Source organism: Helicobacter sp. 219-2 (assembly GCF_030053225.1).
GTDB lineage: Bacteria > Campylobacterota > Campylobacteria > Campylobacterales > Helicobacteraceae > Helicobacter > Helicobacter pylori_C.
In genome coordinates this window covers 459,052-516,722 of the sequence record NZ_JASGBS010000001.1, presented here as the reverse complement: position 1 = coordinate 516,722, position 57,671 = coordinate 459,052, and the positions used below count along the sequence as shown (strand labels likewise).

54 protein-coding genes and 2 pseudogenes (2 of these 56 only partly in view) are annotated in these 57,671 nt (G+C 39.6%); 25 read left to right on the top strand and 31 right to left on the bottom strand.

What is annotated here, in order from left to right:
* The 3 genes in view from arsS to P6280_RS02590 are tightly spaced (at most 9 nt apart) and all read left to right on the top strand, a layout consistent with a single transcriptional unit that may run on beyond the window.
* A protein-coding gene (gene arsS, locus P6280_RS02600; RefSeq protein WP_283236908.1) for an acid-sensing histidine kinase ArsS crosses the window boundary here: on the top strand, positions 1 to 1,149 show its 3' portion. Its footprint begins 195 nt before the window's first position; the window shows 1,149 of its 1,344 coding nt (coding positions 196-1,344); its start codon lies off the left edge, out of view; it ends in the stop codon at positions 1,147 to 1,149.
* A gap of 9 nt (positions 1,150 to 1,158) precedes the next feature.
* Positions 1,159 to 2,130: a porphobilinogen synthase gene (hemB, locus tag P6280_RS02595; RefSeq protein WP_283236907.1), complete on the top strand. Its 972-nt coding sequence runs from the start codon at positions 1,159 to 1,161 to the stop codon at positions 2,128 to 2,130.
* A complete protein-coding gene (locus P6280_RS02590; RefSeq protein ID WP_000532130.1) occupies positions 2,131 to 2,853 on the top strand; it encodes a YebC/PmpR family DNA-binding transcriptional regulator in 723 nt (240 codons plus the stop codon). It abuts the gene before it with no gap.
* Between the two features lie 769 nt (positions 2,854 to 3,622).
* On the opposite strand, the gene P6280_RS02585 is transcribed toward P6280_RS02590, so the two are convergent.
* On the bottom strand, positions 3,623 to 4,546 hold the full coding sequence (locus tag P6280_RS02585; RefSeq protein ID WP_283236906.1) for a tetratricopeptide repeat protein: 924 nt from the start codon (positions 4,544 to 4,546) through the stop codon (positions 3,623 to 3,625).
* A gap of 152 nt (positions 4,547 to 4,698) precedes the next feature.
* Between P6280_RS02585 and rfaJ the strand changes: the two genes are divergently transcribed.
* A complete protein-coding gene (rfaJ, locus tag P6280_RS02580; RefSeq protein ID WP_283236905.1) occupies positions 4,699 to 5,820 on the top strand; it encodes an HP0159 family lipopolysaccharide 1,6-glucosyltransferase in 1,122 nt (373 codons plus the stop codon).
* Here the strand turns inward: rfaJ and P6280_RS02575 are convergent.
* From P6280_RS02575 to recA, 6 genes are read right to left on the bottom strand one after another with little or no spacing between them, the layout of a single operon-like run.
* Positions 5,817 to 6,773 carry a PDC sensor domain-containing protein gene (locus P6280_RS02575; protein ID WP_121070726.1) on the bottom strand — a complete coding sequence of 319 codons (957 nt, stop codon included), beginning with the start codon at positions 6,771 to 6,773 and terminating at the stop codon, positions 5,817 to 5,819. The genes rfaJ and P6280_RS02575 overlap by 4 nt on opposite strands.
* A gap of 21 nt (positions 6,774 to 6,794) precedes the next feature.
* Complete coding sequence (locus P6280_RS02570) at positions 6,795 to 7,283, bottom strand: shikimate kinase (protein ID WP_001216271.1); 489 nt, start codon at positions 7,281 to 7,283, stop codon at positions 6,795 to 6,797.
* A gap of 4 nt (positions 7,284 to 7,287) precedes the next feature.
* Positions 7,288 to 7,884 (bottom strand): AMIN domain-containing protein, encoded by a 597-nt coding sequence (locus tag P6280_RS02565; protein WP_245063490.1) that lies wholly within the window; start codon positions 7,882 to 7,884, stop codon positions 7,288 to 7,290.
* 15 nt (positions 7,885 to 7,899) lie between these two features.
* A complete protein-coding gene (locus P6280_RS02560; protein ID WP_000146214.1) occupies positions 7,900 to 8,175 on the bottom strand; it encodes a hypothetical protein in 276 nt (91 codons plus the stop codon).
* Complete coding sequence (gene eno, locus P6280_RS02555) at positions 8,168 to 9,448, bottom strand: phosphopyruvate hydratase (RefSeq protein ID WP_180410416.1); 1,281 nt, start codon at positions 9,446 to 9,448, stop codon at positions 8,168 to 8,170. Before eno ends, P6280_RS02560 begins: the two co-directional genes overlap by 8 nt.
* 11 nt (positions 9,449 to 9,459) lie before the next feature.
* Entirely contained in the window at positions 9,460 to 10,503 is a 1,044-nt protein-coding gene (recA, locus tag P6280_RS02550; RefSeq protein WP_000963126.1) for a recombinase RecA, read from the bottom strand.
* Positions 10,504 to 10,601: 98 nt separating this feature from the next.
* Here recA and P6280_RS02545 point away from each other — a divergent pair, with 98 nt between their 5' ends.
* The gene (locus tag P6280_RS02545; protein ID WP_283236904.1) at positions 10,602 to 11,465 is read left to right on the top strand and encodes a menaquinone biosynthesis family protein; all 864 of its coding nucleotides are present in this window, start codon (positions 10,602 to 10,604) and stop codon (positions 11,463 to 11,465) included.
* Here P6280_RS02545 and P6280_RS02540 read toward each other — a convergent pair.
* From P6280_RS02540 to ccoN, 8 genes are all read right to left on the bottom strand, one after another.
* Positions 11,462 to 12,229 (bottom strand): hypothetical protein, encoded by a 768-nt coding sequence (locus tag P6280_RS02540; RefSeq protein WP_283236903.1) that lies wholly within the window; start codon positions 12,227 to 12,229, stop codon positions 11,462 to 11,464. The two genes, P6280_RS02545 and P6280_RS02540, sit on opposite strands and share 4 nt — an antisense overlap.
* A gap of 88 nt (positions 12,230 to 12,317) precedes the next feature.
* Positions 12,318 to 12,899 (bottom strand): hypothetical protein, encoded by a 582-nt coding sequence (locus P6280_RS02535; protein WP_283236902.1) that lies wholly within the window; start codon positions 12,897 to 12,899, stop codon positions 12,318 to 12,320.
* Positions 12,900 to 12,910: 11 nt separating this feature from the next.
* The gene (locus tag P6280_RS02530; protein WP_001919568.1) at positions 12,911 to 13,495 is read right to left on the bottom strand and encodes a hypothetical protein; all 585 of its coding nucleotides are present in this window, start codon (positions 13,493 to 13,495) and stop codon (positions 12,911 to 12,913) included.
* Between the two features lie 100 nt (positions 13,496 to 13,595).
* Positions 13,596 to 13,802, bottom strand: a complete 207-nt coding sequence (locus P6280_RS02525; protein ID WP_000670525.1) for a DUF4006 family protein — start codon at positions 13,800 to 13,802, stop codon at positions 13,596 to 13,598.
* A gap of 10 nt (positions 13,803 to 13,812) precedes the next feature.
* Positions 13,813 to 14,691 (bottom strand): cytochrome-c oxidase, cbb3-type subunit III, encoded by an 879-nt coding sequence (gene ccoP / locus P6280_RS02520; RefSeq protein WP_283236901.1) that lies wholly within the window; start codon positions 14,689 to 14,691, stop codon positions 13,813 to 13,815.
* 1 nt (position 14,692) lies between these two features.
* The gene (locus P6280_RS02515; protein WP_001868213.1) at positions 14,693 to 14,911 is read right to left on the bottom strand and encodes a cytochrome c oxidase, cbb3-type, CcoQ subunit; all 219 of its coding nucleotides are present in this window, start codon (positions 14,909 to 14,911) and stop codon (positions 14,693 to 14,695) included.
* A gap of 10 nt (positions 14,912 to 14,921) precedes the next feature.
* Complete coding sequence (gene ccoO / locus P6280_RS02510; protein ID WP_000490784.1) at positions 14,922 to 15,620, bottom strand: cytochrome-c oxidase, cbb3-type subunit II; 699 nt, start codon at positions 15,618 to 15,620, stop codon at positions 14,922 to 14,924.
* Positions 15,613 to 17,100: a cytochrome-c oxidase, cbb3-type subunit I gene (gene ccoN, locus P6280_RS02505; RefSeq protein ID WP_283236900.1), complete on the bottom strand. Its 1,488-nt coding sequence runs from the start codon at positions 17,098 to 17,100 to the stop codon at positions 15,613 to 15,615. Before ccoN ends, ccoO begins: the two co-directional genes overlap by 8 nt.
* Before the next feature lie 164 nt (positions 17,101 to 17,264).
* On the opposite strand from ccoN, the pseudogene P6280_RS02500 reads away from it, so the two are divergent.
* A pseudogene (locus tag P6280_RS02500) lies at positions 17,265 to 18,714 on the top strand (DASS family sodium-coupled anion symporter).
* Complete coding sequence (locus P6280_RS02495) at positions 18,715 to 19,701, top strand: adenine-specific DNA glycosylase (protein WP_283237450.1); 987 nt, start codon at positions 18,715 to 18,717, stop codon at positions 19,699 to 19,701. It begins immediately after the preceding pseudogene.
* Positions 19,702 to 19,724: 23 nt separating this feature from the next.
* Here the strand turns inward: P6280_RS02495 and P6280_RS02490 are convergent, their stop codons facing one another.
* A complete protein-coding gene (locus P6280_RS02490) occupies positions 19,725 to 21,380 on the bottom strand; it encodes an L-lactate permease (protein ID WP_283236899.1) in 1,656 nt (551 codons plus the stop codon).
* Between the two features lie 48 nt (positions 21,381 to 21,428).
* A complete protein-coding gene (locus tag P6280_RS02485) occupies positions 21,429 to 23,078 on the bottom strand; it encodes an L-lactate permease (RefSeq protein WP_283236898.1) in 1,650 nt (549 codons plus the stop codon).
* 226 nt (positions 23,079 to 23,304) lie between these two features.
* Here P6280_RS02485 and P6280_RS02480 point away from each other — a divergent pair, with 226 nt between their 5' ends.
* Genes P6280_RS02480 through P6280_RS02465 form a run of 4 tightly spaced genes read left to right on the top strand, consistent with a single transcriptional unit; the run spans position 23,305 to position 26,603 of the window.
* Positions 23,305 to 24,033 carry a (Fe-S)-binding protein gene (locus P6280_RS02480; RefSeq protein WP_024773949.1) on the top strand — a complete coding sequence of 243 codons (729 nt, stop codon included), beginning with the start codon at positions 23,305 to 23,307 and terminating at the stop codon, positions 24,031 to 24,033.
* Between the two features lie 28 nt (positions 24,034 to 24,061).
* The gene (locus P6280_RS02475) at positions 24,062 to 25,507 is read left to right on the top strand and encodes a LutB/LldF family L-lactate oxidation iron-sulfur protein (RefSeq protein WP_180532751.1); all 1,446 of its coding nucleotides are present in this window, start codon (positions 24,062 to 24,064) and stop codon (positions 25,505 to 25,507) included.
* Complete coding sequence (locus P6280_RS02470; protein ID WP_180475918.1) at positions 25,500 to 26,135, top strand: LutC/YkgG family protein; 636 nt, start codon at positions 25,500 to 25,502, stop codon at positions 26,133 to 26,135. The genes P6280_RS02475 and P6280_RS02470 overlap by 8 nt, the downstream gene beginning before the upstream one ends.
* 9 nt (positions 26,136 to 26,144) lie before the next feature.
* The gene (locus tag P6280_RS02465) at positions 26,145 to 26,603 is read left to right on the top strand and encodes a peroxiredoxin (protein ID WP_000412988.1); all 459 of its coding nucleotides are present in this window, start codon (positions 26,145 to 26,147) and stop codon (positions 26,601 to 26,603) included.
* Between the two features lie 231 nt (positions 26,604 to 26,834).
* Here P6280_RS02465 and P6280_RS02460 read toward each other — a convergent pair whose 3' ends face one another.
* Entirely contained in the window at positions 26,835 to 26,969 is a 135-nt protein-coding gene (locus P6280_RS02460) for an HP0135 family lipoprotein (RefSeq protein WP_283236897.1), read from the bottom strand.
* Positions 26,970 to 27,047: 78 nt separating this feature from the next.
* Positions 27,048 to 28,397, bottom strand: a complete 1,350-nt coding sequence (locus P6280_RS02455) for a class II 3-deoxy-7-phosphoheptulonate synthase (RefSeq protein WP_283236896.1) — start codon at positions 28,395 to 28,397, stop codon at positions 27,048 to 27,050.
* Positions 28,398 to 28,577: 180 nt separating this feature from the next.
* On the opposite strand from P6280_RS02455, the gene P6280_RS02450 reads away from it, so the two are divergent.
* Together P6280_RS02450 and P6280_RS02445 are read left to right on the top strand one after the other, a co-directional pair.
* Positions 28,578 to 29,819 (top strand): serine/threonine transporter, encoded by a 1,242-nt coding sequence (locus P6280_RS02450; RefSeq protein WP_283236895.1) that lies wholly within the window; start codon positions 28,578 to 28,580, stop codon positions 29,817 to 29,819.
* The gene (locus P6280_RS02445) at positions 29,819 to 31,186 is read left to right on the top strand and encodes an L-serine ammonia-lyase (RefSeq protein WP_283236894.1); all 1,368 of its coding nucleotides are present in this window, start codon (positions 29,819 to 29,821) and stop codon (positions 31,184 to 31,186) included. The genes P6280_RS02450 and P6280_RS02445 overlap by 1 nt, the downstream gene beginning before the upstream one ends.
* Before the next feature lie 603 nt (positions 31,187 to 31,789).
* Here P6280_RS02445 and P6280_RS02440 read toward each other — a convergent pair.
* On the bottom strand, positions 31,790 to 32,650 hold the full coding sequence (locus tag P6280_RS02440) for a hypothetical protein (RefSeq protein WP_283236893.1): 861 nt from the start codon (positions 32,648 to 32,650) through the stop codon (positions 31,790 to 31,792).
* On the opposite strand from P6280_RS02440, the pseudogene P6280_RS07715 reads away from it, so the two are divergent.
* A pseudogene (locus tag P6280_RS07715) lies at positions 32,574 to 32,762 on the top strand (hypothetical protein). The gene P6280_RS02440 and the pseudogene P6280_RS07715 sit on opposite strands and share 77 nt — an antisense overlap.
* Before the next feature lie 293 nt (positions 32,763 to 33,055).
* On the opposite strand, the gene P6280_RS02435 reads toward P6280_RS07715, so the two are convergent.
* The 7 genes from P6280_RS02435 to P6280_RS02405 form a co-directional block, all read right to left on the bottom strand.
* Positions 33,056 to 33,487 carry a DUF1104 domain-containing protein gene (locus P6280_RS02435; RefSeq protein WP_283236892.1) on the bottom strand — a complete coding sequence of 144 codons (432 nt, stop codon included), beginning with the start codon at positions 33,485 to 33,487 and terminating at the stop codon, positions 33,056 to 33,058.
* A gap of 354 nt (positions 33,488 to 33,841) precedes the next feature.
* Positions 33,842 to 34,702 (bottom strand): outer membrane protein, encoded by an 861-nt coding sequence (locus P6280_RS02430; protein ID WP_000750190.1) that lies wholly within the window; start codon positions 34,700 to 34,702, stop codon positions 33,842 to 33,844.
* Positions 34,703 to 34,901: 199 nt separating this feature from the next.
* The gene (rplT, locus tag P6280_RS02425; RefSeq protein ID WP_001264169.1) at positions 34,902 to 35,252 is read right to left on the bottom strand and encodes a 50S ribosomal protein L20; all 351 of its coding nucleotides are present in this window, start codon (positions 35,250 to 35,252) and stop codon (positions 34,902 to 34,904) included.
* A gap of 94 nt (positions 35,253 to 35,346) precedes the next feature.
* Positions 35,347 to 35,541 carry a 50S ribosomal protein L35 gene (gene rpmI / locus P6280_RS02420; RefSeq protein ID WP_001125542.1) on the bottom strand — a complete coding sequence of 65 codons (195 nt, stop codon included), beginning with the start codon at positions 35,539 to 35,541 and terminating at the stop codon, positions 35,347 to 35,349.
* A complete protein-coding gene (infC, locus tag P6280_RS02415; protein ID WP_283236891.1) occupies positions 35,522 to 36,133 on the bottom strand; it encodes a translation initiation factor IF-3 in 612 nt (203 codons plus the stop codon). The genes rpmI and infC overlap by 20 nt, the downstream gene beginning before the upstream one ends.
* Positions 36,130 to 37,968 (bottom strand): threonine--tRNA ligase, encoded by a 1,839-nt coding sequence (gene thrS / locus P6280_RS02410; protein ID WP_283236890.1) that lies wholly within the window; start codon positions 37,966 to 37,968, stop codon positions 36,130 to 36,132. Before thrS ends, infC begins: the two co-directional genes overlap by 4 nt.
* A gap of 40 nt (positions 37,969 to 38,008) precedes the next feature.
* Positions 38,009 to 38,140 carry a hypothetical protein gene (locus tag P6280_RS02405; protein ID WP_001871589.1) on the bottom strand — a complete coding sequence of 44 codons (132 nt, stop codon included), beginning with the start codon at positions 38,138 to 38,140 and terminating at the stop codon, positions 38,009 to 38,011.
* A gap of 177 nt (positions 38,141 to 38,317) precedes the next feature.
* Here P6280_RS02405 and ppsA point away from each other — a divergent pair, with 177 nt between their 5' ends.
* From ppsA to P6280_RS02390, 3 genes are all read left to right on the top strand, one after another.
* Positions 38,318 to 40,756 carry a pyruvate, water dikinase gene (ppsA, locus tag P6280_RS02400; protein WP_283236889.1) on the top strand — a complete coding sequence of 813 codons (2,439 nt, stop codon included), beginning with the start codon at positions 38,318 to 38,320 and terminating at the stop codon, positions 40,754 to 40,756.
* A gap of 98 nt (positions 40,757 to 40,854) precedes the next feature.
* On the top strand, positions 40,855 to 42,030 hold the full coding sequence (locus tag P6280_RS02395; protein WP_283236888.1) for a DUF874 family protein: 1,176 nt from the start codon (positions 40,855 to 40,857) through the stop codon (positions 42,028 to 42,030).
* Between the two features lie 282 nt (positions 42,031 to 42,312).
* Positions 42,313 to 43,464, top strand: a complete 1,152-nt coding sequence (locus P6280_RS02390) for a DUF874 family protein (protein ID WP_283236887.1) — start codon at positions 42,313 to 42,315, stop codon at positions 43,462 to 43,464.
* A gap of 95 nt (positions 43,465 to 43,559) precedes the next feature.
* Here P6280_RS02390 and P6280_RS02385 read toward each other — a convergent pair whose 3' ends face one another.
* On the bottom strand, positions 43,560 to 44,486 hold the full coding sequence (locus P6280_RS02385; RefSeq protein ID WP_283236886.1) for a radical SAM protein: 927 nt from the start codon (positions 44,484 to 44,486) through the stop codon (positions 43,560 to 43,562).
* Complete coding sequence (gene topA / locus P6280_RS02380; RefSeq protein WP_283236885.1) at positions 44,479 to 46,689, bottom strand: type I DNA topoisomerase; 2,211 nt, start codon at positions 46,687 to 46,689, stop codon at positions 44,479 to 44,481. Before topA ends, P6280_RS02385 begins: the two co-directional genes overlap by 8 nt.
* A gap of 165 nt (positions 46,690 to 46,854) precedes the next feature.
* Between topA and P6280_RS02375 the strand changes: the two genes are divergently transcribed.
* Both P6280_RS02375 and P6280_RS02370 read left to right on the top strand, forming a co-directional pair.
* Positions 46,855 to 48,399: a flagellin B gene (locus P6280_RS02375; protein WP_000009993.1), complete on the top strand. Its 1,545-nt coding sequence runs from the start codon at positions 46,855 to 46,857 to the stop codon at positions 48,397 to 48,399.
* A 62-nt stretch (positions 48,400 to 48,461) separates the two neighbouring features.
* Complete coding sequence (locus P6280_RS02370; protein WP_283236884.1) at positions 48,462 to 50,345, top strand: motility associated factor glycosyltransferase family protein; 1,884 nt, start codon at positions 48,462 to 48,464, stop codon at positions 50,343 to 50,345.
* A gap of 25 nt (positions 50,346 to 50,370) precedes the next feature.
* On the opposite strand, the gene P6280_RS02365 is transcribed toward P6280_RS02370, so the two are convergent.
* On the bottom strand, positions 50,371 to 50,667 hold the full coding sequence (locus tag P6280_RS02365) for a hypothetical protein (RefSeq protein WP_283236883.1): 297 nt from the start codon (positions 50,665 to 50,667) through the stop codon (positions 50,371 to 50,373).
* A 20-nt stretch (positions 50,668 to 50,687) separates the two neighbouring features.
* Positions 50,688 to 51,317 carry a class II aldolase and adducin N-terminal domain-containing protein gene (locus P6280_RS02360; protein ID WP_014535319.1) on the bottom strand — a complete coding sequence of 210 codons (630 nt, stop codon included), beginning with the start codon at positions 51,315 to 51,317 and terminating at the stop codon, positions 50,688 to 50,690.
* Between the two features lie 228 nt (positions 51,318 to 51,545).
* Between P6280_RS02360 and P6280_RS02355 the strand changes: the two genes are divergently transcribed.
* The 6 genes from P6280_RS02355 to P6280_RS02330 all read left to right on the top strand — a co-directional run.
* Positions 51,546 to 52,376 carry an HrcA family transcriptional regulator gene (locus P6280_RS02355; RefSeq protein ID WP_283236882.1) on the top strand — a complete coding sequence of 277 codons (831 nt, stop codon included), beginning with the start codon at positions 51,546 to 51,548 and terminating at the stop codon, positions 52,374 to 52,376.
* Complete coding sequence (gene grpE, locus P6280_RS02350; protein WP_283236881.1) at positions 52,376 to 52,951, top strand: nucleotide exchange factor GrpE; 576 nt, start codon at positions 52,376 to 52,378, stop codon at positions 52,949 to 52,951. Before P6280_RS02355 ends, grpE begins: the two co-directional genes overlap by 1 nt.
* A gap of 30 nt (positions 52,952 to 52,981) precedes the next feature.
* Entirely contained in the window at positions 52,982 to 54,844 is a 1,863-nt protein-coding gene (gene dnaK / locus P6280_RS02345) for a molecular chaperone DnaK (protein ID WP_283236880.1), read from the top strand.
* A 252-nt stretch (positions 54,845 to 55,096) separates the two neighbouring features.
* Positions 55,097 to 56,014, top strand: a complete 918-nt coding sequence (locus P6280_RS02340; protein WP_283236879.1) for an O-acetylserine-dependent cystathionine beta-synthase — start codon at positions 55,097 to 55,099, stop codon at positions 56,012 to 56,014.
* Between the two features lie 20 nt (positions 56,015 to 56,034).
* Complete coding sequence (locus tag P6280_RS02335; RefSeq protein WP_283236878.1) at positions 56,035 to 57,177, top strand: cystathionine gamma-synthase; 1,143 nt, start codon at positions 56,035 to 56,037, stop codon at positions 57,175 to 57,177.
* 34 nt (positions 57,178 to 57,211) lie between these two features.
* Positions 57,212 to 57,671, top strand: partial view of an S-ribosylhomocysteine lyase gene (locus P6280_RS02330; RefSeq protein WP_283236877.1) — the 5' portion only. It continues 8 nt past the right edge of the window; 460 of the gene's 468 nt are visible here — the first part of the coding sequence; it begins with the start codon at positions 57,212 to 57,214; the stop codon falls past the right edge of the window.

The window sequence follows — 57,671 nt, the reverse complement described above, 5'->3', positions numbered from 1 at the left end:
TACCTCTATAAAATTGGTTTTAGAGAAACCACAATAGAAAATTTAGAAAAGGTTTTAGCCAAAAGACGCCACCAGTTGCACCACAGGAATATTGGGTATGCGGAAGTGTTTAAATTCAGTGATATGGTTTTTATCCTTTTAAAAAAGGATGAGCATTTTGTGCTTTATAAAGATTTGCATTCGGTTTCTTACAGGAATTATTTCTTAGCTATTACGGTGGGTTTATTATTGATTTTATTCCTCTTTTTATTTGTTTTGCAGAGTTTATTGCCCTTAAGAGAGTTAAGATCCCAAGTGAAACGCTTCGCTCAAGGGGATAAAAGCGTGAGTTGTAAAAGCAAGCAAAAAGATGAAATAGGGGATCTGGCTAACGAATTTGACAATTGCATCCAAAAAATCAATGCGATGAATGAATCTCGGGTTTTATTTTTGCGCTCTATCATGCATGAATTACGCACCCCTATCACTAAGGGCAAGATACTAAGCTCTATGCTTAAAGAAGAGCTGTCTTGCAAACGCTTTTCATCTATATTTGATCACTTGAACATGTTGATTGAGCAATTTGCCCGCATTGAGCAGCTCGCTTCCAAAAATTACGGGAGCAATAAAGAAAAATTTTTAATGAGCGATTTGATCAATAAAATTGAAAAAATGCTTTTGATTGATGAGGATAAAAAAAGCCCTATCCATGTATCCTCTTCAAATTACATCATTGAAGCGGATTTTGAATTGTTTTCTATAGCGTTAAAAAACATGGTAGATAATGCGATTAAATACAGCGATGACAAACAGGTGTTTTTGGATTTCATAGGAAATAATTTAGTGGTGTCCAATAAAAGCAAACCTTTAAAAGAAGATTTTGAAAAATATTTGCAACCCTACTTCAAATCTTCTAACCCCAGCCAAGCCCATGGTTTTGGGTTAGGCATGTATATCATTAAAAACGCCTTAGAGGCTATGGGATTGAATTTGAGCTATCATTACAGCAATGGAAGAATTTGTTTCACTATCCATGATTGCGTTTTTAATAGTTTTTACGATTTAGAAGAAGATGATGAAGAGCTACCCCCCCCCCCCGAAAATCTGAAAGAGGTGAGCGGAATGAAGGGGATAGAAAAAGCCAATTATGGGGTTAAAGAAAAACAATAAAGAGAGAACATGTTCAAACGATTGAGAAGATTACGAAGCAGCGAAAATTTAAGAGCGATGCTAAGAGAAACGCATTTAAATATTGATGATTTCATCGCTCCCTTATTTGTCATAGAAAGCGATAGTTACATTAAAAATGAAATCAGCTCCATGCCTGGCGTTTATCAAATGAGTATAGAGCCTCTTTTAAAAGAATGCGAAGAATTAGTGGGTTTAGGCATCAAAGCCGTTTTATTGTTTGGCATTCCTAAAAATAAGGACGCTACAGGAAGCCATGCGTTAAATAAGGATCACATTGTCGCAAAAGCCACCAAAGAGGTTAAAAAACGATTTAAGGATTTAATCGTTATAGCGGATTTGTGTTTTTGTGAATACACCGACCATGGGCATTGCGGGATTTTAGAAAACGCTTCTGTGTCTAACGATAAAACGCTAGAGATTTTAAACCTTCAAGGGCTTATTTTGGCTGAAAGCGGTGTGGATATTCTAGCCCCAAGCAACATGATGGATGGGAATGTTTTGAGCTTGAGAAAAACGCTAGAAAGGGCCGGGTATTTTTACACGCCCATCATGAGCTATTCCACTAAATTTGCGAGCAGTTACTATGGGCCTTTTAGAGATGTGGCAAACTCTGCGCCGAGTTTTGGCGATCGTAAAAGCTATCAAATGGATTACGCTAATAAAAAAGAAGCGCTTTTAGAAAGTTTAGAAGATGAAAAACAGGGCGCGGATATTTTAATGGTGAAACCGGCTTTGGCGTATTTGGATATTGTTAAAGAAATCAGAGATCACACTTTGCTCCCTTTAGCGCTCTATAATGTGAGTGGGGAATACGCCATGCTCAAACTCGCTCAAAAACACAACCTGATCAACTATGAAAGCGTTTTATTAGAAACGATGACTTGTTTTAAAAGAGCGGGAGCGGATATGATTATTAGCTATCATGCCAAAGAAGTGGCTAACTTATTGCAAAGGAATTGAATGGGACGAGCGTTTGAATACAGAAGAGCGGCTAAAGAAAAACGATGGGATAAGATGAGTAAGGTTTTCCCCAAGCTCGCCAAAGCGATCACTCTAGCGGCAAAAGAGGGCGGGAGCGAGCCGGACACGAACGCCAAACTACGAACAGCGATTTTAAACGCTAAAGCGCAAAACATGCCTAAAGACAATATTGACGCAGCGATTAAAAGAGCGAGCAGTAAAGAGGGGAATTTGAGTGAAATTACTTATGAGGGTAAGGCGAATTTTGGCGTGTTAATCATTATGGAATGCATGACTGATAACCCCACTAGAACCATTGCTAACCTTAAAAGCTATTTCAATAAAACGCAAGGGGCAAGCATCGTGCCTAATGGCTCTTTAGAGTTTATGTTTAACCGAAAAAGCGTGTTTGAATGCTTGAAAAATGAAGTGGAAAATTTAAAACTCAGCCTAGAAGATTTGGAATTCGCTCTCATTGATTATGGTTTGGAAGAATTAGAAGAAGTGGAAGACAAGATTATTATTAGGGGGGATTATAATAGCTTCAAACTCTTAAATGAGGGGTTTGAAAGCTTGAGATTACCCATTTTAAAAGCGAGTTTGCAACGCATCGCCACAACGCCTATTGAATTGAATGACGAACAAATGGAGCTTACCGAAAAATTACTGGACAGGATTGAAGACGATGATGATGTGGTCGCGCTTTATACGAATATTGAGTGAAATGTAAAAGGGCTCAAAGTATTTTTTTTAAACCACCCAAGCAAGAAATCCTAAACACCTTTAGCGTTTGGGATGAATGCCGCTAATTTGTCATAATACCCCCATACATTTGTATCTAGCGTAGGGAGCGTGCAAAGTTACGCCTTTATAAGATATGATATGCGAGAGCTGTAGGGAATGCGTTGAAGATCAAACTCTGTAAAATCCATTAGGGACACAGAGCAAGAACCAAACTCTCCCCCAACATCAGGAAGCCCAATCGCTTTAGCGTTTGGGCGCTTCACCAATGAAAACCAACAAAAAGTTTTGTTGTTATAAGCTTGTAAAATCCTATAAAGAGTTATAAAACTCCTTTTTTATTGGATTTTAACCTTATTTTGATTGAATAAAGGTTTTTGTTTTGATCAAATATGAATAGCTTTTTCAATATTCTTTTTTAAAAACTTGTTTTTAAGCTTTTTTATAGTTAATTTTTATTCTGTGGTAAAGTTATTTTTTAAAGCGGATAGGGGATTTTGAAATAATACCCCCTTTAACCCCATTAAATCCCCTAAAGAGCGCTTTAAAAAATTATCGCTTGTGTCTTGTGTAAGCTCTTTTATATTTGTTTTAAAACGCCTTTGAGTGTTTTCAATATGAGAGCGAATCCAAACCCTAGATTTTTAATCTCAATACCCATCAATAGAAACGCTCAATCCCCATTTGATAGCACAAAAGTAGAAAGATTTCTATAAGATGAGTTTTAATCATTAGCCCCTTAAACTTTGGCTTATTGCGTATCATCTTGCGTGTCGTTTTGCGCGTCATCTTGCAAATTATCAGACTTATTGCCAATCACTTCTTCTAATATTTTACAACTACCACTAAAGCCTAAAGCGCACCCTTTCTTATAATATAAAGTGGCTTTATCCAAATCCTTTGGAGCACCCTTACCCGTGTAATACATCACCGCCACATTATGACAACCGCTCCCTTCTTTTAAAGAACAACCCTTTTTATAAAGATTCAAGGCTTGTTCTTCATTTTGTCTGACATAAAGACCGGCTTCATACATGTATCCCAAGCTCACACAGCTCGCTCCGTCTTTTAGATGGCACCCTCTTTTAAAATTTGTAAGGGCTTTTTTCAAATCCTTCTCCACGCCTTTTGCGTTCCTATACATATACCCTGCAAAGTTACAACTAATGCCATAATCCAAACTGCAAGCGTATTTAGAAAGAGAAAGGGCTTTGGCATAATTTTGCTTAACGCCGCCTATGCCATTAAAATACATAAAACCTAAACTACCGCAGCTCACCCCACCCTTTAAGTGGCACCCTCTCCTATAATAATAGATAGCCTTTGGAAGATCTTTTTGCACGCCATCGCCATCTTCATACATAGAGCCTAGACTCGCGCAAGCGAGATGAGCCCTTAAATTGCACCCTCTTTTGTAATAAAAAACGGCTTTTGGAATACTCTGATCCACGCCGTCGCCATCTTCATACATAGAGCCTAAACTCGTGCAACCAACCCCCACCCTTAAATTACAGCTCCTCTTATAAAAAGCCACCGCTTTATGGTAATCCCCTCTCTTAAGGGCTTGATTAGCCATCTTAAAATATTTCTCACCGGTTGTAGCCACCAAATAACTGAAACAACTTGCCATTAAAAATAAAATCAAAAACCACTTTTTAGTCCAACTCTTTATCATCTCATTCCTTATAATTATAAGCCAAAGCTCACACAAAGAAAAATCAGTAAAACCCCAATCTAATTGGTTATTATAGTATAATATTGTCAAAAAATAAATTCAACTTTGGATTAAATTTAATTAAAAAACCTATTTTAGGAAAACAACTTAAAATGAGTATCATTATTCCTATTGTCATCGCCTTTGACAATCATTATGCCATGCCGGCTGGCGTGAGCTTGTATTCCATGCTAGCTTGCGCTAAAACAGAACACCCCCAATCACAAAATGATAGTGAAAAACTTTTTTATAAAATCCACTGCCTGGTGGATAACTTAAGCCTTGAAAATCAACGCAAATTGAAAGAAACTCTAGCCCCCTTTGATGCTTTTATGAGCGTGGATTTTTTAGACATTTCAGATCCCAATAACCCTACTACTACCCTAGCAGAACCTTCTGTGATTGATAAAATCCATGAAGCTTTTTTGCAACTCAATATTTACGCTAAGACTCGCTTTTCTAAAATGGTCATGTGCCGCTTGTTTTTGGCTTCTTTATTCCCACAATACGACAAAATTATCATGTTTGATGCGGACACTTTGTTTTTAAACGATGTGAGCGAGAGTTTTTTTATCCCGCTAGATTCTTATTATTTTGGAGCGGCTAAAGATTTTTCTTCTCCTAAAAGCCTTAAACATTTCCAAACAGAAAGGGAGAGAGAGCCTCGCCAAAAATTTTTTCTCCATGAGCATTACCTTAAAGAAAAAGACATGAAAATCATTTGTGAAAACCACTATAATGTTGGGTTTTTAGTCGTGAATTTAAAGCTGTGGCGCGCTGATCATTTAGAAGAACGCTTACTCAATTTAACCCATCAAAAAGGCCAGTGCGTGTTTTGCCCTGAACAGGATCTTTTAACGCTCGCATGCTATCAAAAGGTTTTAATCTTACCCTATATTTATAACACCCACCCTTTCATGGCCAATCAAAAACGCTTCATCCCTAACAAAAAAGAAATCGTCATGCTGCATTTTTATTTTACAGGGAAACCTTGGGTTTTACCTACTTTTTCATATTCTAAAGAATGGCATGAGACTCTTTTAAAAACCCCTTTTTATGCTGAATATTCCGTGAAATTCCTCAAACAAATGACAGAATTTTTAAGCCTTAAAGACAAACAAAAAACCTTTGAATTTCTTGCCCCCCTACTCAACCCAAAAACCCTTTTAGAATATGTCTTTTTTAGATTGAATAGGATTTTCAAACGCTTAAAAGAAAAATTTTTTAACTCTTAGCGTTCTCGTTTGGGCAACACGCTATAAGCGAATTTGACATAAATCGCCAAACTGATCAAAAGCACTGCCACACCAACAGCCAAATACACCGCATAAGTGATTTTATCCGGTTCGCTCACGCTGAATTTAAACACTAACATCAACGCTTCAATGGCTAATGCGATAATGATAGAGCCTAAAAACCTGATCATCGTGCGGTGGATCGCATGGTGGTTGTCCCCGCTATTTTTACCCAAAACTTCCTCTTCAAAAATCGCCTTGACTAGATCAAAGGTGGCTAAGGCTAGGGTTAAAAGCACAATGGGGTGGAACACTTCTTTAATGTCAAAACTGCTAAAATTCACAATCGCTGTCCAAAAGCTAGAAATGCATTTCACAAATAAAAGCAACGACACCAAAGTGAGCATGATAGAAATCATAAAATACATGACCATGCTCCCTTCGCTAAAGGTTCTGAAATACTTTGAAGGCGAACTGATTTCAATCGCCACCCTCAAAGGGATTTGCAAGCACACCACAAACGCTAGATCATTATTTTGATCATACACCGGGTAAGACGCGCTCACTACCAAATGGTTTCCTTTTTTAGAAGGATAGGGGTCCGTTAAAATGCAACGCTTTTCACTCACGGCTTGATAAAAATAATATTTATCGCTAAAGCTGACATGCGATTCTAATTCAATCCCTTCTGTTAAATCATGCTCTAATATCCCTTCCTTATGCCCCTGTTCTTTAAGTTGGCTTGGTTTAAGAATTAGCATGCCTTTAGCGTCTAAAACAAAAAAACTTTTTGCCATTTTGATTTCAGCATGCATTTTTCTGATCTGTTTGTTTAAATAATCCAAAGTGATTTCAGGGAGGTGGTTGCGGATATTGTGCGAAAACAAATAGGTAAGATAAGCGTATAGCTCGGTGCGAATCTTGGAATATTGGACAATGTCTCTACTCAACATCAAAAGGCCTTTAAAAAAAATTTATGCGATGAATTGTAGCACTTGTTTTAAAGAATTATTTAAACCACCCCTTGCATCAATGATAAAAGAGGCGTTTTTTTCATAGAGGGCTTGGCGTTTTTCAAAAAGCTCTTTGGCTTGAGTGAGATCATTTAAAAGGGGGCGTTTTTCCCTTTCTTTTTGATTCAAACGCTTAATCAAGGTCTCAAAATCCATTTTGAGATAAAAAGTTGTGCCTAAACCCTTAAGGTTATCATGCATCACAATGCCCCCACCGGTAGAAATAACATGGGGGGTTTTGAGCGTTTTTAATTCATCAATCAGATTTTTTTCAAACATCCTGAAATTGTCTTCGCCAAGCTCTTCAAAAATCCCTCTCACGCTCAGGCCCACCCTCTCGCTAATGATCATATCCGTATCCAACACTTCTAATTTCAAAGCAAGCCCCAATTCTTGCGCTAAAGAGCTTTTACCGCTCCCCATAAAACCGATTAAGACCAAATGCCGCATGCTTTTATTTCAATCTTAATTCATACGCTCCGTTTTTTTCTTCCAAAAGATAGCGGTATTTCCCGTCTAAAACGAGCGTGATGCGGTAATAATCTTTGTGCGTGCCGACTTTAATTTGAGAAAAAAACTTCTGGTTTAAATCCCTATTTTGATAAATATCCAAAGAACCTTTTTGCGTGTCTAACACGATTCTATAAGGATTGACCAGCACAAAAGAGCGCAAAATTTTATAAGGGGATCGCAAAATCATCGTGTTGTTTGCCATGGAAAAATCAAAATCTTGGATCTGGTAGCGTTTTTCAAAGGCGGCTGGATCAAGGGGGTGTTGGGAAAGCTTTAAGGGGTAATGCCAATCAATGCTTTTATCAATGCCCACGACTTTAGAATGGATAGAGCCATCAATATCTTGGTAAGTGAGCGTGATTTGTTTTAAAATCCTAGCGCTCGTGGGCAAATCCACATGGATTTCTTTAAAATAACTATCATAGATCCCATTAAAGCCCCCTTGCAAATTCTTGGAATTGATTTCAGGCTCAAAAGGGTTGTCTCTGGCTAATAAAACGCTTAAAACCACCACCAAACCTACCATCTTTTTTAACACGATCATTCCTTAAAACTAATCTCTAGGCCGTAATTCCCTCAACTCAAACAAACGCTTTTGCAAACGCACATTTTTGCTTTGCAATTCGGTGATTTCTTGTTGCAACCGTTCATGCTTATCTCTTAAATCCAAATAAACTTCTAAAGAAGAGCCCCCAAAAAGCAACTTCCCTAAATAATACCCAAACCAAAGCAGTAAAAGGAAAAAGACAATCAGGGAGCTATGGCTATAGAAAAAATCTCGTGCTTTGTTGTCTTTGATTTCATCGTTTTCAAAAAGGCCACTAGCCATGCTTAAACAACTCTTTACCGATATAAACCCCCCCTTTTAATTCATGCTCAATCTCTAAAAGGCGGTTGTATTTAGCGATCCTTTCGCTCCTTGCGGTGGATCCGGTTTTGATTTCTCCCGTATTCAATGCGACTGCAAAATCAGCGATAAAGCTGTCTTCACTCTCCCCGCTTCTATGGCTCATCACGCATTGATAGGCATGGTGTTTGGCTAATCTTATGGTTTCCAAAGTCTCACTAATAGTGCCGATTTGATTGGGTTTGATCAAAATAGCGTTTGCGATGTTTTTTTCAATGCCTTTTTGCAAGAGACTTGCGTTCGTTACAAACAAATCATCGCCCACTAACTGGATTTGACGCCCTAATTCCTTGCTTAAAAACGCCCAACCCTCCCAATCGTCTTCGCTCAAACCATCTTCAATAGACACAATCGGGTATTTTGCCACCAACTCTTTATAATAAGCCACTAATTCATGCGAATCTAGAATCTTATTTTCACCCTTTAAATGATAATTGAAATTTTCATCCACCAATTCGCTGCTCGCTACATCTAAAGCGAGCGCTATTTCTTCGCCTAATTTATAGCCGGCTTTTTCAATGGCTTGAGAAATGACTTCAAGGGGTTCTACATTGTTGTTAAAATTAGGCGCAAAACCCCCCTCATCGCCCACGCTTGTGAGTTGATTCTTCCCATCTAAAAGTTTTTTAAGCGTGTGATAGACTTCCGCGCTCGCTCTTAAAGCTTCTTTAAAACTCTCAAACCCTAAAGGCATGATCATGTATTCTTGAAAGTCTATGGAATTATTCGCATGCGTTCCGCCGTTAATGATATTGAGCATCGGCACAGGCAAAGTCAAAGCGTTAGCCCCCCCTAAATAGCGGTATAATGGCAGATTTAAAGCTTTCGCGCTAGCCCTTGCTAACGCCATAGAAACGCCCAAAACAGCGTTCGCCCCTAAATTAGCGTAATTAGGCGTGCCGTCTAAAGCCCTTAACCTCTCATCCACAAAGGCTTGATTGATCGCTTCAAGCCCTATTAAATGGTGTTTGATCACGCTATTGACATTTTCGCATGCCCTTAAAACCCCTTTACCCAAAAAACGGGTTTTGTCATTATCCCTTAATTCTAACGCTTCCCTTTTACCGGTGCTCGCCCCACTAGGCACAATCGCACTCGCTTTAGTGTTATCGCTTAAAATCACGCTGGCTTGAATGGTAGGATTGCCCCTACTATCCATCACTTCTAAAGCATGAATATCTTTAATGGTTAGCATCAAAATCCTTTCTATTCCATTTCTTCTAAAGGCTCATCTGGTAAGGGCATGATCTCTTCATTAGAGCCAATACTCTCTTTAATCTTAAGAGTGATTTCATTCGCTAGGGCTTTGTCTTCTTTCAGTAAGGCCTTAGCGTTTTCTCGGCCTTGCCCTAGCTTTTTATCCTGGTAGCTAAGCCATGCCCCACTCTTATCCACAATGTCTAATTTCACGCCATAATCAATGATTTCGCCCTCTTTAGAAATCCCCTCCCCAAACATGATGTCAAATTCCGCTTCTCTAAAGGGCGGAGCGACTTTATTTTTAACCACTTTGGCTTTAGCCCTATTGCCAATATGCTGTTCGTTTTGTTTTAAAGCTGCAATCCTTCTAATATCAATCCTAACGCTCGCATAGAATTTTAAGGCATTGCCCCCGGTTGTGGTCTCTGGACTCCCATAACCCATCATGCCAATCTTCATTCTGATTTGATTGATAAAGATTAAAGTAGTGTTCATCTTGTGCAAAACACCGGTGATTTTTCTTAACGCATGGCTCATAAGCCTTGCTTGCAAGCCCACATGCTGATCGCCCATATCCCCATCAATCTCCGCTTTAGGCGTAAGAGCCGCTACGGAATCCACCACCACTAAATCAATCCCTCCGCTTCTGGTGATCGTTTCTAAAATTTCTAAAGCTTGCTCGCCTGTATCAGGTTGGGAAACGAGTAAGTTTTCCGTATCCACGCCTAGCCTCTTAGCATAATGCACATCTAGGGCATGCTCAGCGTCAATAAATGCGCACACGCCGCCATTTTTTTGGCATTCTGCAATGATATGCAAGCTTAGAGTGGTCTTTCCGCTTGACTCTGGCCCATAAATTTCAATGATCCTGCCTTTTGGAACGCCCCCAATCCCTAAAGCCAGATCCAACCCTAACGAGCCTGTAGAAATAGAGTCAATCTTTTCTACTTGCTTATCCCCAAGGCGCACCAACGCCCCCTTACCAAAAACCTTATCAATTTGTTTGATCGCTAAAGAAATCGCTTTTTGTTTGTCTTCATCTATTGCCATTAAATTACCTTATTGAATTTGATTTGTTTATTCTATCAAATCCTAGCCTAAAATCTATTATAATAAAAGGACTTACCCTATCACAAAAGGATTTTACTTTGATTAGTGTCGCTCATAGCCCTGATGCTGATGATATTTTCATGTATTATGCGATTAAGTTTGGTTGGATAGATTGCCCCATTAACAATAAAACATTCCACAATATCGCCCTTGATATTGAAACCCTAAACCAAGAAGCCCTAAAAAACACTTATGATGTGAGCGCAATCAGCTTTGCGCTATTCCCTAAAATTGCGAACGATTACGCCCTGCTCCCTACAGCGACGAGCTTTGGGAATGGCTATGGGCCTAAATTAGTGAAAAAAAAGGGCATGAAATTGAAAAAAGATTTTAGAGTCGCATTAAGCGGGGAGCACACCACCAACGCCCTTTTGTTTAAGATCTATTACAAACATGCGCGCATCACCTACATGAATTTTTTAGACATTGAAAAAGCGGTTTTGGAAGAAAAAGTGCATGCGGGCGTGCTCATCCATGAAAATATCTTGGATTTCCATAATGAATTAGAAGTGGAAAAAGAATTGTGGGATGTTTGGAAAGAACTCATTGAAGTGGATTTGCCCTTGCCTTTAGGGGGCATGGCGATTAGGCGATCTATCCCCTTGTATCGCGCGATTTTGATTAAAAAGGCTTTGATTAAAGCGGTTGAAGTCGCGCTAAAACATCAAAATTTGCTCTCTGGCATGCTGTTAGAGCGCTCGCTCATTCGTGTCAATAAAGAGCGCTTACGAACTTATTTAAGCTTGTATGCGAATGAAACTTCAACGCGCTTAAGTGAGGTTCAAATTCTCGCCATAGACAAGCTTTTTGAATTAGGCTATCAGCATGGGTTTTACGCTAACTTGTTAAAGACTAAAGATTGCTTGCTCACTGATGAATATTTGCAATACCGCTTTTCTTAATCCAATTCTAATTTATGCATAAGCAAGTAACGGATCATCGCATACAATAAAAGGATTTTTAAAAAATCCACCCCCCATAAAAGGTAGTATTTGTTTTCTTGTAATTCTTGTTGTTGCAAGAAATAATAAAACCCCTCATTGACGCTTAAACTAGAACTCATTAAGGGCAGTAACGAATTAAACGCTAATTCCAAAACAACCCCCACAAGAATGAACAACAGCCCCCCTAGTAAAAAACGCGCTTTTTTAATCCTAACAGCGTTTAAAACGCTCAAAACAAATAAAAATTTCATTAAAACAAGCCCTAAAAACAGCGCGATACCTAAGGTTTTAGTGGGTTTTAACACAAAGGTTTTTAAAGCGGTGTGCAAGATAAACAGCACGCTAGATTGCGCGTTAAAAAGAGAATAGCCCAAACGCACGCTCGCCACAAACCAGAACAAACTGAAGATAAAAAACACCATAGGGAGCAAGATTTTAGGGAGCAATAAAGACTCTAAACTAACGGGTAAAGAAAAGCTTAAAACCCCCCTTTTAGAAAAAAGCACGTTGAGGTTTTTGATCGCTCCCACACTGATTGCAATCAGTAAAAACGCCCCTAAGACAAAAAAAAGCGTGTAGCTTAGGGTGAGCATGGTCGTTTCTTCAGTGCTTTGAGAGGAAAAACAAACCGCTAAAATAGTGAGCGTTATTAAAAAATTCCCCACAACAACATTCCCTAATTGCCCCAAGGCGTCATGCTTAAAAACTTTTAAAAAACCCATAGCCTTATTATACCCGTTTGGATAGAAAATTTAGGCTTTTTAATGATTGCATGTTAATAAAAAACGCTAAAGGCATTTTTTAAACGCGCTACTTGAAAAAAGCCAGTTGCTCTAAAATCAATTCTTCTTTATTTTTAAAAACAAATTTAAAAAGAATCTTGTAGCGCCCCATTTTATCGCTCTCTAACAAATCAAATTTTAAAGGCTCGCATGCGATCTTGCAATCAAGCGTTCCTAACAATCTGGGCTGTGATGGGCTGGGATAAAACGCTAAATACACTTGAATATTTGGCGAATCTAAAGCGGGTTTGAGCGGTTGCAATTGCGCATAAAGCGTGTTGGATTTTTCCAAAATCAAAGCGTTGTTTAAAAGGGTTTCTTGGAGTTTTTTATCCCCATGCGTGCCTTTAGAAAAATAGGGCAAAATGGGGGTTTTAGGGCTTTTAGTAAGGGGTTTTAAACCCACTAAAAAACGATAATTAGACTTAAAATTTTCATAAGTTTTAAGCATAGCGTTAAAGTTTAAATCCACTTCGTTATGCCCTTTGAAATACACTAAATCGTTTTTAGGCGAATTTTTTAGGGCAAACACCACCAAAAACACCACAATCCCAAGCCCAAGAATGAGCACGCTCATGATCCCTAAAGGCCAAAAGTTTTTTTCTTTCATTGGTTTCTCTCTTAAGATTTTTTAAAAAAATAAAGCCCCAAAAACGCGCCTAAAAGCGTCAATAACAAAATATAAATAACCACCTTTACAAAAGTTACTCCTTTAGGAGCGTTAAAATTTTGTGTGATATTCACACGATATTTTTGCGCTAAAGCATCTACTGCGACCGAATAGCCGTTAATGAGCATGGCTGAAATCCTTTGGGGCGTGTATTCTTTAGCGTTTGTGGGGAGTAAGGGAGCGATTTTTTCAAAAAAGATTTTATCAGTGTCTAACAAATCTTTAGGGTTAGCCACTAATTCTATTTTTTGAGCGTCATGGTAGAAAAAGAATACCACAAAAGGGGGCTTGAGCTGCTTTAAAAAGCCCTCTTGATAATTTTGGCGTTCATTTTTAGCCGCCAAAGCGATGGGATTTTTTTCAAAATCCGTCATATCAATCACAAAACGCACGCCTGTTTTAAGATAAAGCTCTTTAGAAACGCCCTCTACAAACGCAACGCTTTTTTCTACCAAACGCCCCTTAGAATTATTAAAAACATAATCATCAGCCCCCAAACAACAAACAAAGGCTATTACAAGCCATAAGATTCTCATGTGCTAAACAAAAACAAGTTAGGCACAAAAGAAATAACAATCGTCATTAAAATGGTCGCTACTACCATTAAGGCTAAGATTTTTTCTAAAGTTGTGAATTTCATTTTTTACTCCCTTGATTGACTAATTCATAATTAGCCCGGTTTTGGGTGTTTTTTGTCTCTAAAGCGTTAATATCCTTATAGCGGTAATAATTAGTGGCTTGCTCTTTTTGGATATGGATCGCTTTGAATGTAAAAAAAACGACCACACACAATAAAATAACCACAATCAGTAAATTCCCTGCTAATCCGTTTAAAAATTTCATCTCTTTTCCTTTAATCTTCTAAGGGTTTTAGCGATTGGATAAATTCGGCTAACGCTTTAACTTGCAAATCGCTAAAGTTTTTATACTTGAACGATGGCATATGCCCTATATTGCCCTTTTTGCCATGCGTTAAGATATTTCTCAAAAAATTCTCTGTGCCGTAAGTGGTCAAATCGGCTGCAAACACTTGATTTTCTTGCAAGCCCCTACCATCATTGCCATGACAGCCTGTGCAGCCCATGCTTTCAAACAGCTCCTTGCCTTTATCAATGAGTTGAGGGTTTTTGGTCTTTTTAACGCTAGAAATTTCTGCCATCACATAGCTTGCGATCGCTTTAGCGTCTTTTTCGTCTAATTCCATAGCGGGCATTTCCCCAGCGAGATAATCCATGCCTTTAGAGCCATGCTTAATGGTGTCCATAATGCCCTCTTCTTTACCCCAGCGCACCAGATTTTGAGCGCTCCCATGCAAGCCCTCAGCGGTGATGCCATGGCATTGCGAACAGTGGACTAAAAAGATGCCTTGACCCATATCCACCAATTCCTTTTGACCCAAATGCTTCCATTTGGTTTCAAATTTTTGGTTGTGCACTTTAACCTCTTCATTATATTGCCCGATTTGAGAAAAGCTATTCAGCGGATACCCAAAGAAAAAATACCAAAAAGCCCACACAATCGTGCACATAAAGCTTGCGATCCAGCCTACTGGCACATTATTGGCAAACTCCCCTATCCCATCAATCAAATGCCCATTTTCCATGAGCTCACCTTGGGATTTGCTGTCGCGCATTTCTTTAATGAGCGAGCTGGATTCATAGATGGTTAAAACTAAAATCACAAGCGCTGCAATCAAGCCAAAAACATTTATATGGTCGTTTAAAAAATCCATTTCAACTTTCCTTTATGCCATTATCATGAGCGTTTTTATGGCGTGGTTCAATCAACTCATCTTCTAAAGCATCATTTAACGCTAAGTATCCGTATCGCTCATAATCCACGATGCCCTTTTTTTGTTTTCTATACATACTAAAAATATAAGCGTATAAAAAGAGCGTAAAAAGAATGGTAAAAAACGCATACGCAAAACCTCTCAAACTTTCTAAATCCATCATTCACCCCTTATTTAGCGTTTTGATTGGTGCTAATCCTGGAATTACCCAAGCTATTCAAATAAGCGATCAAAGCCACAATTTCTAACACTTCACCTCTCTCAATCGCTTCTAGCACCCTCTTGTCTTTCATATCGGCTGTGATTTTTTTAGCTTCTTCTAAATAGGCTTTTTTCGCTTCTTCTACGCTCCCTAATTTCACGCCGTTTTCTGTGTCATAAGGCACGCCAAAAACCTTTTTTTGCGTCAAAGCTTCTGCATAAGCAGTGTCAAAGTCGCTCTTTTTTATGAATAAATGCTTATAGGCGGGCATGATGCTGTGCGGCACAACGCTTTTAGGATCAAACATGTGTTTTTCATGCCAATCGGTTGTGCGATAATCCCCCACCCTATGCAAATCAGGGCCAATCCTTTTAGAACCCCATAAAAATGGCCTGTCATACGCATATTCCCCGCTCAAACTATACGCGCCGTATCGATCCACCTCGGCTTGGAAAGGGCGGATAAGTTGGGAATGGCAATGATAACAACCTTCTTGAATATAAATTTGTCTCCCTGCTGTTTCTAAAACCGTGTAAGGCCGTAAGCCTTCAATGGGGCGAGCGGATTTAAAGAAGTTGGGCAAAATCTCCACCAAGCCCGCAATCGCAAACACAAAAATAAACGCAAGAGTGAAAAAGAACGGGTTTTTTTCTAAAAAACTAAACATTTCCAACCTCCCCTAATCTAGACATAGGCGTGGCGTAATTGGGCTCACGCTCTAATTTTTTGCCTGCTGTAATTGTCATAAAAATATTGTAGGCAAAAATAATAAATCCGGTAAAATACATAAGACCCCCAACGCCTCTAATATTGTAATAAGGGATTAGCACCTTAACCGTATCAATGAATTGGTAAGTGAGATTCCCATACTGATCCACATCCCTCCACATCATCCCTTGCGTGATCCCTGCAATCCACATGGACGAAAAGTAAAGCACAATCCCTAAAGTCATGATCCAAAATTGGAAATCCACAAGCCTGCCTGAATAAATCTCTCTTTTGAAAAGCCTAGGCGTCATGTGATACATGCTCGCAATCAAAGTGAAGCCTACCCACCCAAGCACGCCGTCATGCACATGCCCTATAATCCAATCGGTGAAGTGGGCTAAGGCGTTCACGCTCTTAATGGCTTGAATAGAGCCTTCTAAAGTGGAAAGCATGTAGAAAGTTGAAGCCAAAACTAAGAATTTGATCAAAGGGCTTTCTTTGAGCTGGTGCCACTGGCCTCGCATCGTTAAAAGCATGTTAATGGCTGTCCCCCACGAAGGCAAGATCAACACCACTGAAAACACGCTAGAAAGGGTTTGCACCCAATCAGGTACGGTGGAATAAATCAAATGGTGCCCGCCTGCCCAAATATAAACAAACATCAAGCTCCAGAAAGAAAACAAAGTGAGTTTGTAGGAAAAGATAGGCTGGCCGCTCTCTTTAGGCAAGAAATAATAAATCGTGCCAATCACCCCACTTGTAAAGACAAAAGCGACCGCATTATGCCCCCACCACCATTGAATGAGCGCATCATTACTGCCTGAATACATAGAAATAGAATGCCAAACGCTCCCCATATCAGCGACAAAATAGGTGGGGACAGAAAGGTTATTGAAGAGATACATCACCGCTATGCCCACATAAGTAGCGATGTAATACCATAAAGACACATAAATGGTATTTTCCCTCCTAACGCTCATGCTCCCAAACATATTAACCCCCCATAGCACCCATGCCACAACCACAATAATATCTAAAGGCCACATCAATTCAGCGTATTCTTTAGATTGAGTGAGACCAGCAAACAAGCTAATAACCCCTAGAATCAAAAGAATAATCCAGAGCCAAAAATGCAATAACCCTACAATTTTCAAAAAGGGGTGTTGGTGGTAAGTGATTTTAAGCACCCTTTGACCGATATAATACCAACTCGCCCAAATCCCCCCAAGGGTGAAACCATAGATCACCGCATTCGTGTGTAAAGGGCGCAAGCGGCCAAAAACGCCATACTCCCCTGCAATATAATTCAAGTTAGGGAAGGACAATTCAAAGGCTAGCACAATCCCTATTAACATGCCTATTATCCCAAAGCCAACCATCGCATAAAGAAACAATTTGCTAATGGAATAATCATAACTCAAAGGCACATTTTCTTGCATGCAATACTCCTATTTGTAGTAAATTCAACAAAGATAAACATAATTATAAAATTTTATCTTTTTCAAAAAGCTTAATTTTTAATCTTTTTCTGTAACATTGTAATAACTCAATCCAATTTGAATGACAAAGCCAACCCACTACTATCTTTGGCTAAAGGCTAAACATGACTAAACCAATTCTCTCAATCCTTGCCCCTTTTTTTATTGCAACGCTATTGTATTTTTTAGGCGCACCAGATGGGTTAAACCCTAGCGCATGGCTTTATTTTTGTATTTTCATAGGCATGATTATAGGGCTAGTTTTAGAGCCGGTGCCACCAGGTTTAATAGCATTGAGCGCGTTAGTGTTGTGCGTGGCGTTAAAAATTGGAGCGAGTGATAAAGTAGCGAGTGCTAATAAGGCTATTTCGTGGGGTTTGAGCGGGTATGCGAATAAAACGGTGTGGCTTGTGTTTGTCGCTTTTATTTTGGGTTTAGGGTATGAAAAAAGCTTGTTAGGGAAACGGATCGCTCTTTTACTCATTAGGTTTTTAGGGCAAACCCCTTTAGGTTTAGGCTATGCGATTGGTTTGAGCGAATTGTGTCTGGCCCCCTTTATCCCTAGCAATTCCGCTAGAAGTGGGGGCATACTCTATCCAATCGTTTCATCTATCCCGCCTTTAATGGGATCTGCTCCAAATGATAACCCTGACAAAATCGGCGCGTATTTGATGTGGGTCGCTTTGGCTTCAACTTGCATCACTTCGTCCATGTTTTTAACCGCGCTCGCTCCTAACCCCCTAGCAATGGAAATCGCTACCAAAATGGGCGTGAATGAAATCTCATGGTTTTCGTGGTTTTTAGCGTTCTTGCCTTGTGGGGTGGTTTTGATCTTGCTTGCGCCTTTATTGGCGTATAAAACCTGCAAACCCACCTTAAAAGGCTCAAAAGAAGTGAGTTTGTGGGCTAAAAAAGAATTAGAGGGCATGGGGAGGTTTTCTTTAAAAGAAATTTTAATGCTCAGCCTCACTTTACTAGCTTTATTGGGTTGGATTTTGGGCAAACCTTTAGGCTTGCATGCGAGCGCGACGGCTTTGATTGTCATGGTTTTAATGGCGTTTTGTAAGATTGTAAGCTATGAAGACATCATCAAAAACAAGAGCGCGTTCAATATTTTTTTATTGCTTGGATCGCTGCTCACGATGGCTAGCGGGCTTAAAAATGTAGGGTTTTTAAATTTTATCGGCAATACGGCTAAAAATTTTTTAGAGTATGCCAACTTGGATCCGTTAATAGCGTTATTGTTTATTATAGCCTTCTTTTATCTGTCGCATTATTTTTTCGCCAGCATCACCGCTCATGTGAGCGCGTTATTCGCGCTTTTTGTAGGGATTGGTTCACACATGCAAGGGGTCAATTTGCAAGAATTAAGCTTGTTTTTAATGCTTTCTTTAGGGATTATGGGGATTTTAACGCCCTATGGCACAGGGCCCATCCACCATTTATTACGGGAGCGGGTATATTCCAAGCAAGGATTTTTGGAAATGGGGGTTTATTTTTGGCGTGGTGTATTTGATTGTGTTTTTAAGCGTGTGCGTGCCTTGGGTCAAACTCATCGCTTACAGGTGGTTGTAGCTGGAAACTTTACACAACGCCCTTTTAAAATGGTATGAAGAATTTGGGCGAAAGGATTTACCTTTTAGGAATTTAAAGGGTATTAACGCTCCTTATGAAGTCTATATCAGCGAAGTGATGAGCCAACAAACCCAAATCAACACGGTAATTGAGCGTTTTTATTCCCCTTTTTTAGAAGCTTTCCCCACTTTAAAAGACTTAGCGAACGCTCAATTAGAAGAGGTTTTATTGCTCTGGAGGGGGCTTGGCTATTATTCAAGGGCTAAAAATTTAAAAAAAAGCGCTGAAATTTGCGTTAAAGAGCATGACTCACAATTACCTAATGACTATCAAAGCCTATTAAAACTCCCCGGGATTGGCACATACACAGCTAATGCGATTTTATGTTTTGGCTTTAGAGAAAAGAGTGCATGCGTGGATGCTAACATCAAACGAGTGCTTTTAAGGCTTTTTGGTCTGGATCCAAATATCACGGCTAAAGACTTACAAATTAAAGCGAATGACTTTCTCAATCTTAATGAAAGCTTTAATCATAACCAAGCTCTAATTGATCTAGGGGCTTTAATCTGCTCCCCTAAACCCAAATGCGCACTTTGCCCTTTAAACCCTTATTGTTTAGGTAAAAACCACCCAGAAAAACACACGCTTAAGAAAAAACAAGAAATCATTCAAGAAGAGCGTTACTTGGGCGTTGTGATCCAAAATAACCAAATCGCTTTAGAAAAAATAGAGCAAAAACTCTATTTTGGGATGCACCATTTCCCTAATTTAAAAGAAAATTTAGAATACAAACTCCCCTTTTTAGGCACAATCAAACACAGCCACACTAAATTCAAGCTCAATTTAAACCTCTATCTCGCTGCGATAAAAGATTTAAAAAACCCTATTCGTTTTTATAGCCTTAAAGACTTAGAAACCTTACCCATAAGCTCTATGACGCTTAAAATTTTGAATTTTTTAAAACAAAAAAATTTATTTGGGGGTTAAACCCTGCCAAATCCAAAATGGCTCTACTTTATCGCAGGCACCACTTCAGGGATCAAATACGCAATCGCGCTAATCACGACTCCCATGATCGCTACAAAAATAAGGGAGTATTTGACCGTGAATTTGAATAAATCGCTCTCTTTCCCGGCTAATCCCACTGCCGCGCAAGCGATAGCGATGCTTTGAGGGCTTATCATCTTGCCTAAAGTGCCACCCACGGTATTAGCCGTTAGGGTTAAAATCTCAGGGAGGTGCAATCGTTGGGCGGTGAGCTGCTGTAAAGAGCCAAATAAAAGATTAGAACTCGTATCGCTCCCGGTTAAAAACACGCCCACCCACCCGATCAAGGGCGAGAAAAAGGTGAAAGCTAAGCCCGTATGGGTGAGCGCTAAGGCTAGAGTGGAAGAAATCCCGCTGTAATTAGACACATAGGCAAAGCTTAAGACTAAACCAATGGTAAGAATGGGGTAGCGCATTTCTTTTAAAGTCTCGCCAAAGACGCTCAACGCATCGCTCACTCGCACCCTTAAAACGAGCATGCTAATGAGAGCGGCCAAAAAAATGGAAGTGCCAACCGTGTTGATTAAGAAAAATTTAAACACCACCGGAAAACTCGCGCTTTGATCGGATTCTACAAAAGGCGGGCTTTTAAAGATATGATTACTGATGTTATTGAATTCAAAATAAAAATTAGAAAAAGCTAACAAGCCGTCTTTTTCAAATAAAGCCTTAAAAAAAGGCTGTATCCATAACACAATCACTAAAACCAAAATCACAAAAGGAGACCAAGCGACATAGATCTTACAGATATGATGGTTACTCTTAGTGAATGAAGCCGCTTTGCCATCGCTTCTAAAAATCACTTTAGGCTGCCAAAATTTCAAAAAGAGCGCTGTTGCAACGAGTGAAACAAGGGCTGAAATAATGCCGGGCAATTCTGGCCCCAAATAATTAGAGCTTAAAAATTGCACGCCAGCGAAAGAAAAAGCCGCGATAAAAACGGCCGGAAAAGTTTCTTTAATCCCCTTAAAGCCATCCATTAAAAACACAATGAAAAACGGCACGAACAAGCTCACAAAAAAAAGGATTTTACCCGTCATGGCTGAAATCAAAATCGCTGGCACCCCTACCGCACTCGCCATGGCACTTATAGGGATACCCACCGCGCCAAAGGCTACAGGAGCGGTGTTAGCGATTAGGCACAATCCAGCAGAATATAAGGGGCTTAACCCTAAACCCACTAAAATCGCTGCTGTAATGGCAATAGGCCCTCCAAAACCGATCGCTCCTTCTAAAAACGAGCCAAAACAAAAGCCAATCAAAATCACTAAAATCCGGTGATCTAAAGTGATGGACTGAACGCTTTCTTTTAAAATTTCAAAATAGCCGGATTTAACGCTGAGTTTGTATAAAAAAATCGCCGCAATAATGATCCAAGCGATCGGCCATAAGCCATAGAGGAAGCCATAAAGAAAACTTGAACCCACCATGCTAACAGGCATTTTATACACTAAAACCGCAATAATGGCTGACAGGACCACGCTCAAAAAGGCCGCCGCATAACCTTTGAGTTTAAAAACCATTAAAGATAAGAAAAATAGCAAAATCGGTAATAAGGCCACAAGAGCGCTCAACCAAATATTACCCAAAGGGTCATAAATTTGATGAAATTCTAGCACTAAAAATCCCTTTTTAAAATATTCTCTTACTCCCCTAAACCCCCTCCATTAAGTAGGAGTAACCGGGATAATAAAGGGGAAGACATAAGCAATAAGAGTGAAGACAATCCCCATAATGATCGCCAAAGCGATAGAATATTTTACTGTAAATCTGAATAATTCGCTCTCTTTCCCCACTAGCCCCACCGCCGCGCAAGCGATAGCGATGCTTTGAGGGCTTATCATTTTACCCACAACACCCCCTGAAGTGTTTGCTGCCAAGAAAAGCACTTCAGGCAAGCCAAGCTGTGTAGCGATGAGCATTTGCAAAGAGCCAAATAAAAGATTAGAACTCGTATCGCTTCCGGTTAAAAACACCCCAAGCCAGCCTACAACAGGCGAAAAGAAAGTGAAAACATGCCCAGTATCCCCTAACGCTAAAGCGAGCGTGGCGCTCATGCCGCTATAATTAGCCACATACGCAAACGCTAAAACCACGCCAATGGTTAAAATCGGCAAACGCATTTCTTTTAAAGTAGCCCCAAACACCCCTATCGCATCGCTGATTTTCACGCGCAACAAAAACACGCTTAAAAGAGCGGCTAAAAAAATGGAAGTGCCTGTCGTTAGGATCAAAGGGAATTTGAACACGACAGGAAAATTGGTCGCTTCAGTAACAATGGGAACGGTTTTAAAAATCTTTTGACTGATAGAATTAAATTCAAACGCAAAGCTAGAAAACGCCAAAGCCCCGCCTTCTTTAAAGAGCGCTTTAAACCAGGGTTGCGTCCATATGATAATCGTAATAGTGAGCAACACAAAAGGCATCCACGCCACAACCACCTTACAAATATGGTGTTTTTCTGTGCTGATTGTAGGCTCTTTGCCATTGCTGGTGAAAATGCGCTTGGGCTGCCAGACTTTTAAAAATAAAGTGGTAGCGATCAATGACACCAAGGCTGAAATAATATCCGGGAGTTGCGGCCCTAGATAATTAGAGCTTAAAAATTGCGCGATAGCGAAACTAAACCCGGTAACAGCCACTGCAGGAAAAGTCTCTCTAATCCCTCTAAAACCATCCATTAAAAACACGATGAAAAAAGGAATACCAATGGAAAAAATGGGTAACACTCTGCCCACCATTTGAGAAATCTCTAACTCAGGGATACCCACCACGCCAGCCATTGCCGTAATAGGAATACCCACCGCGCCAAAAGCTACAGGAGCGGTGTTAGCGATTAGGCATAATCCGGCAGCGTATAGGGGGTTTAGTCCAAGGCCGACTAAAATCGCTGCGGTGATCGCTACCGGGCCTCCAAAGCCAATCGCTCCTTCTAAAAACGAGCCAAAACAAAAGCCAATCAAAATCACCAAAATCCGGTGATCCGGCGTTAGGGTTAAAATGCTTTCTTTTAAAATCTCAAAATACCCGGATTTCACTGAAAGGTTGTAAAGAAAAATCGCAGCGATCACAATCCAAGCGATCGGCCACAGGCCATAAAGAAAGCCATAGAAAAAACTCGCGCTCACCATTTGAGCAGGCATTTTATACACAAATAACGCAATAATGATTGAAAGCACTAAGCTTAAAAACCCAGCGCTATACCCTTTAAGTTTAAAGACAATAAGAGAAATAAAAAAGAGCACAATAGGCGATAGCGCCACTAAAGCGCTCAGCCAAATATTGCCTAATGGGTCATAGACTTGATAAAATTCCATAAATTTTCCTTGAATAATTAAAAGTATTTTTAATTATCTTACTTAAAAGAAAAAACTAATTTTAAGTAGCATTTAATATTAAGTCAAATTTAATGGGTTTGTGGTTTATTTTAGTAACAATGTTTGAGCGAGTGGGTTTATCAACTTGTGATTACAATCTTGTTAATTTTGAGTATTATACTATCTATGTTTGAAACTCTTAATTTGGAATTTTAAGGAGCCTTCTTTGAAAGTCAATTTCTTTGCTACTTGTCTAGGAGCAGCCATATACAGCAACGCATCGCTTAACGCTATCAAATTACTCCGTAAGGAAAATTTGGAAGTGGTTTTTAAAAAAGACCAGACATGTTGCGGTCAGCCAAGCTACAACTCAGGGTATTATGAAGAAACAAAAAAAGTCGTTTTATACAATATCAAACTTTATTCCAATAACGACTACCCTATTATTTTACCGAGTGGTTCATGCACAGGGATGATGCGGCATGATTATTTGGAATTGTTTGAAGGGCATGCGGAATTTAACATGGTTAAAGATTTTTGCTCTAGAGTGTATGAATTGAGCGAGTTTTTGGATAAAAAATTGCAAGTCAAATATGAAGATAAGGGCGAACCCCTTAAAATCACATGGCATTCTAATTGCCATGCCTTAAGGGTGGCTAAAGTGATTGATTCGGCTAAAAATCTTATCAGACAGCTTAAAAATGTGGAACTCGTTGAATTGGAAAAAGAAGAAGAATGTTGCGGGTTTGGGGGGACTTTTTCAGTCAAAGAGCCTGAAATTTCAGCGGTTATGGTCAAAGAAAAGATCAAAGACATAGAAAGCCGTCAAGTGGATGTAATTGTTTCAGCGGATGCTGGGTGTTTGATGAATATCAGCACCGCTATGCAAAAAATGGGCTCTCCCACAAAACCCATGCATTTTTATGACTTTTTAGCCTCAAGGCTTGGGCTTTAACATTAAAGAATTATTTTAAGGAATAATCATGGAAAAATATCACAGCGACCAAGAATACGAAGAAATCATCACCGACCAATTAGGCGATATGCAACTAAGGGAAAATTTGCGTTCTGCAATGGATACCTTAAGGGCTAATCGTAAGAATTTGATTAAAAATCGTTACAGCGAGTGGGAAAATTTAAGGGAATTAGGCAAAGAAGTCAAGCTTAAAATTTTATCCAGGCTTGATGAGTATTTGGAATTGTTTGAAAAAAACGCCACTCAAAACGGCTTTAAAATCCATTACGCTAAAGACGGCGATGAAGCTAATGAAATCATTTACAACCTCGCTAAAGAAAAGAATATCAAGCGCATTTTAAAGCAAAAGTCCATGGCGAGCGAAGAAATTGGCTTGAACCATTACCTCAAAGAAAAGGGCATTCAAGCGCAAGAAACAGATTTGGGCGAATTGATCATCCAGCTCATTAATGAACACCCTGTGCATATTGTCGTGCCGGCTATCCATAAAAACCGCAAGCAAATCGGTAAGATTTTTGAAGAAAAACTCAACGCCGCTTATGAAGAAGAGCCTGAAAAGCTTAATGCGATCGCCAGAAAGCACATGCGCAAAGAATTTGAAAGCTTTAAAATGGGGATTAGTGGGGTTAATTTCGCTATCGCTAATGAGGGCGCGATCTGGTTAGTGGAAAATGAAGGCAATGGTCGCATGAGCACCACCGCATGCGATGTGCATGTCGCAATTTGTGGGATTGAAAAATTAGTAGAAAGCTTTGATGATGCGGCGATTTTAAACAATCTGCTCGCTCCAAGCGCTGTGGGTGTGCCTATCACATGCTATCAAAACATTATCACAGGCCCCAGAAAAGAGGGCGATTTAGACGGCCCTAAAGAAGCCCACATCATTTTATTAGACAACAACCGCTCTAACATTTTGGCTGATGAAAAGTATTATCGCGCTCTTTCATGCATTCGTTGCGGGACTTGTTTGAACCACTGCCCTGTGTATGACAAGATCGGTGGGCATGCCTATCTTTCTACTTATCCTGGCCCTATAGGCGTGGTGGTATCCCCCCAACTCTTTGGCCTGAATAATTACGGGCATATCCCTAATTTGTGCAGTCTTTGTGGGCGTTGCACTGAAGTGTGCCCTGTAGAAATCCCTTTAGCCGAGCTTATTAGAGATTTACGATCGGATAAAGTGGGCGAAGGCAGAGGCGTAGTTAAGGGGGCTAAAAGCACCCAACACAGCGGGATGGAAAAATTCTCTATGAAAATGTTTGCCAAAATGGCAAGCGATGGGGATAAGTGGCGTTTCCAATTGAAAATGGCTCAATTTTTCTCGCCTTTAGGCAAGCTTTTAGCTCCCATACTGCCTTTAGTCAAAGAGTGGGCGAGCGTGAGAACCTTACCCAATATGGACACAAGTTTGCATGCAAAAGTCCAGCATTTAGAAGGGGTGATTTATGAGTAAAGAGCTTATTTTAAAACGCATTAAAGAAGCCAAAGCCAAGCATCCCATTCAGGGAGCAAACCCTATTTACAGGAATATCATTAAAGTGGAGTTTGAAGACTTGGTGGAAGAATACAAGCATTTCCAAGTGTTGAATAAAGCTGAAGTCATTGAAAGCGCTAAAGAAAATTTAGAGCAAGCAATTTTAAAGGCTTTAGAAAATTTTAAAAGCAAAAAAGTCTTACACTCTACAGATTTGAATTTGAATTTTGAAGCGTTTAAGGATTTTACTTTACAGCCTTATGATAAAGAAATTGAAGCGATGCGTGAAGAGCTGTTTGAGATTGATACGGCTTTATTGCATGGGGTTTGTGGGATTTCAAGCTTGGGCATGATTGGAGCGGTTTCTTCGCATGCAAGCCCAAGGTTGCTTTCGCTCATCACCCTTAATTGCATTATCTTATTGAAAAAAGAATCCATTGTGCGCAATTTGAGTGAAGGCATGCAAGCTTTAAAAAACCAAAGTAAAAACGGCGTATTACCCACAAACATGCTCCTTATTGGCGGGCCTAGCCGGACAGCCGATATTGAATTAAAAACCGTTTTTGGGGTGCATGGGCCTCAAAAAGTCGCTATCATTCTCTACTAAAGGATAAAAATGGAAAAATTAGAAGTGGGGCAATTAGCCCCTGATTTCAGGCTGAAAAACAGCGATGGCGTAGAGATTTCTTTAAAAGATTTGCTCCATAAAAAAGTGGTGCTGTATTTCTACCCTAAAGACAACACCCCCGGATGCACTCTAGAAGCACAAGATTTTAGTGCTCTGTTTAGTGAATTTGAAAAGAAAAACGCTGTTGTCGTAGGCGTAAGCCCTGATAACGCCCAATCGCACCAAAAATTTATCAGCCAATGCTCTTTGAATGTGATTTTGCTCTGCGATGAAGATAAAAAAGCCGCCAATCTTTACAAAGCTTATGGCAAACGCATGCTTTATGGAAAGGAGCATTTGGGGATTATCCGCTCCACTTTCATCATCAACACGCAAGGCGTTTTAGAAAAATGCTTCTACAATGTCAAAGCGAAAGGTCATGCTCAAAAGGTTTTAGAGAGTTTGTAGTTTAACCCTCAAGCTTTCGCCCGTTTTAATTTGAGATTTTTAGCCATTCTCTCACTTTTAAAAAATTGTTTTTTTTAAATTTTGTTTGGTAACAAAATTCATAAGGGATAGGGAGTGTTTTGAAACCATTCCCCTTTAATAGCCCTTAAGATCGCTTTACAAAAGACGACCACCCATTAGCTTTTTTATTGCGTTTATTTTAAAAAATGCTTTTGAGTATTTTTACAATTTTTATTTTTGTTCAGGCTGCCAAATGGTTTTTTCTGAAGGGGTGCTATCGGCTTCGTTTCGTAAAATTTGTTTTTTGGTTTCATGGCAAGCCACAAATAATAGTGCTAAAATTACAGCTAAAAAAGAAATTCTCATTTCAAGCTCCTTTGGATATTAAAATGCTAACGATAATTATAAAGAAAAAGAGTTAAAAAAAGATTAATCTCTTTTTAATTAAGTGCGCTGTTTTTTGAGCATGCCAGCGATTAAAAAAGCGAGTTCTAGGGCTTGGGTAGCGTTTAATCTTGGATCGCATTGCGTATAGTAATGGCAGCTCAAACCCTCTTCAGTGATCGCTTGCGAGCCACCGATACATTCTGTAACATTCTCACCTGTCATTTCCAAATGAACCCCTGAAGCCAAACTCCCTTCAGCCCTATGGATTTCAAAAAAGCTTTTCACTTCATCTAACACGCTATCAAAAGCCCTTGTTTTAACCCCCAAACTGGTTTTAACCGTGTTGCCATGCATGGGATCAATGCTCCATAAAATATGGCGTTTTTCTTTCAACACCCCTTGTAAAAGCTTAGGCAAACGCTCTTTAATCATCTTAGAACCCATGCGCACGATCAAATTCAAACGCCCCTTAATGTTGTGAGGGTTTAAAACATCGCACAATTCTAACACTTCGCTCACGCTCGCATTAGGCCCGATTTTCACGCCAATAGGGTTACAAACCCCCCTTAAAAACTCCACATGCGCGCCCTTAGGATCTCTTGTCCTTTCGCCAATCCACAGCATGTGCGCAGAGCAATCATAAAACTGGTTAGTCAAACTATCCTTACGCACCAAAGGTTCTTCATAATGGAGCAGTAACGCTTCGTGGCTGGTGTAAAATTCCACTTCCCTAAGAATAGGCGTTTTTTCTATCTCCACCCCGCATGCTTGCATAAACCCTAAAGCTTGCGTGATCCGGTCAGCGATTTGCTGGTATTTTTGCCCAAAATCGTTGTTTTTGACAAAATCCAAATTGAAACGATTCACTTGCTCTAAATTTGCTAACCCGCCTTGAGCAAAGGCTCTGATAAGGTTTAAAGTCGCTACGCTTTGATGGTAGGCTTTAAGCATTCTTTCAGGCTTTGGCTCTCTTTCTTTTTTGGAAATCCCGTTGATAATATCCCCCCTATAACTTAGCACTTCTTCATTATCCAGTATTTCAGTCGCATTAGAGCGAGGCTTGGCAAATTGCCCGGCAATGCGCCCCACTTTCACGATCGGTATAGAGCCAGCAAAAGTGAGAACAATCGCCATTTGCATCACCACTTTAAACATGTCTTTAATCCTGTTAGCGCTAAATTGAGAAAACGACTCCGCGCAATCGCCCCCTTGCAATAAAAACGCCTTATTGTCAATGACTTGGGCTAAGCGCTCTTGCAAGTTCCTCGCTTCGCCAGCAAACACTAAGGGAGGGTAGGAGCGTAATTCTTTTTTGACCCTTTCTAATTCTTGCTTGTCTTTATAAGTGGGGTGTTGCTCTATCTTAAAAGAATGCCATGAAGCGGGCGACCAAGTTGTGTTTGACATTTCTACAATCCTTTATTAATCTTTTTTTAAGCGTTATTATAGCTTGTGCGGGTTAAATCGTGGATTTTAGAAAATAAATGCGTGCCCAAAACCACCCCTTAATCTCAAAAAACCCCAATCATAAAAAGCTTTATGCTACAATGAAAACTCTTTAACATGATAAAAGGGCGGTTTAATAGCATGGCACAAGAAAAAGCGCTTATAAGAGATCCTAAAAAACTCAACGCATTTGATTTGCGTTGGATGGCATCCTTATTTGGCACAGCCGTTGGGGCTGGGATTTTATTTTTGCCTATTAGAGCCGGTGGGCATGGGATATGGGCTATTGTGGTGATGAGCGCGATTATATTCCCTTTAACTTATCTGGGGCATAGAGCCTTAGCTTATTTCATAGGATCTAAAGATAAAGAAGACATTACCATGGTCGTTCGCTCTCATTTTGGCACTCAATGGGGTTTTCTTATCACTTTGCTTTATTTCTTTGCGATTTATCCTATTTGTTTGGCTTATGGGGTGGGTATCACTAATGTGTTTGATCATTTTTTCACTAATCAGTTGCATTTAGCGCCTTTCCATCGGGGCTTATTGGCTGTAGCGTTAGTTTCTTTAATGATGTTGGTGATGGTTTTTAACGCTACGATTGTTACGCGCATTTGTAACGCTTTAGTGTATCCTTTATGCTTGATTTTATTGCTTTTTTCTTTGTATCTTATCCCTTATTGGCAAGGCGCTAATCTTTTTGTGGTGCCGAGCTTTAAAGAATTTGTGTTAGCGATTTGGCTAACCTTACCGGTGCTTGTGTTTTCGTTCAACCATAGCCCCATTATTTCAACCTTCACCCAAAATGTGGGAAAAGAATACGGCGCTTTCAAAGAGTATAAGCTCAATCAAATTGAATTAGGGACATCGCTGATGCTTTTAGGGTTTGTGATGTTTTTTGTGTTTTCGTGCGTCATGTGCTTGAATGCTGATGATTTTGTGAAAGCAAGGGAACAAAATATCCCCATTTTAAGCTATTTTGCTAACACTTTAAATAACCCTTTAATCAATTATGCGGGGCCTGTGGTGGCTTTTTTAGCGATTTTTTCATCTTTTTTTGGGCATTATTATGGGGCTAAGGAGGGTTTAGAAGGCATTATTATTCAAAGTTTAAAATTGAAAAAAGCTTCTAAAACCTTGAGTATTAGCGTAACGATTTTTTTATGGCTGACTATCACGCTTGTGGCTTATATTAACCCTAATATCTTGGATTTTATTGAAAATTTAGGCGGTCCCATTATCGCGCTCATTCTGTTTGTGATGCCTATGATAGCTTTTTATAGCGTTTCTAGTTTGAAGCGTTTTAGAAACTTTAAAGTGGATATTTTTGTGTTTGTCTTTGGGAGCTTGACGGCTTTGAGCGTGTTTTTAGGACTATTTTAATGGCTAGTTTTTCTATTTTATCCATTTTTAAAATCGGCGTGGGGCCTAGCTCTTCACACACTATAGGGCCTATGGAAGCTGGAGCGAGATTTTGCGAGTCATTAAAAGGCGTTCTAGAGCAGGTTGTGCACGTTCAAATCACCTTGCATGGCTCATTAGCTTTAACCGGTAAAGGGCATTTGAGCGATGAGGCGGTTTTAATTGGCTTGCATGGTATTTATGCTAACGAATTAGAGGTAACAACCAAAAAAGCCTTATTGCATGAAGCGCTTGAAAACAAAGTTTTAAAACTCGCTAACCAACATCGCATTCATTTTGATTACGCTAAAGATTTGATTTTTGACAACAAGCCTTTAGCCAGACACCAAAACGCTCTCATTTTAAAAGCTTTTAACGCTAAAAATGAGGTTTTAAAAGAAGAGACTTACTATTCTGTTGGTGGAGGGTTTGTCTATACTGAAAAAGAATTAGACAACTTGTCTGAAGAGGGCGGGAATGGAAGTATTGCCTATGATTTTTCAAGCGCTAAGGAATTGCTAGAATTATGCCAAAAACACCAAAAAAACATCGCTGAAATCGTGCGTTTGAGAGAAAATGCCCTGAAAAACTGCCCTGATGCAACGATGGCTAAAATTTATCATGCGATGCTTGAGTGTTATGATAATGGGGCTAATTCTAAAGAAATGTATCTGCCTGGTTCTTTGAGAGTAACACGATTAGCCCCAAGCATTAAAACGCGTTTAGAAAAACACCCCACAAGCGGGAAAGATCCCTTAGCGTTGATTGATTACATTTCGCTTTACGCTCGTGCCATTGCTGAAGAAAACGCTAGCGGAGGAAAGGTGGTAACCGCTCCCACTAATGGAGCGTGCGCGGTGGTGCCAAGCGTGCTTTTATACGCTAAAAACCATTTGTTTGAAAATTTATCGCAAAAGGCCATCAATGATTTTTTACTCACCAGCGCGGCGATTGGCTATCTTTACAAGAAAAACGCTTCCTTGAGCGGCGCAGAAGCGGGGTGTCAGGCTGAAATTGGCGTGGCAAGCTCTATGGCTGCGGGGGGGTTAGCCTATTTGTGCCAAGCGACCACGCAACAGGTTTTAATCGCTAGTGAAATCGCTATGGAACACCATTTAGGATTGACATGCGATCCGGTGGGGGGCTTGGTGCAAATCCCTTGCATTGAACGCAATGTTTTAGGAGCGATCAAAGCGATTAGCGCTTCTAAACTGGCTTTAGAAGATGAATACAAGCCTAAAGTGAGCCTGGATGAAGTGATCGCTACGATGTATGCGACCGGAAAAGACATGAATGAAAAATACAAAGAGACTTCGTTAGGGGGGTTAGCTAAGACTTTAGAATGCTAAGGGATAGATCTAATCTTTAGGGGTTTTATTTCCTAAAAAAGGCTTTGTTTTTAACAAATACGAATAAGTCTTATCCAACTTTAATGTCTTTCAAAAATTTTAAACAATAGGGTTTTAAAGCGTTATGCCATCGTTTTGGATTCCATTTTATAGTGAAAAGTTTATTCAAGCTCATAAGGGGATAGGAGGCCTTTTGAAATCATTCCCCTAACCCCCCAAAACTCCCCATAACCCTATAAAAGCGCGTCATGAGAAACTATCGCTTGGCTTAGCTCTTTTATTTTGATTGTAAAAAACACTCAAAGGCATCAATTTGATTACCAACACTCCATTAAAAAATTTTATAGGCTTTATAAAATGCGTTGGAATGTCTGAGATTTTAACTCTATCAATCGCTATATTTCAAAGATTTTTGCGTGACAAAACCTTAAGCTTACCGCAAAAAAGCCAAAAAGCTTAAAGTCTAAAGATTTTAAAAAAGTAATGGTTTTTAAAAAAGATAGTCCTACACAAGACAGAGCGATAGGGAGCTATAAAGCCTAAAAGGAATGCTTAAGAAACTTATTGAAAGCCCCCTACTAAAAGGTAAGCTTAACTATTTTACTATTTTTCAGACTTACTGGAGTCACTAATTTGCCTTTCAAACTCTTGTTGCAAGGCTTGTTGTTGCCTTTCTTTCTTTGAAAGGCGGCGTTTTTTCTTAGACTTTTTCTCTTTTTTTGAAGAAGCCTCTGGCTCTTTTGAAGCTGTTTCTTTGAGCGCGTTAGCATTGGTCGTAGGATCTAGATCCGAATTAGAAGCGTTCTGTGTCTTCTTAGAAGAGCTTATAAATTCATGGCTATCAGTATGGCTTTCAAGCTCCCCACTACTCCTCTTTTGAAACGCTGCTTTAGTGTCTTTCTCAGCCTGATCTTCCATTTTTTTAAGAGTGACTGCGTCCAGTTTTCTAGCCTTTTCTTTTTGGCTTATTCTAACCATGCTGATCAAATATTTGATATACCCATCATACATATCCCCAAACTGCTCATGCAAAGCCCCAAAATCCGAGCCTTTGTAAAGCCAGTTAAATAAAGGGAGTGAAAGCTCTGTCCCTAAGTCTTTAAGCACATGTTTATAAAACTTCTCCCTGTCATTCACCACAAAAGAAACCTTGCCATTTTTATGCTCATAATAACAAATCTTTTGATCCACACAACTTTCCAAACTCCCCTTAAAGAAAGCTCCAAAAGCGGATAAGTCGCCTTTACTCATCTTGGTTTCAGAATACTGGTTAAAATTCTTCACGCGCTCTTTTTCCAAATTAACCATATTCTTTAAAACCCTCTTGCGATCTTTTTTCATATTCCCTGTGGAGCTTTCAGAAAACATAACATTGGGATCAACTGTAGTGTTAATAGTGGCAGAATCCGTTTCTGCTCTCAACAAAAAAGTCGTAGCTACTAAAAAAAATAAAATCCGTTTCATACCAAACTCCTAATTTATATAACCGCAACAAAAATAGATACTGTTCTTCATAAGCTCTCTTTTAAAATTTCTTCTATTGATAAAAAACCACCTAGAATTCAAGCCATTTTAGTCGTTTTAAATTACAGACTTTCAAAGGGTCTTTGTTATTGGGTATGATACTATAAATATCCAAAAAATACAAACACTCCAAAAACTTTAACTCTAAAAAACTGGCATGCCCTTCACAGCTAAAGGATTTAGAATCAACAAAGCCCGCCCACCAAGCAGGTAGCCTCTATTTTAAGTGCCCAAACGCTATGATAGAATTATAACACAAAAACGCCTTATATCCCCATAGCCAAAAGCTAGAAACTTACGGCGTGGTTTTACAAAAATCAAAAAAAGTTAGCACACCCTAAAGCGCTAATGCTGATGATGGCTTGATTTTTTGCCTTTTTTTCCTTTTTTTTCATGATCATGAAAAGGGCCTTCACATGTGCAATCATGCAAATCTAGTCCCTCTTGGCGGTATTCTTTCATCGTCATTGTTTTCTTTTTGTTAGCAATCGCTTCAAGGATTTCTTTTTTACGCTTGTTGCGATCTTCTTGGCTTAAAGAAGCTAAATTTTTATCCATCGCTTTCTTAAAATCCGCTTTATAATTTTTACGCTCTTCTTCTTTCATCGCCGCTAATCGCTTATTGACTTCTGCGCGAAACTCTGGAACTTCGCTAGGAGCAACTTTCCCTGCTTGCTCTAATAGCTGCTTATTATCCATGCTCTTAAAATCGCTCGCATTCAAAAAAAGCCCCAAAAAAGTCCCTGTAAATAATAAAGAAAACGCCAATTTTTTCATCAAATGCTCCCAAATTCAAAAATAAAAGACAAATTCTATCATCTGATTGATTAAAGATAACTTACAGCGTTTTAATGGCCAATTGATTTTTAGATTTTATGATCAGCACTCCATTAAAACAGCTAACCTATATCCCCTATTATTATTTTCAAAAACAATTAATTCATTTTTGATTTTTCAAAGACTTGTTTGTGTGCTGTTGTTGGTAAGTTCAATTGTTTGTAAGGATTGTGTTTTAATTTTTGCCAAGTAGCCGTATTGATTTTCTAAAGCCTTTGATACAAGAAAATCATAAAAGGCCACAAAGAGCAAAAGCCCTTTTCTATGCCCCCATAAGATCAATTCTAAAACACCTTAAAAGCTTACAATGTAACGCCAATAAAAGGCATAGGGGCGGTGGAAGGTGAATCTATAAGTAGTCCCTTCAGGCACATTATCCGCACTAGCGGTATAATAATTGTTGCGAATGGTTTGGATTTTCAAGCCAATTTCAAAACCTTGGTGTTTAGTGCCTAAGCGAATCCCGCCATTCACTAAGACCTGGAAATTTGATGGGTGGAAACTCCCTCTGTATTCATCAGCTAGGTCCTTAAAATAATAGTTTGTTGGACCCCAAGAAGTGCCACCAATCGCAACGCCAACAAAAAACCCAAAATGCAAGTTCTCACGATTGAAAATAGCCGGGTTAAACAACACATCTGTGCCAGCCCCATAGCCAAACATGAAACTTTGAGAACCCTTGCGAGCGTCTCTCATGCCATAATCATTATAAGTGTAATACTTATAATAAGAGCTTGCAAAATCAAAGAATCCGTAATAACGCATTCCAAATTGCGGGGATTTCTTAAAAAAATGCTTATACCCTACAACAAAACCAAAACCATTGATAGCGTATTGTTGGTTGCTTAAGCCCTTATACCCACGAGTCCCTAGAGCGCCATGAGTAAGACCTCCTGTTGGGTTTGACGCTGTAGGCATGTTAGGCGTATTAGAGCCATAAGCCCCACTTTGATTACCATTACAATTCCCATGGGAACAATTTTGAGCGGTAGTGCTAAGCATACCCAACTGGTAATCAATCCCTATAAAAGCAGCATTTCTTTCACCTTTTTTGGTAGGGCTAGTCTTAATAGCTTTTTCTTGCTTAGGGGTCTCTGCTGACAACAAGCTTGTCATTGCTAGAGAGATAGCACCTACTATAACAGATTTCTTCATGTATTCCTTCCTTCTACATTTTCTCTACTTGAGTTCTAAACGCTACATTCTACTATAAAATTGCTTTCTTTTTGATTAAATGTAGCGATTGAATGAGAATAAATTGAAACAAAAATCAATTTTAGGAACTTTTTAGTAAAAAGTCCTAAATCCTCTCACCTTTTTTAGGCTAAAACTAAAACCTAACAGCCAATAGAGATTAAAGATGCTCTTTCACGCTCTCTAACACGCTCTCAAAAGCTTGCATGTCATTCATCGCCATGTCTGCTAAAATCTTGCGGTCTAACTCCACGCCAGCCACTTTTAAGGCATGCATGAAGCGCGAATAACTTGTATTGTGCATTCTGCAAGCCGCATTGATCCTTACCACCCACAAACTCCTGAATTCTCTTTTCTTTTGTTTGCGATCCCTAAAGGCGTAATACATGCTTCTTTCAAGCTGTTCTTTAGCCTTTCTAAAATGCTTTCTTCTGCCACTATAAAACCCTCTAGCGAGTTTTAAGACTTTTTTATGGCGTCTTCTGCGCACAACGCCTGTTTTAACTCTCATTTCTTTACCTTTCTTTTTAAAATATTTTTAGGTGCGTTTTTACAACGACTTTCCCTTAAACAAGGGGATTAACTCCACTTTCTAATGAGCATTCTCAAGCCCTGCAAAGCAACGACATGACAGAATGCGCGTTAGTGTGATGCACATGTTTGGGCGCGTTTAAATTAGCTTTGCGTTTGGGGCTTTTTTTAGTCAAAATATGGCTTTTAAAAGCACTGCCACGCTTAATCAAGTTTTTTTTAACTTTGAAACGCTTAGACGCGCCGCGATTAGTCTTCATTTTTGGCATGATTTTCTCCTTTCATAAGGTTAATACGATTAAAAGGCGGGTTATTTTCTTTGGTTTTCTTTTCGTTTTTGGGGGCTTCTTTAGCCTTAGGCACAAACATCCACGAAACAAAACGCCCCTCGGTTTTTGGCTCTTTTTCAGGGTTGGCTAAATCTTGCATCATCGTTTGGACTCTAAAAAGCACATCAAGCCCGGCTTTTGAGTTTTGTCTCTCTCTACCTTTTAAAACCACTTTGAATTTGACATGCTTATTGGATTCAATAAATTCTCTCGCATGCTTGACTTTGTAGTTAATATCGTTTTGCGCGATTTGAGTGGAAAGCTTGATCTCTTTGATTTCAATTTGCTTTTGCTTTTTCTTGGCTTCCTTGATTTTCTTTTCATTCTGGTAGCGGAATTTATTATAATCCATCACCTTACACACGGGAGGTTTCGCGCTCGCTGAAATCAAAACCAAATCCAAACCTAAATTTTGAGCGATATTGAGCGCTTCTTTGGAGGAAATGATCCCATACACTTCGCCATTATCGCCCACGCAACGCACTTCTTTAAAATTAATGTCTCCGTTTAACAACACTTCGTTTCTACTCAAAAACTAACCTCTTGCATCTTAGATTCAACCATGTTTAAAAACTCCTTTAAGGGCATTTTATATTGAGCTTGTTTTTCTCTGTCTCTAATGGATAAAATTTCTGTTTCCACTTCTTCATTCCCTAACACTAAAATCATAGGGATTTTTTGCTTTTCGGCTAAGCGCACTTTTTTATTCAAGCTGTCGTTTTTATCCAGCACTTCTACAAAAATATCGCACTTTTTTAGTGCCTCTTTTAATTTCAAAGCAAAAACATGATGCTCTTCATTAATAGGAATGAGAGCGATTTGAGTGGGCGCGACAAAGAAAGGGAAATTCCCCCCAAAATGTTCGCTCAAAATCGCAATAAACCTTTCAAACGAGCCTAAAATCGCTCTGTGGATCATCACCGGCTGTTCAGCGTGATTATGCTCATTAGTGAAAGCGAGCTTGAAGCGTTCAGGCAAATTCATATCCACTTGAATCGTGCCGCACTGCCATTTACGCTTTAAAGCGTCAGTGATTTTAATGTCAATCTTAGGCCCATAGAAAGCCCCTCCCCCCTCATCAATCTTATAATCAATGCGGTGCTCTTTTAGGGCTTCTTTTAAAGCGTTAGTGGTCTTTTCCCAAACTTTATCATCGCCTATGGATTTAGCCGGCCTTGTGGATAATTCCATTTCATAGCTAAAATCAAACGCTTGCATGATCTTATGCGTAAAATCTAAAATCGCGCTCACTTCGCTTTGGATCTGTTCAAAAGAGCAAAAAATATGTGCATCATCTTGGGTAAATTCCCTAACCCTTAAAAGCCCATGCAACACGCCGCTTTTTTCGTGCCGATGCACCACGCCGTATTCATAAAACCTTAAGGGCAAATCCCTGTAGCTGTGCAAAGCGCTTTGATAGACTTTAATATGCCCCACGCAGTTCATAGGCTTTATGCCGTATTCTTGCTCATCAATCGTGGTGAAATACATGTTTTCTTTATAGTTGTCATAATGCCCGCTGATTTTCCACACATCGCTCTTTAAAATCTCAGGGCCTTTAACCGGCTCATAGCCTCTTAAAAGTAACGCTTTACTCAATAAATCTTCAATGCGTTTTCTCAGTCTTGCCCCTTTAGGCAGCCATAAGGGTAAGCCTGCCCCTATCTCATCATCAAAACTAAAAAGCCCTAGCTCCATGCCTAGCTTTCTGTGATCTCGTTTTTTCGCCTCTTCTATTTGGAAAAGATAGTCTTTTAAGCCCTCTTTGGTGGCAAAAGCGATGCCATAGATTCTAATGAGCATTTCATTGTTTTCATCGCCGCCCAAATAAGCCCCAGCCAGTTTAGTGAGCTTGAAATGGTTTAAAAAACGGGTGTTTGGGAGGTGCGGTCCCTTACACAAATCTTCAAACTCGCCTTGTTGGTACACGCCAAATTTATCGCCACTGATTTTACTCATGACCGCATGCTTTAATTCATCGCCCTTAAAACGCTCCAAGGCTTGCTCTCTGGTTAAAACCTCTTTAGTGATAGCGAGCTTTAATTTCGCAAATTCTTTCATTTTCGCTTCAATTTTAGGTAAATCCTCTTCGCTGATTTTTGAAGCGGTTTTAAAATCGTAATAAAACCCCTCTTCTACCACAGGGCCTACAAAAAATTTTGCGTCCGGATAAAGGGCTTTCAAGCTTTGTGCAAGCAAATGCGCGCATGAATGCCTGATCACTTCTAAAGCCAAAGGCGAATCATCAAAATATATCGGCTCTGTCCCGTTTAACGCTTTAATCCCATCGCTCAGCCCTAAGACTTTCGCACTCTCTAAATCTATTATTTGCTCGTCTTTATAAACAGCAATCAGTTCCGCACTCATTCTTTAAAACTTATGTTTCCTTTCTTATAAACCTTAAAATTTAGCAATCTTTTGAGCCAAACCCGCATTGCACTTGCGAATCCACTTTCTCAGCTTTAGGGTCGCTCATAGGCTTCAAACACGCTTGTAAAAATACCATACAAAACAAATTCAATAATAACCGCCTATACAAAAACACCCTTTCTATTCAAAAATACTGCTTATTATACAATAAAATCATAAACCAAAAAGAATACACCCCCTTATTAAAAAGCTTAGTAATACAAACTAGCTAAAACTAAAGCTCTATCATGCTATCATTATTATATTTTTGTTTTAAGAAACTTAATGATAATTTTAAGGGAGTTTTGTGCGATATATCAAGTTTTTCAAAGAGTTGAACAATAAGAATGTGAATCTGGTTGGGGGCAAGAACGCTAGCATTGGTGAAATGTTTCAAGAATTAGTGCCTATTGGCATTAAAGTGCCTGATGGCTTTGCGATCACAAGCGAAGCGTATTGGTATCTTTTAGAGCAAGGGGGGGCTAAACAAAAAATCATAGAGCTTTTAGAAAATGTTGATGCCACGGAAATTGATGTGTTAAAAATCCGCTCCAAACAAATCAGAGAGCTTATTTTTGGCACGCCTTTTCCTAGCGATTTAAGAGATGAGATTTTTCAAGCTTATGAAATTTTAAGCCAGCAATATAACATGAAAGAAGCCGATGTGGCTGTAAGGAGCTCCGCTACTGCAGAAGATTTGCCGGACGCTTCTTTTGCCGGGCAGCAAGACACTTATTTAAACATTAAGGGTAAAACAGAATTGATCCACTATATCAAATCCTGTTTAGCGTCGCTTTTTACCGATAGAGCGATTAGCTATAGAGCGAGTCGTGGGTTTGATCATCTAAAAGTCGCTCTAAGCGTGGGGGTGCAAAAAATGGTGCGAGCAGATAAAGGCAGCGCGGGCGTGATGTTTTCTATTGACACCGAAACCGGTTTTAAAGACGCGGTGTTTATCACTTCAGCGTGGGGGTTAGGCGAAAATGTGGTGGGCGGCACGATAAACCCTGATGAATTTTATGTGTTTAAGCCCACTTTAGAGCAAAACAAACGCCCCATTATCAAACGCCAACTCGGCAATAAAACGCAAAAAATGGTCTATGCTCCAAGGGGTAGCGAACACCCCACCAGAAACATTAAAACCACCAAAAAAGAATGCCAATCCTTTTCGTTGAGCGATGAAGATGTGCTGATTTTAGCCAAATACGCCATTGAAATTGAAAAACATTACTCTAAAGAAGCCAAACAATACCGCCCTATGGATATAGAATGGGCTAAAGATGGCGATAGCGGGGAAATCTTTATCGTTCAAGCGCGCCCAGAAACCGTTCAAAGCCAAAAAACCAAAGAAGAAAGTCAAGTCTTTGAAAAATTCAAATTCAAAAACCCTAACGAAAAGAAAGAGATTATCTTACAAGGCAGAGCGATTGGGAGTAAAATTGGCTCAGGGAAAGTGCGTATCATCAATGATTTGGAACACATGAATTCTTTTAAAGAGGGCGAAATTTTAGTTACGGATAACACCGACCCAGACTGGGAGCCTTGCATGAAAAAAGCGAGCGCGGTTATCACCAATCGTGGAGGGCGCACTTGCCATGCCGCTATTGTGGCGAGAGAAATTGGCGTGCCAGCCATTGTTGGGGTGAGCGGAGCGACGGATAGCCTTTATACCGGCATGGAAATCACGGTTTCTTGTGCTGAGGGCGAAGAGGGCTATGTGTATGCGGGCATTTATGAGCATGAAATTGAAAGGGTGGAGCTTTCTAACATGCAAGAAACTCAAACAAAAATTTATATCAATATTGGAAACCCTGAAAAAGCCTTTGGTTTTTCTCAGCTCCCTAATCACGGCGTAGGGCTGGCCAGAATGGAAATGATTATTTTAAATCAAATCAAAGCCCACCCCTTAGCTTTAGTGGATTTGCACCACAAAAAAAGCGTGAAAGAAAAAAATGAAATTGAAAACCTTATGGCAGGCTATGCTAACCCTAAAGATTTTTTTGTAAAAAAAATCGCTGAAGGCATTGGCATGATCAGCGCAGCGTTTTACCCTAAACCTGTCATTGTAAGGACGAGCGATTTCAAATCCAATGAATACATGCGCATGCTTGGCGGCTCTAGCTATGAGCCTAATGAAGAAAACCCCATGCTTGGCTATAGGGGGGCTAGTCGGTATTATTCAGAGAGCTATAATGAAGCGTTTTCGTGGGAGTGTGAAGCCTTAGCGTTAGTGAGAGAAGAAATGGGCTTGACGAACATGAAAGTGATGATCCCCTTTTTGCGAACCATTGAAGAGGGTAAAAAAGTCTTAGAAATCTTAAGAAAAAACAATCTAGAATCCGGTAAAAACGGGCTTGAAATCTATATCATGTGCGAATTACCGGTGAATGTCATTCTGGCTGATGATTTCTTAAGCTTGTTTGATGGCTTTTCTATTGGCTCTAATGATTTAACCCAGCTCACTTTAGGCGTGGATAGAGACAGCGAATTAGTCAGCCATGTCTTTGATGAAAGAAATGAAGCGATGCTAAAAATGTTTAAAAAAGCGATTGAAGCTTGTAAAAGGCACAACAAATATTGCGGGATTTGCGGGCAAGCCCCAAGCGATTACCCTGAAGTAACAGAGTTTTTAGTCAAAGAGGGCATCACTTCCATTTCTTTAAACCCTGATAGCGTGATCCCCACTTGGAACGCTGTAGCTAAGTTAGAAAAAGAATTGAAAGACCATAGCTTAACTGCGCGTTGATAATGAAGGGGTTGATCTAACTTGAGTGGATTTTTTCGTATTGGTTTCCATTGATATAGTTTTGATGGGTAAGATTGTTTTTAAAAAAAAGGTTGGTAATGGAATCAGTGAAAATAGGAAGAACAAATAAAGTTGGCAAAAACGCAGAGACAGCTAACACAAAGGCAAATAAAGAGACTCATTTTAAACGAGTGGGTGCTATTAAAAATATGTTCAGATCAATTGGTGGGTTTTTTACAAAAATTGTAAAGAAAGTTAGAGAACTTATAAAAAAACATCCCGAGAAAAGCAGTGCGGCATTAGTAGTATTAACCCATGTTGCATGCAAGAAAGCGAAAGAATTAGACGATAAAGTCCAGGATAAATCCAAACAAGCTGAAAAAGAGAATCAAATCAATTGGTGGAAGTATTCAGGATTAACCATAGCGACAAGTTTATTATTAGCTGCTTGTAGCGCTGGTGATATTGATAAACAAATAGAACTAGAACAAGAAAAGCAAAAGACAGAACAAGAAGAACAAAAGACAGAACAAGAAAAACAAAAGACAAGCAATATACAGAAAGATTTGGTTAAAGAACAGAAAGATTTGGTTAAAGAACAGAAAGATTTGGTTAAAGAACAGAAAGATTTGGTTAAAGAACAAAAAGATTTGGTTAAAGAACAGAAAGATTTGGTTAAAGAACAGAAAGATTTGGTTAAAGAACAAAAAGATTTGGTTAAAAAAGCAGAACAAAATTGCCAAGAAAATCATAGTCAATTCTTTATTAAAAAATTAGGAATTAAGGGTGGTATTGCTATAGAAGTAGAAGCTGAATGCAAAACCCCTAAACCTGCAAAAACCAATCAAACCCCTATCCAGCCAAAACACCTTCCAAACCCTAAACAACCCCACTCTCAAAGAGGATCAAAAGCGCAAGAGCTTATCGCTTATTTGCAAAAAGAGCTAGAATCTCTGCCCTATTCACAAAAAGCTATCGCTAAACAAGTGAATTTTTATAAACCAAGTTCTATCGCTTATTTAGAGCTAGACCCTAGAGATTTTAAGGTTGCAGAAGAATGGCAAAACGAAAACCTGAAAATACGCTCTAAAGCTCAAGCTAAAATGCTTGAAATGAGGAATGTAAAACCATACCCACAAGCCAACCTTTCAGCCTCTCAAAGCTTTTCAATCCTTCAAAACATCGTTGCTGATATTAATAAAGAAATAGAAGTAGCGGCTAATACTGAAAAGAAAGCAGAAAAAGTGGGTTATGGTTATAGTAAAAGGGTGTAGGCATAAGAAATAAGAACACCATAAAATCGTTTTTATATTCTAGGAGGCATCAGTCAGTTTCTTGCCATAGAAAAATCGCTTATTAGCTTGCTCCCTTTAAAAGGGCGTGAGTTTGGGTATAAAGAAAACTTGTATCAAGTTTTATTGGAATGGATTAGAAAAATCTGATTGGATTGACCCTTACAATTTTTCAAACCAATTGTTTAATAGCGATTAAATATGACTATATATACTACAATAATAAGATCTTGATGGGTAAGATTGTTTTTTGAAAGGATTTAAATGCCTGTTATAAGAGTTTTAGTAATGCTTGCAACAATGATGATGAAATTAGTGAAAACGGCAAAAGAAAAGAAAGTTTTTAAGAATGTGGGAGTGTCTATAATGGGGATTACTTTTTGGGAAGCGATAAAAGACTCAATAAAAAAACAAATTAAAAAAAGCGATTGGATATGTGGGAATGTTAAGACTGCGGATGATTATTTAAAAACGCATCCTAACTCATGGTTTAATTCAGCAATAGGTGTAGCAACGATAACAACCATGCTTATGAATGTGTGTTTTGCTGATGACCAATCCAAAAAAGAAGTGGCTCAAGCTCAAAAGGAAGCTGAAAACGCTAGGGATAGAGCGAACAAGAGTGGGATAGAACTAGAACAGGAAAAACAAAAGACAGAACAAGAAAAACAAAAGACAGAACAAGAAAAACAAAAGACAGAACAGGAAAAACAAAAGACAGAACAGGAAAAACAAAAGACAAGCAATATAGAGACTAACAATCAAATAAAAGTAGAACAAGAAAAACAAAAGACAGAACAAGAAAAACAAAAGACAGAACAAGAAAAACAAAAGACAAACAACACACAGAAAGATTTGGTTAAAAAAGCAGAACAAAATTGCCAAGAAAATCATAGTCAATTCTTTATTAAAAAATTAGGAATTAAGGGTGGTATTGCTATAGAAGTAGAAGCTGAATGCAAAACCCCTAAACCTGCAAAAACCAATCAAACCCCTATCCAGCCAAAACACCTTCCAAACCCTAAACAACCCCACTCTCAAAGAGGATCAAAAGCGCAAGAGCTTATCGCTTATTTGCAAAAAGAGCTAGAATCTCTGCCCTATTCACAAAAAGCTATCGCTAAACAAGTGAATTTTTATAAACCAAGTTCTATCGCTTATTTAGAGCTAGACCCTAGAGATTTTAAGGTTGCAGAAGAATGGCAAAACGAAAACCTGAAAATACGCTCTAAAGCTCAAGCTAAAATGCTTGAAATGAGGAATGTAAAACCATACCCACAAGCCAACCTTTCAGCCTCTCAAAGCCTTTTGTTCGTTCAAAAAATATTTGCTGATATTAATAAAGAAATAAAAGTAATTGCTAATACCGAGAAAAAAGTAGAAAAAGTGGGTTATGGTTATAGTAAAAGGGTGTAGCGGTTAAAAACATTAAGTTTTTAATTATCTGTCGGCTTTTGAGATCGTTTTTTATGGTATTGTGGCGTTATTTGGTAATAGGTTACAAATGGAGGTTAAAACGCACAATAAAACTCCAAAGAGCCGACTTTTTTAATCGTAATTTGCTTATGGTTTAATAAAGTTTCTAGATGCTTAAAAGCGTTAGGATCTAGTATTAGGGGGGCTTCTTCTGCGCTTAAAGGGCGCCTGGAAATTAAAGCGAGCAATTCGTCTATACCGCAAGAAATCAATTTTTTGGCTTGAGCAATGGATCGTTTAGGCAAACTCACGCAAAGCCCTTCAAAAAATAAAGAGCATTTTAACAATTCATCTTCGCTCAATTTAGGGGCTTTAAAGCTTGAGGGCCTGTCTATGGTGCTTAAATCCACTCTAGCGGTATTGATTTTTTTTAAAAAGTCAGCGATGAGTTTTAAGTTGTTCGCGCTATCATTCACGCCCTTAATTAACAGCACCTCAGCCACCAGTTGCCCTTGATAAATTTGAGAAAAGCTCAAAATCCCTTCTAAAATCTTGTTAATGTCTTTAGAATAGGGCTTATCCACTCTTTCAAAGGCTTTCAAATCAATAGCGTCTAAAGAAAATTTAACGATGTCAAATTCCTTTAAGGCTTGCTGGACTTTTGGCTCATAAAATAGTGAGCCGTTGCTTAAAATCAAAGTTTTAACACCCTTTAAAAAAGGCTTGATGCTTTGGATAAGCTCTAATAAATGAGGGTATAGAGTGGGTTCGCCATTGGCGGTAATGGTTAAAACATCAATGGGGGTAGCAAGGTTGTTTAGGGCGTTTTGAATGGCGTTAATCAAGGTTTCCACTTTGATCACTTCTTCCATGCGTTCAATGGGCTTGGCTTTACCCAACTCGCAATAAATGCAATTGTAATTGCATTGTTTTTTAGAGGGCGATAGATCCACGCCCAAAGACTTCCCAAAACGCCTGGATAAAACAGGCCCAAAAACGACAGGCGGATTTTCTTTAGCCATCATCTTCCTCTAAAAACACGCGCTCTTTGCATTGGATGCATTCATGCGCCTTTTTTTTGCGATAGATTCTTTCACTCATCAAATAATGGCATTTTTCACAACGCTTGTTGATGGGCTTATGGTTGGATAAAAAACGGCATTTAGGGTAATTGTTGCAGCCATAAAACGAGCCTTTTCTGCTCCTTTTTAAGGCAATATCCCCCCCGCATTCTGGGCATTTCACGCCTTCTATTATTTCGTTTGCGTTAGGGGTGTTTTTTAACGATTTGGTGTTTTTGCATTCAGGGTAGTTGTTGCAAGCTAAAAACGCCCCGTTTCTGCTGAATTTTTGCACCATTTCCCCACCGCATTTTTCGCACAATTCTTGCTTGGCTCCATCATTGGCGCTTTCAGTTTGTCTGACATATTTGCATTTAGGGTAATTATTGCAAGCGATAAACTCCCCATAACGGCTATTTTTTTTGACCAATTCCCCACCGCATTTAGGGCATGATTGGCCGGTTTTTTCATGCACTTTTTGAGAGATGATATTCTTTTTCCCGGCTTCAATTTTATCCATAAAAGGGTAGTAAAAGTCCTTTAAGACTTGCTGATAGTCGGCTTTATTTTGAGCGATATTGTCCAGTTCCTCTTCTAAAGAAGCGCTGAATTTGGAATCCACGATTTCTTCAAAATGCTTTTCTAAAATTTCCATCACCTTAAAAGCGCTCTCTAAAGCGCTGATTTGCTTTTTTTCTACCTTGATGTAGTCTCTGTTTTGTAAGAGGGAAATCGTTGGGGCGTAGGTGCTAGGCCTGCCTATGCCTAAACTTTCTAAAACTTTAATCAAGCTCGCTTCTGAATAGCGCACTGGAGGTTCTGTAACATGGGCGTTGCTCTCTAGTTTTTCTAATTTAATGGGGTCGTTTTCTTTCAAATTGGGGAGCAATTTGTCCTTATCGTCATTGCCTAAAATTTTATAATAGCCATCAAAAAGGAGTTTTCTGCCACTGGCTTTAAACTCGCCTTTTTCGCAAGCCACAACCACGCTTTGGCTTTCAAAAAGAGCGTCTTGCATTTGAGAAGCTAAGAAGCGTTTGTAAATTAAGGTATAGAGCTTTAATTCTTCAGGCTTAAGGTAGTCTTTTAAAGCGTTTGGCTCTAAAACAATAGAGGTGGGCCTGATCGCTTCATGGGCTTCTTGGGCGTTTTTATTCTTGCTGGAATAGACTTTGGCTTTAGGGGGTAAGTAGTCTTTGCCATAGTCTTTTAAAATCTTATTCCTCGCTTCTTCTAAAGCTTCTTTAGCGATATTCAAGCTATCGGTCCTCATGTAAGTGATCACCCCCATAACCCCTTGCGGGGTGGCTACGCCTTCATACAATTTTTGAGCGATGCTCATGGTTTTTGTGGGCGAAAAGCCTAAAAGACTGGAAGCGCTTTGCTGTAAAGTAGAAGTCATGAAAGGGGGCGGTGTGGGGGATTTTTTAGATTTTTTAATAATACTAGAAATAGTATAGCTTTCTTTTTCTAATTCGTTTTTAATCTCTTGAGCTTTTTTTCCATCAATAAGCTCTTGGGCTTTGAGTTTGTTGCCCTTATAGCTAATGAGTTGCGCTTCTAAATGCGACTCAAAATAAGCGTCTAGCGTGAAGTAGGTTAAAGGCTTAAAGGCTTTGATCTCCCTCTCTTTATCAATCACAAGCTTTAAAGCTGCACTTTGCACCCGCCCAGCACTCAAACCTTTAGTGATTTTTGATGAAATCAACGAGCTGAGCTTAAACCCCACGATCCGATCCAAAAAGCGTCTGGCTTGTTGGGCATTGACTTTTGACATGTCAATTTGTCGTGGGGTTTTTAGAGCGTTTAAAATCGCATTTTGCGTGATCTCATGAAAAACAATCCTAGGATAGCTCTCTAATTTCCCCCCAATCAAGCACGCCACATGATAGCCTATCGCTTCCCCTTCTCTGTCTTCATCGGTAGCGATGTAGGTGGTAGATGCCTTTTTAGAAAGCTCTATGATCTGTTTGACAAGCTCTTTATGGTCTTTATCCACGACATAATTAGGAGTGAAGCCTGTTTCATCAATCTTAATGCCTAAAGCGAATTTGGATAAATCCCTAACATGCCCTTTAGAGGCGATGACTTCGTAATTTTTATCCAAAAAATTTTTAATGGTTTTGGCTTTTGCGGGGGACTCTACAATAATAAGGTGCTTCATGGAACGCCTTTAATGAAATGTTTATACCTATTAATGAATGATTGTAGCATAGAATTTTGACTAAACGCCCTATTAAACCATAAAACCCATAACAGCGCTAAAAATCAAAGAGTTGGAACACCCTTTGCTTGAATAACAGCAAATATCTATGCAAAGGATGCAAACATGAGTTTTAGGATAAATACCAATATCGCCGCTTTAACTTCTCATGCGGTAGGGGTTCAAAACAATAGAGACCTTTCAAGCTCGCTTGAAAAGTTAAGCTCAGGGCTTAGGATCAATAAAGCCGCTGACGATTCTAGTGGGATGGCGATCGCTGATAGCTTAAGGAGTCAAAGCGCGAATTTGGGTCAAGCGATCCGCAACGCTAATGACGCTATTGGTATGGTTCAAACCGCAGATAAGGCGATGGATGAGCAAATCAAAATCTTAGACACCATTAAAACCAAAGCCGTTCAAGCCGCTCAAGACGGGCAAACTTTAGAAAGCCGAAAAGCGCTCCAAAGCGATATTCAAAGGTTGTTAGAAGAACTAGACAATATCGCTAACACCACAAGCTTTAATGGCCAACAAATGCTTTCAGGAAGTTTTTCTAACAAAGAATTTCAAATTGGCGCGTATTCTAACACCACGGTTAAAGCGTCTATTGGTTCCACGAGTTCGGATAAAATTGGGCATGTGCGCATGGAAACCTCTTCTTTTAGCGCTGAAGGCATGCTCGCTAGTGCGGCGGCGCAAAACTTGACTGAAGTGGGATTGAATTTCAAACAAGTCAATGGCGTGAATGATTACAAGATTGAAACCGTGCGCATTTCTACAAGCGCTGGCACTGGGATCGGAGCGTTAAGCGAAATCATCAATCGTTTTTCTAACACTTTAGGCGTTAGGGCTTCTTATAATGTCATGGCTACCGGTGGCACTCCCGTGCAATCAGGAACCGTGAAAGATCTTACCATTAATGGCGTAGAAATTGGGACCGTGAATGATGTGCATAAGAACGACGCTGATGGGAGATTGATTAATGCGATAAACTCCGTCAAAGACAGGACCGGCGTGGAAGCGAGCTTGGATATTCAAGGGCGCATTAATTTGCACTCCATTGACGGACGCGCGATTTCTGTGCATGCAACGAGCGCGAGCGGTCAGGTTTTTGGGGGAGGGAATTTTGCAGGGATTTCTGGGACACAGCATGCGGTTATTGGGCGCTTAACTTTGACCAGGACCGACGCTAGAGACATTATCGTTAGTGGTGTGAATTTTAGCCATGTGGGCTTTCATTCCGCTCAAGGGGTGGCAGAATACACCGTGAATTTGAGAGCGGTTAGGGGCATTTTTGATGCGAATGTGGCTTCAGCAGCTGGAGCGAACGCTAATGGCGCGCAAGCTGAAACCAATTCTCAAGGTATAGGGGCTGGGGTAACAAGCCTTAAAGGGGCGATGATTGTGATGGATATGGCGGATTCAGCGCGCACGCAATTAGACAAGATCCGCTCGGATATGGGTTCGGTGCAAATGGAATTGGTTACAACCATCAATAATATTTCTGTAACCCAAGTGAATGTTAAAGCGGCTGAATCTCAAATCAGAGATGTGGATTTTGCTGAAGAGAGCGCGAACTTTTCTAAATACAATATTTTGGCGCAAAGCGGGAGTTTTGCTATGGCGCAAGCGAATGCGGTGCAACAGAATGTCTTAAGGCTTTTACAATAACAGCCCTTTTAATCCAAGGGGGCGTTAGCCCTTTTTATCAGTTATTTTTATAAGTTAGAATGATGGATATTTATCAAAAAAACTTGCAAGCTCTTTTTAAAAAAGACCCTCTCTTGTTCGCACAACTCAAAGCCATTGAAGAAAACAAAAAATACGAAGTGTTTTTAGGGAATGATAGTGCGAATTTCAATCTATTAGATAAAGAAACAAACACGCCCTTATTTGAAAAAAGCCCGCTAGATTCAAGCTTAGAGCTATACAAAAATAGCGAAATTTACATGCTTTATCCTTATTTGTATTATTTTGGTTTGGGTAATGGGGTGTTTTATCGCTTGCTTTTAGGCAATGAAAATTTAAAGCGCTTGGTGGTCATTGAGCCTGAAATAGAGGTTATTTTCATTGTGCTGAATCTCTTGGATTTTTCCACTGAGATTTTAGAAAATCGTTTGATCTTATTGCATGCGGCTTTTTGTAATTACAACATGATCGCTTCATTATTTGATATGGATAAAAAGTCTCGTTTATACGCAAGAATGTATGATTTAAAACTTTTTAACGCTTATTATGAACGATACTCTCATCAAATGATAGAAATCAACCAGCATTTCACGCGCGCTTTAGAGCATGGCGCTATTAGCGTAGGCAATGACGCTAAAGATGCGCTTATAGGCATCAAACAGCATGCCGCTAATTTGCCTGAAGTCATCAAAAGCCCTAGTTTAGTGGATTTTGTGAACACTTTAAAAAACAGAGATACCGCTATTATTGTTTCAACCGGGCCCAGTTTGAACAAGCAACTCCCCCTTTTAAAAGAAATCGCTCCCTACGCCACGCTTTTTTGTATAGACGCTTCTTTCCCTATTTTGGCTAAAGCCGGTATCAAGCCTGATATTGTGCTGTCTTTAGAAAGGGTGGATTTAACGGCGAAATTTTACGAAGAAACCCCCTTAGATTTTCAAGAAGGCGTTATTTTTGCTCTGACTTCCATTGTGCATAAACGATTGATTCAAGCGATTAAAAAGGGGGTTAAACAATTCAGTTTCCGCCCCTTTGGTTATACCAACCTTTTTGGTTTGCACCAGTATGGCTATGTGGGCATAGGCATGAGCGCAGCGAACATGGCGTATGAATTAGTGGTGCATTCTCGTTTCAAAAGATGCGTGTTTATCGGGCAAGATTTGAGCTTTTCACAAAGCGGTAACAGCCACGCTAGTGGGGCGATTTATGGCGATAGAGAGATCAAGCCTAAAAAAGATAAAGACAAGATCTTTACAGAAAAATATGGGGGTAACGGGGAAGTAGAAACCACTTTAGTGTGGAAACTTTTCTTAGAATTTTTTGAAAAAGATATTTTTAACACGCCCTATAAATTAGAAGTCATTAACGCTACTGAAGGGGGGGCTAGGATCAAAGGGACTAAAGAAATGCCCTTTAAAGAAGTGTGCGAAAAAATAGACAAATCCAAGCCAAAGCCTCCTATCAATCTTATTTATCCCACCCAATCAGAACAGGCTAAAAACTTAAAGATCGCTAAACAAAAATGCGAAGAGATCATCCAATACGCCAATGAGAAAAAAACTCAAGTTGAAGAAGTGTTTTTGAAAGTGGCACCATTTTTAGAAGAAGTGGAAAAGCTTCATGAAGAAAAAAAATTAGAAGAGTTGGATTTTAAAAAATTAGAAAATTTGAGCGCTGAAATTGATAATATTAAAGAGCTTTTTGATGACAAGCAATTCAATTCGTATTTTATGGATGCGATACAATCTTACATCTTCCACCAGGAATTGCATATCGCTGAAATCGTGTGTAAAAAAACGAATAATGAAGACGAATTAAGGGCTAAGCAATTAGAATACATTTACGCGCACAAATACTGGCTTTTTAGTTTAGCGGGTGGGATTGATTGCGTGATTGAAGCGATCAAAATGGCTTTAAAAGAATGGTAAAACCCCCTTTTAAATACATATGTCTTTAGGCGTATGTGTCTAGGCTGGAATAAATTTCAGGGGTATTTTCGCCACCAACAAGGTTTTTTACAACTTGGGATTTATCTTTAATCTCGCCGTCGTTATTGATAGCGTTTAAAGCTTGTAACCTGTCAAAATCAGGGGCGTTTTGCGTATTATCTTGGCTGAAACCATTTTGAACGCTGCTTTGTTGTAAATCTTGCTCTACTTGATTCCTGTCCTTTATGGTTGCGTCGTTATTGATATTGTTTAGGGTTTGGAGCTGTGTGAAATTAGGGGTGTAATGGGTGTTGATGGTCATGTTTTATCCTTTTTAGTTTTTTACACGCTCAATCGTGGATCATCATTATAGCAATAATCCATTAAATCGCCCAGTCGTAAAACCTTGCATGAGTTTTCAATCAAATCAAAAACTTCCATGAGTTTAGAAAGCTCCCTGTGGTAGGCAAAAATCCCACACCCCTTAATGAAAACAAAATATTTTTTGCTCTCTTGCAGTTGGCGTAAAATTTCTGTATCCGCTCTTTCTTGCCAGCTGTCATAGTCTTTGGGGTTAAAAATGGAAATTTCTTCGCCCAAAGAACGATACCCTAAATAATCCCTAGGGAGCAATCGGTTGTGGCGCAAGGAATACGCCAAACTATAAGGAGGGCGCGCATAAGCGATGAATTTAGCGTCCAAAAACTCCCTATACACGCTCGCATGAATGGGCGAATCCAGGCTCGCTTCTTTCCAGCGATAATCTATTTTGTCATGCAAAACCAACAAGGTGTTTTCATTCAATTGATCAAAAACAGCGTTTCTTTTATTGATCACAAATTGATTCGTGCCAATGCGCGCTGAAATAGAGCCTTGATAAAGCCCAAAAAAACCCTTTCTAAACATGGATAATGAAATGCTTTGGAGCGAATGAATCAGATTGCTGTCAATACCTCTTGTGTGTGTGTTCATGTTTAGTATGATAACAAGTTTTGTCAGTTTTGTCTAATAGGGGGCATAAGTTAGGGGATCGTTAAAATTAAATTAACTCTATAAAAAATCCTAATTTAATACTAGTAAATAAATTTAGTGATACAGACTAAACTTTAAAGAAAAATCGGGTAATTTTTATCACTTTTTTAAAACAAGTGATAGATTATTAACTTTTTATGCTATAATGCGAGAGTTCTTTCATCAAGAATGGTGATTGACGAGATTTTTCAAATAATGATGTTAAGAAGAATTAAAGTAGGTTCTAATTTGGATAAAAAAGAGAGTTTGTTAGATGCGTTTGTTAAAACCTATCTGCAGATTTTAGAACCCATTAGCTCTAAACGCCTAAAAGAGTTGGCAAACTTGAAAATATCTTGCGCGACGATCAGAAATTATTTTCAAACCCTTTCTAAAGAGGGCATGCTTTATCAAGCCCATTCTAGCGGTGCTAGATTGCCCACTTTTAAGGCGTTTGAAAACTATTGGCAAAAGTCGTTGCGCTTTGAAGTTTTAAAGGTAAATGAAAAACGCCTAAAAAGCGCGAGTGAAAATTTTGGGCTTTTTACGCTGTTAAAAAAACCCAGTTTGGAGCGTTTAGAAAGAGTCATTGAGTGCGAAAAACGCTTTTTGATTTTGGACTTTTTGGCGTTTTCTTGCACGCTAGGTTACAGCGTTAAAATGGAGAACTTTTTATTAGAGCTTGTGGGTAGAAGCGTTAAAGAAGTGCGCTCAATCGCTGCTTCTGTCAATGCGTTGAGTTTGGCTAGGCAATTAGAGCGTTTGGAGTATTCCAACACGCAAATCACACGCTTTAATCTAATGGGGTTAAAAACGCTTTTAAACAGCCCTTTATTTTTTGACATTTTAGGGGGTAAAGTTTTAGAGCGTTTGAAAAAGCCTTTGCATTTTATAGAGCCTGATTGCATGCTAGTAACACGCCCTATAGAATTTCAAAACAAGCGGATGCAACTGCTTTGCGTGGGGAAATTGGAATGCGATTATGAAGGGTTTTTTCAAACTATTTCTAAGGAGGAATAATGAAAGATGAACACAACCAAGAACACGATCATTTAAGCCAAAAAGAGCCAGGATCTTGCGAAAAGGCTTGCGCTTGCAACGAACAACAAGGTGAAGAAATGCAAGAAGCGAGCGAAAAAGAATGCGAGATCAAGGAAGATTTTGAGCTTAAATACCAAGAAATGCACGAAAAATACTTAAGGGTGCATGCGGATTTTGAAAATGTGAAAAAGCGCTTAGAAAGAGACAAGAGCATGGCGTTAGAGTATGCGTATGAAAAAATCGCATTGGATCTATTGCCGGTGATTGATGCGCTTCTTGGGGCTCATAGAAGCGCTATAGAAGTGGATAAAGAGAGCGCTTTAACCAAGGGCTTGGAGCTTACGATGGAAAAGTTGCATGAAGTTTTGGCAAGGCATGGCATTGAGGGGATTGAATGCTTAGAAGAATTTGATCCCAATTTCCACAATGCGATCATGCAAGTCAAAAGCGAAGAAAAAGAAAACGGAAAAATCGTGCAAGTTTTGCAACAGGGCTACAAGTATAAGGGTAGGGTTTTGAGGCCGGCAATGGTGAGCATTGCTAAAAACGATTAAAAACATTTATTTTAAAAGAAAGGATAACACATGGGAAAAGTTATTGGAATTGATTTAGGGACAACCAACTCCGCAATGGCGGTTTATGAAGGCAATGAAGCAAAGATTATTGCTAATAAAGAGGGTAAAAACACCACTCCTTCTATTGTAGCCTTTACGGATAAGGGCGAGATTTTAGTGGGCGAGAGCGCCAAAAGACAAGCGGTAACCAACCCAGAAAAAACCATTTATTCTATTAAAAGAATCATGGGTTTGATGTTTAATGAAGATAAGGCTAAAGAAGCCGAAAAACGCTTGCCTTATAAAATTGTGGATAGGAATGGGGCTTGCGCGATTGAGATTTCGGGTAAAGTTTATACCCCTCAAGAGATTTCAGCCAAAATTTTAATGAAGCTCAAAGAAGACGCTGAAAGTTATTTAGGCGAGAGCGTTACTGAAGCGGTTATCACGGTTCCGGCTTATTTTAACGACAGCCAAAGGAAAGCGACTAAAGAAGCCGGCACGATTGCAGGGCTTAATGTTTTAAGGATCATCAATGAGCCTACAAGCGCGGCGTTAGCTTATGGCTTGGATAAAAAAGAGAGCGAAAAAATCATGGTTTATGATCTGGGTGGGGGGACTTTTGATGTTACCGTTTTAGAAACAGGCGATAATGTTGTAGAAGTTTTAGCCACAGGGGGCGATGCGTTCTTAGGGGGCGATGATTTTGACAATCGTGTGATTGATTTCTTAGCGAGTGAGTTTAAAAGCGAAACGGGTATTGAAATTAAAAACGATGTGATGGCGTTACAACGCTTGAAAGAAGCGGCTGAAAACGCTAAAAAAGAATTGAGCTCTGCGATGGAGACTGAAATCAATTTGCCCTTTATCACTGCAGACGCTACCGGGCCTAAACACTTGGTTAAAAAACTCACTAGGGCTAAATTTGAAAGCTTGACAGAAGATCTCGTGGAAGAAACGATTTCTAAAATTGGAAGCGTGATCAAAGACGCAGGGCTAACTAAAAATGAGATTTCAGAAGTGGTGATGGTGGGTGGCTCCACTCGTATCCCTAAAGTCCAAGAAAGGGTGAAAGCCTTTATCAACAAAGAGTTGAATAAAAGCGTCAATCCTGATGAAGTCGTGGCGGTGGGCGCGAGCATTCAAGGGGGCGTGTTAAAAGGCGATGTGAAAGATGTGCTTTTATTAGATGTTACGCCTTTGAGCCTTGGGATTGAAACTTTAGGGGGCGTGATGACTAAAGTGATTGATAGAGGCACAACTATTCCGGCGAAAAAATCTCAAGTGTTCTCAACCGCTGAAGACAACCAGCCCGCTGTGTCCATTATGGTTTTACAAGGTGAAAGAGAATTAGCAAGGGATAATAAATCGTTGGGTAAATTTGATTTGCAAGGCATCGCGCCCGCTCCAAGAGGCGTGCCGCAAATTGAAGTAACCTTTGATATTGACGCTAACGGGATTTTAACCGTGTCAGCGCAAGATAAAAATACCGGTAAAAGCCAAGAGATTAAAATTTCTGGCTCTAGCGGGTTGTCTGATAGCGAAATTGAAAAAATGGTTAAAGACGCTGAATTGCACAAAGAAGAAGACGCTAGGAAAAAAGAAGTGATTGAAGCGAGAAACCATGCCGATAGTTTGGCACACCAAACCCAAAAGAGCCTTGATGAGCATAAAACGAATTTGAATGAAAACGACGCTAACGAGATTCAAAACGCCATTAACGCTCTTAAAGAGTGCGTCAAAAACGATAATGCTACTAAAGCTGAGCTTGAAGACAAGACAAAATTATTAGCGCAAGCGGCTCAAAAATTAGGCGAAGCCATGGCGAATAAAAACAACGCCGAGCAGTCTAAGAAAAAAGACGACGATGTGATTGATGCGGAAGTGGAGTGAAACGCTTTTAAAAACTTCTTTCAAGCGGGCGGTTTTTTAAATCCGCTTGCTTTTTGATATTCATTAATGGGATACTGATTGCAGAATCTAAAAAACACTCAAAGCGTTTTTTAATCCAAATACCAAAGCTTGATTTTAATCAAGCGATAGTTTTTTGATCCATCTTAATAAGCTAACATTTTATCCTAAACTTATTCCATTTAACGAGTTTAGGCATAATCGCAAAATTGAGTTATTGTTATAGGAGGAATGATGATTATCACCACAATGCAAGACGCCATAGGCCGCACTCCCGTTTTTAAATTCACTAGCAAGGATTACCCCATTCCCACAAAGTCCGCCATTTACGCCAAACTAGAGCATTTAAACCCGGGAGGGAGCGTTAAAGATCGCTTAGGCCAATATCTTATAGAAGAAGGGTTTAAAACGGGTAAAATCACTTCTAAAACAACCATCATTGAGCCTACCGCAGGCAATACCGGCATCGCTCTAGCTTTAGTAGCACTCAAGCACCACCTAAAAACCATCTTTGTTGTCCCGGAAAAATTCAGCACAGAAAAACAGCAAATCATGAGGGCTTTGGGGGCTAAAGTGATCAACACGCCTACTAGCGAGGGGATTTCTGGTGCCATTAAAAAAAGTAAAGAGTTAGCCGAAAGTATCCCTGATAGCTATTTGCCCTTGCAATTTGAAAACCCTGATAATCCCGCCACTTACTACCACACCCTAGCCCCTGAGATTGTCCAAGAATTAGGCGTAGGGCTTACGAGCTTTGTAGCCGGGATAGGGAGTGGTGGCACTTTTGCGGGCACGGCTAGGTATTTGAAAGAACGCATTCCTGCTATTCGCTTGATTGGGGTGGAGCCGGAGGGTTCTATTTTGAATGGGGGAGAGCCTGGCCCTCATGAGATTGAGGGCATTGGCGTGGAGTTTATCCCTCCTTTTTTTGCAAACTTGGATATTGATGGCTTTGAAACGATTTCAGATGAAGAGGGTTTTAGCTACACTAGGGAGTTAGCCAAGAAAAACGGCTTATTAGTGGGGAGCTCTAGCGGGGCAGCTTTTGTAGCAGCATTGAAAGAAGCGCAACGCCTCCCAGAAGGCAGCCAGGTTTTAACCATTTTCCCAGATGTTGCCGATCGTTATCTCTCAAAAGGTATTTATTTATAAATTCATCAAAAGGAAAAATCATGCACATGCAAACAAAATTAATCCATGGGGGTATTAGTGAGGACGCAACAACCGGGGCGGTGAGCGTGCCTATTTATCAAACTTCCACCTACCGCCAAGACGCCATAGGCCGCCATAAGGGCTATGAATACTCTCGATCAGGCAACCCCACACGCTTTGCTTTAGAAGAACTTATCGCCGATTTAGAAGGGGGGGTTAAGGGGTTTGCTTTTGCCTCTGGACTAGCTGGGATCCACGCCGTTTTTTCCCTCTTGCAATCAGGCGATCATGTGTTATTAGGCGATGATGTCTATGGGGGGACTTTTCGCTTGTTCAATAAAGTGCTTGTCAAAAACGACCTTTCTTGCACCATTATAGACACTAGCGATATATCCCAAATTAAAAAGGCTATCAAGCCCAACACCAAAGCCCTTTATTTGGAAACCCCTAGTAACCCCTTGCTTAAAATCACGGATTTAGCGCAATGCGCTAGTGTTGCTAAAGATCATGGTTTGCTCACTATCGTGGATAACACCTTTGCCACCCCCTATTGCCAAAACCCGCTTCTTTTGGGGGCGGATATTGTGGTGCATAGTGGCACCAAATACTTGGGCGGGCATAGCGATGTGGTCGCTGGGCTTGTAACCACTAATAATGAAGCGCTAGCCCAAGAGATCGCTTTTTTCCAAAACGCTATCGGTGGGGTTTTAGGCCCTCAAGACAGCTGGCTGTTGCAAAGAGGGATTAAAACGCTAGGATTGCGCATGGAAGCCCATCAAAAAAATGCCCTTTGCGTGGCTGAGTTTTTAGAAAAACACCCTAAAGTGGAAAGGGTTTATTACCCGGGTCTAAGTGCTCACCCTAACCACGAACTGGCCAAAAAACAGATGCGTGGCTTTAGCGGGATGCTCTCTTTCACTCTCAAAAATGACAGCGAGGCGGTTGCTTTTGTAGAAAGCCTTAAGCTATTCATTTTAGGCGAGAGTTTGGGCGGAGTGGAAAGTTTGGTGGGGATTCCAGCGCTTATGACCCATGCGTGTATCCCCAAAGCGCAACGAGAAGCTGCCGGGATTAGAGATGGTCTGGTGCGCTTGTCTGTGGGGATTGAGCATGAACAGGATTTGTTAGAAGATTTAGAGCAAGCGTTCGCTAAAATAGGCTAAAGTTTAACATTTATAAACTAAAGGAGTTAAAAACATGAAAACACCAAAAATGAATGTAGAGAGTTTTAATTTGGATCACACCAAAGTCAGAGCCCCTTATGTGCGTATCGCTGATCGCAAAAAGGGCGTTAATGGGGATTTGATTGTCAAATACGATGTGCGTCTCAAACAGCCCAACAAAGATCACATGGACATGCCAAGCTTGCACTCTTTAGAGCATTTAGTCGCTGAGATTATCCGTAACCACGCCAGTTATGTTGTGGATTGGTCGCCTATGGGTTGCCAAACGGGATTTTATCTCACGGTGTTAAACCATGACAATTACACAGAGATTTTAGAGGTTTTAGAAAAGACGATGCAAGATGTGTTAAAGGCTACAGAAGTGCCTGCCAGCAATGAAAAGCAATGCGGTTGGGCGGCTAACCACACTTTAGAGGGCGCTAAGAATTTAGCACGCGCTTTTTTAGACAAACGCGCTGAGTGGCCTGAAGTGG

What these genes read in the sequence shown, in the direction of transcription:
- P6280_RS02560 (WP_000146214.1), bottom strand. Translation starts at nt 8,175, where the DNA reads ATGGCTAGTGGCCTTTTTGAAAACGATGAAATCAAAGACAACAAAGCA.
- P6280_RS02385 (WP_283236886.1), bottom strand. Translation starts at nt 44,486, where the DNA reads ATGGCTAAAGAAAATCCGCCTGTCGTTTTTGGGCCTGTTTTATCCAGG.
- P6280_RS02475 (WP_180532751.1), top strand. Translation starts at nt 24,062, where the DNA reads ATGGAAAAATATCACAGCGACCAAGAATACGAAGAAATCATCACCGAC.
- P6280_RS02370 (WP_283236884.1), top strand. Translation starts at nt 48,462, where the DNA reads ATGGATATTTATCAAAAAAACTTGCAAGCTCTTTTTAAAAAAGACCCT.
- P6280_RS02460 (WP_283236897.1), bottom strand. Translation starts at nt 26,969, where the DNA reads ATGAGAATTTCTTTTTTAGCTGTAATTTTAGCACTATTATTTGTGGCT.
- hemB (WP_283236907.1), top strand. Translation starts at nt 1,159, where the DNA reads ATGTTCAAACGATTGAGAAGATTACGAAGCAGCGAAAATTTAAGAGCG.
- rplT (WP_001264169.1), bottom strand. Translation starts at nt 35,252, where the DNA reads ATGAGAGTTAAAACAGGCGTTGTGCGCAGAAGACGCCATAAAAAAGTC.
- ccoP (WP_283236901.1), bottom strand. Translation starts at nt 14,691, where the DNA reads ATGGATTTTTTAAACGACCATATAAATGTTTTTGGCTTGATTGCAGCG.
- P6280_RS02445 (WP_283236894.1), top strand. Translation starts at nt 29,819, where the DNA reads ATGGCTAGTTTTTCTATTTTATCCATTTTTAAAATCGGCGTGGGGCCT.
- recA (WP_000963126.1), bottom strand. Translation starts at nt 10,503, where the DNA reads ATGGCAATAGATGAAGACAAACAAAAAGCGATTTCTTTAGCGATCAAA.
- P6280_RS02450 (WP_283236895.1), top strand. Translation starts at nt 28,578, where the DNA reads ATGGCACAAGAAAAAGCGCTTATAAGAGATCCTAAAAAACTCAACGCA.
- ccoO (WP_000490784.1), bottom strand. Translation starts at nt 15,620, where the DNA reads ATGTTTAGTTTTTTAGAAAAAAACCCGTTCTTTTTCACTCTTGCGTTT.
- P6280_RS02360 (WP_014535319.1), bottom strand. Translation starts at nt 51,317, where the DNA reads ATGAACACACACACAAGAGGTATTGACAGCAATCTGATTCATTCGCTC.
- P6280_RS02395 (WP_283236888.1), top strand. Translation starts at nt 40,855, where the DNA reads ATGGAATCAGTGAAAATAGGAAGAACAAATAAAGTTGGCAAAAACGCA.
- P6280_RS02390 (WP_283236887.1), top strand. Translation starts at nt 42,313, where the DNA reads ATGCCTGTTATAAGAGTTTTAGTAATGCTTGCAACAATGATGATGAAA.
- eno (WP_180410416.1), bottom strand. Translation starts at nt 9,448, where the DNA reads ATGCTAACCATTAAAGATATTCATGCTTTAGAAGTGATGGATAGTAGG.
- P6280_RS02585 (WP_283236906.1), bottom strand. Translation starts at nt 4,546, where the DNA reads ATGATAAAGAGTTGGACTAAAAAGTGGTTTTTGATTTTATTTTTAATG.
- P6280_RS02485 (WP_283236898.1), bottom strand. Translation starts at nt 23,078, where the DNA reads ATGGAATTTTATCAAGTCTATGACCCATTAGGCAATATTTGGCTGAGC.
- P6280_RS02535 (WP_283236902.1), bottom strand. Translation starts at nt 12,899, where the DNA reads ATGAAAGAAAAAAACTTTTGGCCTTTAGGGATCATGAGCGTGCTCATT.
- rpmI (WP_001125542.1), bottom strand. Translation starts at nt 35,541, where the DNA reads ATGCCAAAAATGAAGACTAATCGCGGCGCGTCTAAGCGTTTCAAAGTT.
- thrS (WP_283236890.1), bottom strand. Translation starts at nt 37,968, where the DNA reads ATGAGTGCGGAACTGATTGCTGTTTATAAAGACGAGCAAATAATAGAT.
- P6280_RS02435 (WP_283236892.1), bottom strand. Translation starts at nt 33,487, where the DNA reads ATGAAAAAATTGGCGTTTTCTTTATTATTTACAGGGACTTTTTTGGGG.
- grpE (WP_283236881.1), top strand. Translation starts at nt 52,376, where the DNA reads ATGAAAGATGAACACAACCAAGAACACGATCATTTAAGCCAAAAAGAG.
- dnaK (WP_283236880.1), top strand. Translation starts at nt 52,982, where the DNA reads ATGGGAAAAGTTATTGGAATTGATTTAGGGACAACCAACTCCGCAATG.
- ccoN (WP_283236900.1), bottom strand. Translation starts at nt 17,100, where the DNA reads ATGCAAGAAAATGTGCCTTTGAGTTATGATTATTCCATTAGCAAATTG.
- P6280_RS02455 (WP_283236896.1), bottom strand. Translation starts at nt 28,397, where the DNA reads ATGTCAAACACAACTTGGTCGCCCGCTTCATGGCATTCTTTTAAGATA.
- P6280_RS02340 (WP_283236879.1), top strand. Translation starts at nt 55,097, where the DNA reads ATGATTATCACCACAATGCAAGACGCCATAGGCCGCACTCCCGTTTTT.
- P6280_RS02540 (WP_283236903.1), bottom strand. Translation starts at nt 12,229, where the DNA reads ATGGGTTTTTTAAAAGTTTTTAAGCATGACGCCTTGGGGCAATTAGGG.
- P6280_RS02365 (WP_283236883.1), bottom strand. Translation starts at nt 50,667, where the DNA reads ATGACCATCAACACCCATTACACCCCTAATTTCACACAGCTCCAAACC.
- P6280_RS02590 (WP_000532130.1), top strand. Translation starts at nt 2,131, where the DNA reads ATGGGACGAGCGTTTGAATACAGAAGAGCGGCTAAAGAAAAACGATGG.
- P6280_RS02355 (WP_283236882.1), top strand. Translation starts at nt 51,546, where the DNA reads ATGGTGATTGACGAGATTTTTCAAATAATGATGTTAAGAAGAATTAAA.
- P6280_RS02575 (WP_121070726.1), bottom strand. Translation starts at nt 6,773, where the DNA reads ATGTTGAGTAGAGACATTGTCCAATATTCCAAGATTCGCACCGAGCTA.
- P6280_RS02335 (WP_283236878.1), top strand. Translation starts at nt 56,035, where the DNA reads ATGCACATGCAAACAAAATTAATCCATGGGGGTATTAGTGAGGACGCA.
- P6280_RS02430 (WP_000750190.1), bottom strand. Translation starts at nt 34,702, where the DNA reads ATGAAGAAATCTGTTATAGTAGGTGCTATCTCTCTAGCAATGACAAGC.
- P6280_RS02530 (WP_001919568.1), bottom strand. Translation starts at nt 13,495, where the DNA reads ATGAGAATCTTATGGCTTGTAATAGCCTTTGTTTGTTGTTTGGGGGCT.
- P6280_RS02525 (WP_000670525.1), bottom strand. Translation starts at nt 13,802, where the DNA reads ATGAAATTTTTAAACGGATTAGCAGGGAATTTACTGATTGTGGTTATT.
- P6280_RS02375 (WP_000009993.1), top strand. Translation starts at nt 46,855, where the DNA reads ATGAGTTTTAGGATAAATACCAATATCGCCGCTTTAACTTCTCATGCG.
- P6280_RS02470 (WP_180475918.1), top strand. Translation starts at nt 25,500, where the DNA reads ATGAGTAAAGAGCTTATTTTAAAACGCATTAAAGAAGCCAAAGCCAAG.
- topA (WP_283236885.1), bottom strand. Translation starts at nt 46,689, where the DNA reads ATGAAGCACCTTATTATTGTAGAGTCCCCCGCAAAAGCCAAAACCATT.
- P6280_RS02465 (WP_000412988.1), top strand. Translation starts at nt 26,145, where the DNA reads ATGGAAAAATTAGAAGTGGGGCAATTAGCCCCTGATTTCAGGCTGAAA.
- P6280_RS02440 (WP_283236893.1), bottom strand. Translation starts at nt 32,650, where the DNA reads ATGAAACGGATTTTATTTTTTTTAGTAGCTACGACTTTTTTGTTGAGA.
- P6280_RS02515 (WP_001868213.1), bottom strand. Translation starts at nt 14,911, where the DNA reads ATGGATTTAGAAAGTTTGAGAGGTTTTGCGTATGCGTTTTTTACCATT.
- P6280_RS02570 (WP_001216271.1), bottom strand. Translation starts at nt 7,283, where the DNA reads ATGCGGCATTTGGTCTTAATCGGTTTTATGGGGAGCGGTAAAAGCTCT.
- rfaJ (WP_283236905.1), top strand. Translation starts at nt 4,699, where the DNA reads ATGAGTATCATTATTCCTATTGTCATCGCCTTTGACAATCATTATGCC.